This window comes from Fimbriimonadaceae bacterium (genome assembly GCA_019638775.1).
Taxonomy (GTDB): Bacteria; Armatimonadota; Fimbriimonadia; order Fimbriimonadales; family Fimbriimonadaceae; genus JAHBTD01.
Genome location: JAHBTD010000002.1, coordinates 57,672 through 115,342, shown reverse-complemented (window position 1 = coordinate 115,342; position 57,671 = coordinate 57,672). Strand labels below are relative to the sequence as shown.

General features: G+C 55.1%; 54 protein-coding genes (2 of these 54 cut by a window edge). 22 read left to right on the top strand and 32 right to left on the bottom strand.

What is annotated here, in order from left to right:
• Positions 1-85, top strand: the final stretch of a protein-coding gene (trpE, locus tag KF784_06750; protein ID MBX3118747.1) for an anthranilate synthase component I. It extends 1,394 nt beyond the left edge of the window; the window shows 85 of its 1,479 coding nt (coding positions 1,395-1,479); its start codon lies beyond the left edge, outside the window; it ends in the stop codon at positions 83-85.
• Between the two features lie 51 nt (positions 86-136).
• Here the strand turns inward: trpE and KF784_06745 are convergent, their stop codons facing one another.
• Complete coding sequence (locus tag KF784_06745; GenBank protein ID MBX3118746.1) at positions 137-853, bottom strand: outer membrane lipoprotein-sorting protein; 717 nt, start codon at positions 851-853, stop codon at positions 137-139.
• 223 nt (positions 854-1,076) lie between these two features.
• Here KF784_06745 and KF784_06740 point away from each other — a divergent pair, with 223 nt between their 5' ends.
• The 5 genes from KF784_06740 to KF784_06720 are packed head-to-tail and all read left to right on the top strand — an operon-like array spanning position 1,077 to position 6,467.
• Complete coding sequence (locus KF784_06740) at positions 1,077-2,021, top strand: hypothetical protein (GenBank protein MBX3118745.1); 945 nt, start codon at positions 1,077-1,079, stop codon at positions 2,019-2,021.
• Positions 1,963-2,925, top strand: coding sequence for a DUF4129 domain-containing protein (locus KF784_06735; protein MBX3118744.1), 963 nt, complete (start codon positions 1,963-1,965; stop codon positions 2,923-2,925). The genes KF784_06740 and KF784_06735 overlap by 59 nt, the downstream gene beginning before the upstream one ends.
• Complete coding sequence (locus KF784_06730) at positions 2,922-4,169, top strand: hypothetical protein (GenBank protein MBX3118743.1); 1,248 nt, start codon at positions 2,922-2,924, stop codon at positions 4,167-4,169. The genes KF784_06735 and KF784_06730 overlap by 4 nt, the downstream gene beginning before the upstream one ends.
• Positions 4,170-4,215: 46 nt before the next feature.
• Positions 4,216-4,593 carry a hypothetical protein gene (locus tag KF784_06725; GenBank protein MBX3118742.1) on the top strand — a complete coding sequence of 126 codons (378 nt, stop codon included), beginning with the start codon at positions 4,216-4,218 and terminating at the stop codon, positions 4,591-4,593.
• Between the two features lie 14 nt (positions 4,594-4,607).
• Positions 4,608-6,467, top strand: coding sequence for a hypothetical protein (locus tag KF784_06720; GenBank protein ID MBX3118741.1), 1,860 nt, complete (start codon positions 4,608-4,610; stop codon positions 6,465-6,467).
• Positions 6,468-6,542: 75 nt separating this feature from the next.
• Here the strand turns inward: KF784_06720 and rsmG are convergent, their stop codons facing one another.
• Complete coding sequence (gene rsmG, locus KF784_06715; protein ID MBX3118740.1) at positions 6,543-7,220, bottom strand: 16S rRNA (guanine(527)-N(7))-methyltransferase RsmG; 678 nt, start codon at positions 7,218-7,220, stop codon at positions 6,543-6,545.
• A 40-nt stretch (positions 7,221-7,260) separates the two neighbouring features.
• Between rsmG and KF784_06710 the strand changes: the two genes are divergently transcribed.
• Complete coding sequence (locus tag KF784_06710; protein ID MBX3118739.1) at positions 7,261-7,821, top strand: hypothetical protein; 561 nt, start codon at positions 7,261-7,263, stop codon at positions 7,819-7,821.
• Here the strand turns inward: KF784_06710 and xylB are convergent.
• Complete coding sequence (xylB, locus tag KF784_06705) at positions 7,818-9,236, bottom strand: xylulokinase (protein ID MBX3118738.1); 1,419 nt, start codon at positions 9,234-9,236, stop codon at positions 7,818-7,820. The two genes, KF784_06710 and xylB, sit on opposite strands and share 4 nt — an antisense overlap.
• 119 nt (positions 9,237-9,355) lie before the next feature.
• On the opposite strand from xylB, the gene KF784_06700 reads away from it, so the two are divergent.
• Positions 9,356-10,264 carry a hypothetical protein gene (locus KF784_06700; GenBank protein ID MBX3118737.1) on the top strand — a complete coding sequence of 303 codons (909 nt, stop codon included), beginning with the start codon at positions 9,356-9,358 and terminating at the stop codon, positions 10,262-10,264.
• A gap of 14 nt (positions 10,265-10,278) precedes the next feature.
• On the opposite strand, the gene KF784_06695 is transcribed toward KF784_06700, so the two are convergent.
• Genes KF784_06695 through murA form a run of 3 tightly spaced genes read right to left on the bottom strand, consistent with a single transcriptional unit; the run spans position 10,279 to position 12,773 of the window.
• Positions 10,279-10,455: a type II toxin-antitoxin system HicB family antitoxin gene (locus KF784_06695; protein ID MBX3118736.1), complete on the bottom strand. Its 177-nt coding sequence runs from the start codon at positions 10,453-10,455 to the stop codon at positions 10,279-10,281.
• A gap of 24 nt (positions 10,456-10,479) precedes the next feature.
• On the bottom strand, positions 10,480-11,490 hold the full coding sequence (locus KF784_06690; GenBank protein ID MBX3118735.1) for a rod shape-determining protein: 1,011 nt from the start codon (positions 11,488-11,490) through the stop codon (positions 10,480-10,482).
• Positions 11,487-12,773 carry a UDP-N-acetylglucosamine 1-carboxyvinyltransferase gene (murA, locus tag KF784_06685; protein ID MBX3118734.1) on the bottom strand — a complete coding sequence of 429 codons (1,287 nt, stop codon included), beginning with the start codon at positions 12,771-12,773 and terminating at the stop codon, positions 11,487-11,489. Before murA ends, KF784_06690 begins: the two co-directional genes overlap by 4 nt.
• Before the next feature lie 233 nt (positions 12,774-13,006).
• Between murA and KF784_06680 the strand changes: the two genes are divergently transcribed.
• A complete protein-coding gene (locus KF784_06680) occupies positions 13,007-14,464 on the top strand; it encodes a hypothetical protein (protein MBX3118733.1) in 1,458 nt (485 codons plus the stop codon).
• 62 nt (positions 14,465-14,526) lie between these two features.
• Here the strand turns inward: KF784_06680 and murG are convergent, their stop codons facing one another.
• From murG to KF784_06630, 10 genes are all read right to left on the bottom strand, one after another.
• Positions 14,527-15,606: an undecaprenyldiphospho-muramoylpentapeptide beta-N-acetylglucosaminyltransferase gene (gene murG, locus KF784_06675; GenBank protein MBX3118732.1), complete on the bottom strand. Its 1,080-nt coding sequence runs from the start codon at positions 15,604-15,606 to the stop codon at positions 14,527-14,529.
• Positions 15,542-16,819 carry an FtsW/RodA/SpoVE family cell cycle protein gene (locus KF784_06670; GenBank protein MBX3118731.1) on the bottom strand — a complete coding sequence of 426 codons (1,278 nt, stop codon included), beginning with the start codon at positions 16,817-16,819 and terminating at the stop codon, positions 15,542-15,544. The genes murG and KF784_06670 overlap by 65 nt, the downstream gene beginning before the upstream one ends.
• Complete coding sequence (murD, locus tag KF784_06665) at positions 16,816-18,162, bottom strand: UDP-N-acetylmuramoyl-L-alanine--D-glutamate ligase (protein ID MBX3118730.1); 1,347 nt, start codon at positions 18,160-18,162, stop codon at positions 16,816-16,818. Before murD ends, KF784_06670 begins: the two co-directional genes overlap by 4 nt.
• Entirely contained in the window at positions 18,159-19,103 is a 945-nt protein-coding gene (locus tag KF784_06660; GenBank protein MBX3118729.1) for a hypothetical protein, read from the bottom strand. The genes murD and KF784_06660 overlap by 4 nt, the downstream gene beginning before the upstream one ends.
• A complete protein-coding gene (locus KF784_06655) occupies positions 19,088-20,458 on the bottom strand; it encodes a UDP-N-acetylmuramoyl-tripeptide--D-alanyl-D-alanine ligase (GenBank protein ID MBX3118728.1) in 1,371 nt (456 codons plus the stop codon). Before KF784_06655 ends, KF784_06660 begins: the two co-directional genes overlap by 16 nt.
• Before the next feature lie 220 nt (positions 20,459-20,678).
• Entirely contained in the window at positions 20,679-22,202 is a 1,524-nt protein-coding gene (locus KF784_06650) for a UDP-N-acetylmuramoyl-L-alanyl-D-glutamate--2,6-diaminopimelate ligase (protein MBX3118727.1), read from the bottom strand.
• Between the two features lie 72 nt (positions 22,203-22,274).
• Positions 22,275-24,104 carry a penicillin-binding protein 2 gene (locus tag KF784_06645; protein ID MBX3118726.1) on the bottom strand — a complete coding sequence of 610 codons (1,830 nt, stop codon included), beginning with the start codon at positions 24,102-24,104 and terminating at the stop codon, positions 22,275-22,277.
• A complete protein-coding gene (locus tag KF784_06640) occupies positions 24,088-24,393 on the bottom strand; it encodes a hypothetical protein (GenBank protein ID MBX3118725.1) in 306 nt (101 codons plus the stop codon). The genes KF784_06645 and KF784_06640 overlap by 17 nt, the downstream gene beginning before the upstream one ends.
• 159 nt (positions 24,394-24,552) lie before the next feature.
• On the bottom strand, positions 24,553-25,470 hold the full coding sequence (gene rsmH, locus KF784_06635) for a 16S rRNA (cytosine(1402)-N(4))-methyltransferase RsmH (protein ID MBX3118724.1): 918 nt from the start codon (positions 25,468-25,470) through the stop codon (positions 24,553-24,555).
• Positions 25,471-25,540: 70 nt separating this feature from the next.
• On the bottom strand, positions 25,541-26,038 hold the full coding sequence (locus KF784_06630) for a hypothetical protein (protein MBX3118723.1): 498 nt from the start codon (positions 26,036-26,038) through the stop codon (positions 25,541-25,543).
• 520 nt (positions 26,039-26,558) lie between these two features.
• On the opposite strand from KF784_06630, the gene KF784_06625 reads away from it, so the two are divergent.
• The gene (locus tag KF784_06625) at positions 26,559-26,891 is read left to right on the top strand and encodes a helix-turn-helix transcriptional regulator (GenBank protein MBX3118722.1); all 333 of its coding nucleotides are present in this window, start codon (positions 26,559-26,561) and stop codon (positions 26,889-26,891) included.
• Positions 26,884-27,939 (top strand): hypothetical protein, encoded by a 1,056-nt coding sequence (locus KF784_06620; protein MBX3118721.1) that lies wholly within the window; start codon positions 26,884-26,886, stop codon positions 27,937-27,939. Before KF784_06625 ends, KF784_06620 begins: the two co-directional genes overlap by 8 nt.
• Positions 27,940-28,001: 62 nt before the next feature.
• Here the strand turns inward: KF784_06620 and KF784_06615 are convergent, their stop codons facing one another.
• Positions 28,002-28,760, bottom strand: coding sequence for an FKBP-type peptidyl-prolyl cis-trans isomerase (locus KF784_06615; GenBank protein ID MBX3118720.1), 759 nt, complete (start codon positions 28,758-28,760; stop codon positions 28,002-28,004).
• Between the two features lie 174 nt (positions 28,761-28,934).
• Here KF784_06615 and KF784_06610 point away from each other — a divergent pair, with 174 nt between their 5' ends.
• Positions 28,935-29,978 (top strand): hypothetical protein, encoded by a 1,044-nt coding sequence (locus KF784_06610; protein ID MBX3118719.1) that lies wholly within the window; start codon positions 28,935-28,937, stop codon positions 29,976-29,978.
• 39 nt (positions 29,979-30,017) lie between these two features.
• Here KF784_06610 and KF784_06605 read toward each other — a convergent pair whose 3' ends face one another.
• Positions 30,018-31,973, bottom strand: a complete 1,956-nt coding sequence (locus KF784_06605; protein ID MBX3118718.1) for a homocysteine S-methyltransferase family protein — start codon at positions 31,971-31,973, stop codon at positions 30,018-30,020.
• Positions 31,974-32,146: 173 nt separating this feature from the next.
• Positions 32,147-32,692: an HNH endonuclease gene (locus KF784_06600; GenBank protein ID MBX3118717.1), complete on the bottom strand. Its 546-nt coding sequence runs from the start codon at positions 32,690-32,692 to the stop codon at positions 32,147-32,149.
• Positions 32,693-33,115: 423 nt separating this feature from the next.
• Here KF784_06600 and KF784_06595 point away from each other — a divergent pair, with 423 nt between their 5' ends.
• Positions 33,116-35,512 (top strand): HAMP domain-containing protein, encoded by a 2,397-nt coding sequence (locus KF784_06595; GenBank protein MBX3118716.1) that lies wholly within the window; start codon positions 33,116-33,118, stop codon positions 35,510-35,512.
• Between the two features lie 124 nt (positions 35,513-35,636).
• Here the strand turns inward: KF784_06595 and KF784_06590 are convergent, their stop codons facing one another.
• The 6 genes from KF784_06590 to KF784_06565 form a co-directional block, all read right to left on the bottom strand.
• Positions 35,637-36,347 carry an SDR family NAD(P)-dependent oxidoreductase gene (locus KF784_06590; protein MBX3118715.1) on the bottom strand — a complete coding sequence of 237 codons (711 nt, stop codon included), beginning with the start codon at positions 36,345-36,347 and terminating at the stop codon, positions 35,637-35,639.
• On the bottom strand, positions 36,344-37,189 hold the full coding sequence (locus tag KF784_06585) for a 6-carboxytetrahydropterin synthase (GenBank protein ID MBX3118714.1): 846 nt from the start codon (positions 37,187-37,189) through the stop codon (positions 36,344-36,346). Before KF784_06585 ends, KF784_06590 begins: the two co-directional genes overlap by 4 nt.
• Positions 37,186-38,064, bottom strand: a complete 879-nt coding sequence (locus KF784_06580; protein MBX3118713.1) for an ABC transporter permease — start codon at positions 38,062-38,064, stop codon at positions 37,186-37,188. The genes KF784_06585 and KF784_06580 overlap by 4 nt, the downstream gene beginning before the upstream one ends.
• Entirely contained in the window at positions 38,061-39,113 is a 1,053-nt protein-coding gene (locus KF784_06575; protein ID MBX3118712.1) for an ABC transporter permease, read from the bottom strand. Before KF784_06575 ends, KF784_06580 begins: the two co-directional genes overlap by 4 nt.
• Positions 39,110-40,558, bottom strand: a complete 1,449-nt coding sequence (locus KF784_06570) for an ATP-binding cassette domain-containing protein (GenBank protein MBX3118711.1) — start codon at positions 40,556-40,558, stop codon at positions 39,110-39,112. The genes KF784_06575 and KF784_06570 overlap by 4 nt, the downstream gene beginning before the upstream one ends.
• Before the next feature lie 90 nt (positions 40,559-40,648).
• Positions 40,649-41,653 carry a BMP family protein gene (locus KF784_06565; GenBank protein ID MBX3118710.1) on the bottom strand — a complete coding sequence of 335 codons (1,005 nt, stop codon included), beginning with the start codon at positions 41,651-41,653 and terminating at the stop codon, positions 40,649-40,651.
• Positions 41,654-41,758: 105 nt separating this feature from the next.
• Between KF784_06565 and KF784_06560 the strand changes: the two genes are divergently transcribed.
• Positions 41,759-43,093, top strand: a complete 1,335-nt coding sequence (locus tag KF784_06560; protein ID MBX3118709.1) for a DUF2330 domain-containing protein — start codon at positions 41,759-41,761, stop codon at positions 43,091-43,093.
• Positions 43,094-43,103: 10 nt separating this feature from the next.
• On the opposite strand, the gene KF784_06555 is transcribed toward KF784_06560, so the two are convergent.
• The 5 genes from KF784_06555 to murJ form a co-directional block, all read right to left on the bottom strand.
• The gene (locus KF784_06555; GenBank protein MBX3118708.1) at positions 43,104-44,573 is read right to left on the bottom strand and encodes a PH domain-containing protein; all 1,470 of its coding nucleotides are present in this window, start codon (positions 44,571-44,573) and stop codon (positions 43,104-43,106) included.
• A complete protein-coding gene (locus KF784_06550; GenBank protein MBX3118707.1) occupies positions 44,566-45,066 on the bottom strand; it encodes a PH domain-containing protein in 501 nt (166 codons plus the stop codon). Before KF784_06550 ends, KF784_06555 begins: the two co-directional genes overlap by 8 nt.
• Before the next feature lie 1,259 nt (positions 45,067-46,325).
• Complete coding sequence (gene nuoI / locus KF784_06545; GenBank protein MBX3118706.1) at positions 46,326-46,760, bottom strand: NADH-quinone oxidoreductase subunit NuoI; 435 nt, start codon at positions 46,758-46,760, stop codon at positions 46,326-46,328.
• Positions 46,761-46,804: 44 nt separating this feature from the next.
• A complete protein-coding gene (locus KF784_06540; GenBank protein MBX3118705.1) occupies positions 46,805-47,335 on the bottom strand; it encodes an NADH-quinone oxidoreductase subunit B in 531 nt (176 codons plus the stop codon).
• 245 nt (positions 47,336-47,580) lie between these two features.
• Complete coding sequence (murJ, locus tag KF784_06535; GenBank protein MBX3118704.1) at positions 47,581-49,176, bottom strand: murein biosynthesis integral membrane protein MurJ; 1,596 nt, start codon at positions 49,174-49,176, stop codon at positions 47,581-47,583.
• A 151-nt stretch (positions 49,177-49,327) separates the two neighbouring features.
• Between murJ and KF784_06530 the strand changes: the two genes are divergently transcribed.
• On the top strand, positions 49,328-50,188 hold the full coding sequence (locus KF784_06530; GenBank protein ID MBX3118703.1) for a hypothetical protein: 861 nt from the start codon (positions 49,328-49,330) through the stop codon (positions 50,186-50,188).
• Between the two features lie 151 nt (positions 50,189-50,339).
• Positions 50,340-51,869 (top strand): glutamine-hydrolyzing GMP synthase, encoded by a 1,530-nt coding sequence (gene guaA, locus KF784_06525; GenBank protein ID MBX3118702.1) that lies wholly within the window; start codon positions 50,340-50,342, stop codon positions 51,867-51,869.
• A 47-nt stretch (positions 51,870-51,916) separates the two neighbouring features.
• Here guaA and KF784_06520 read toward each other — a convergent pair whose 3' ends face one another.
• Complete coding sequence (locus KF784_06520; GenBank protein ID MBX3118701.1) at positions 51,917-52,267, bottom strand: hypothetical protein; 351 nt, start codon at positions 52,265-52,267, stop codon at positions 51,917-51,919.
• Between the two features lie 412 nt (positions 52,268-52,679).
• On the opposite strand from KF784_06520, the gene KF784_06515 reads away from it, so the two are divergent.
• From KF784_06515 to KF784_06490, 6 genes are all read left to right on the top strand, one after another.
• A complete protein-coding gene (locus tag KF784_06515) occupies positions 52,680-53,321 on the top strand; it encodes a PEP-CTERM sorting domain-containing protein (GenBank protein MBX3118700.1) in 642 nt (213 codons plus the stop codon).
• Between the two features lie 167 nt (positions 53,322-53,488).
• Positions 53,489-54,466, top strand: a complete 978-nt coding sequence (locus KF784_06510; GenBank protein MBX3118699.1) for a prepilin-type N-terminal cleavage/methylation domain-containing protein — start codon at positions 53,489-53,491, stop codon at positions 54,464-54,466.
• Positions 54,463-54,717, top strand: a complete 255-nt coding sequence (locus KF784_06505) for a hypothetical protein (protein ID MBX3118698.1) — start codon at positions 54,463-54,465, stop codon at positions 54,715-54,717. The genes KF784_06510 and KF784_06505 overlap by 4 nt, the downstream gene beginning before the upstream one ends.
• Before the next feature lie 135 nt (positions 54,718-54,852).
• Positions 54,853-55,371, top strand: a complete 519-nt coding sequence (gene hpt, locus KF784_06500) for a hypoxanthine phosphoribosyltransferase (protein ID MBX3118697.1) — start codon at positions 54,853-54,855, stop codon at positions 55,369-55,371.
• Between the two features lie 55 nt (positions 55,372-55,426).
• Entirely contained in the window at positions 55,427-56,806 is a 1,380-nt protein-coding gene (gene rho / locus KF784_06495) for a transcription termination factor Rho (protein MBX3118696.1), read from the top strand.
• Between the two features lie 70 nt (positions 56,807-56,876).
• Positions 56,877-57,632 (top strand): class I SAM-dependent methyltransferase, encoded by a 756-nt coding sequence (locus KF784_06490; GenBank protein ID MBX3118695.1) that lies wholly within the window; start codon positions 56,877-56,879, stop codon positions 57,630-57,632.
• Between the two features lie 4 nt (positions 57,633-57,636).
• Here KF784_06490 and KF784_06485 read toward each other — a convergent pair whose 3' ends face one another.
• Positions 57,637-57,671, bottom strand: partial view of an ABC transporter ATP-binding protein gene (locus tag KF784_06485; protein MBX3118694.1) — the final stretch only. 1,867 nt of this gene lie beyond the right edge of the window; 35 of the gene's 1,902 nt are visible here — the last part of the coding sequence; its start codon lies beyond the right edge, outside the window — the gene reads right to left on this strand; it ends in the stop codon at positions 57,637-57,639.

The window sequence follows — 57,671 nt, the reverse complement described above, 5'->3', positions numbered from 1 at the left end:
AGAATATGAAGAAACCCTCAACAAAGCCAAGGCTTCGTTGAGGGCTTTGGAGATCGCTCACCAAGGTCTTCCTGCGGCGCTTTGAAGAGCTATCAGCTATCAAAATGATGATCGCTGGCAGCCAATAGCTGATCAATCACTTCCCGAACAGACTGTCAGAGATGCCCTGATTGATCTTGACGTTCGTGCTCATCGTGGTTGCTGCAACCTTGTTGTCCACATTGCGAACCGTCGCTTTGCTCGGAACCCAAACGCCACCGCTGTTGACCGGCTCTTCATAGATGAAGATTGCCTTCATTCGCGGGCGGCTTCCCTGCCCCCACCACTCTCGCTTGGTCACATACCTCTTGTCAGGGTCAACCCAGATTCGATGCCGAGATGTGTTGTCAAATCGTGCCTTGTAGGTCAGGTCAAAAACATAGTCGCCCGTTGCCCGGTCGGTGCGAACGTACTTGGCATCAAAGATATCTTTCACGACTGAAGGTGTCACGATGCCGTACTCCATGATCGTCTGCAAGCGGCCGATCGACTTCTCAAGGTCCTGCGTATTCGTGAAGTTGTTTCGGGGAATCCGGTAGGTGACCTTGTACTTGTTCTGGATCAATTGCACTGTGGCTTCATTGATTTTCGTCTCAAGCCTCAACTTATAGGGCTCCTTGAGCGCCACCTGCATTTCGTCAAAGCGGTATTGCTTTCCAAAGTCATCGTCGATCTTGCTTAGCTCGGCAAAGTTTGGCTTGATAACCTTGGTTGTGTATTGCACGTCCTGAAACTTGGGCTGGACGATATCGTCCACATCGGGATCGGCAACCCCGACGAACGCGATGGTGGATAGAGCGATCAGTGCAGTCATGGTCTAATTTTATCTCCTTGTTTGAAGCGGTACCGGGTCGTTGGGCACGACCTTCAAGGACGAACAATAAAACCTTAGCGTTCCCAATCGCTAAGAAGTCCCAAAATCCGCTAAACTCTCGATTGTGACGAGCAACCCGCTCACCCGTTACCTGCAGTCCAGGACGTCTCGCCTAGAAAAGCGAGCACGCCTGAGGCCAATGAATTCAAGCGAGGTGATGGATATGGCGATGCGGGTTTATCAAAACCTTGGCCGAAACATCCTGCAAATGACTGCGGTTTCAACGCTGTTTTGCCTTGCTGCATTTGCGTTCGTCTTCTTCTACGCCCTGCCCGGATTAACCACCACTCAGGCTGGGGACAACATTAATGCCCAGGTCGGCGAGGCGTTTGTCACACTTCTCATGGCGGTTGGGATTGGCGCACCCTTGCTTGTGTTTGGGGTGACGTACTCAAGCCTCGTGATCGTGCAGCTCGTGTCCGACTTCATGCTGGGAAACATTCCCAACGCGCAGACCATTCGCGAAACGGCACGAAGGATCCTGCCGCGAATGTTTGGTGTAGTTTTCTTTGAAACCATCCTTTGCTTTGGTGCGCTCATCTTATCGGGGCTATTCATGATGATGAGCGCGATGGTTGCCACGAATACCGAAGAATCCAATTTGACGGCTGGCTTTATCTCCTTGTTGACGATTTTCGCGCTCATTATCGGCTTGTTGGCGTTGCCATTCGTGGCGGGCCGACACGCACTCACCATTCCGATTGCCGTGATGGAAGGGCTGTCTCCCTGGAAAGCCTCTAAGCGAAGCGTTCAGTTGATGAAGGGATCGGCCTACGTTCCCTCCGGCTACAACACGATCTTGCCGCTTTACATCTTGATGAGCTTTTTGCTGCTCATTCTGTTCCTTGGCTATAGCGCCTTAGCGTCGCTTGTCCCGGCAGGAGAAGCATTCTTAAACGCCGAGGCTGGAAGCGCGGTGGGCGCTGTGTTTTCTCAGGCCACGGGTTTGATACCGCTCTACCTTGCCTTATGGACGCTGATACCGGTTTGGTGCACCACGACCACGGTGCTCTACTACGAACGACGAATTCGATGGGAGGGATTTGACATTGAAGCGTTGGCCCAAGATGTTTGGCGCGCCGATCGTCGCAGTCGTTTTGAGCTTTAGCCTGTGCGCCGTTGCATTTGGACAGGATGCATATCAAAAGGCGATCGACAAAGCTAAAGTTGCCAAGACTGCGGACGACTACGACGCGATATACACGGACCTTAACAGCGCCAAGCTCGTCGATGAAAGCCTGGAGTACTACTTTCAGGACGCCATCGACGGCGACAGCGAGCCCGATGACAAAACGAGAGAAGGGCTGATCGAGCGTCTGGAGCTGCGCCAAAAACTTGCACAGAAGCCGCAAGAGTCAAAGGATTCGCCAAAAGAGCAGGCATCGACGATCAAGAAAAACCCACTTTATAAGGACTCCGGACTTCAAGACAGCTCTAACTGGATGGGCAAGGCATTCGAGCGGATTGCCGACCTGTTTCGCAGACGTCCCCAAGCAAACATCAACGCTCCAAATGTCAATACGGGGGGCTTAGGCGATCTCGGGCGGCTCCTCATCTATTTGGTCATCGGCATCCTCGCCGCCATACTTCTCTACTTCATCGCGCTTGCGTTGCGACATGCACGCTGGAAGTCCGGGCTCAAGCGAAAGGCGAAGGCCATGCTTGAAGACGACGAGCCGGAAAGAACTCTGGACGAGTGGCTTCAACAAGCCGACGAACTTGCTGCACAAGGTCGTTATCGTGAGGCCGTTCGCGCGCTTTATCTTGCCAGCCTGCTCAAATTTGACGAGTACGGTGTGGCTCGGTTTGAGCGTGGAGAGACGAACTGGGAGCACCTAGCGCGCATCCGCAAGAGCCCACGACTCCCATCAGGACTCGATTTTGAACCTGCAACAAGGAAGTTTGACCAAGTTTGGTATGGGTTCCGAGTAGACGGACTCATTGACGTTGGCCACTTTCGGGCTTGGTATCAGGACATCACGCAAAAGCTGGAGGCTTCAAAGGCAGCATGAAGAAACAGCGAAACTGGATGGGGTATGCGTGGACCATGCTTGGCCTGTTGGTCATCACGGCGGTTCTGATGAGCTTGGGAAAGCAAGACAACGACTCTTTCCCAAGTGCATCGTCGTACACACCAAGCGGAGTGCGGGCTTTTCGTGAGCTGCTTGAGAGCCAAGGCTACGATGTTCACGTCGAAACAACCAACCTCGCCAAGCCGGACCCAGAGGCACTCTACATCGCTTTCCTCGTCCAAGACAGCATCTCCATACTTGACGACTCATCGCTGCTCGATCCGCCCAAGAAGATCGTCGACGCCGAAGACGGCTCAGGCGATGAAAGGGCAAGATACGCTACGGAAGATTGGGAGGAGAGGCGCAAAGAAAAAGTCCGTCCACTCGTGCCCGTCGTGAAATCTGGCGCGAATGTGCTGCTCGTGTGGCTGCCGCGAGGGTTCCACTCCGCAAGTCGGATGGGGCTTGAGGGCCCGACCAAGATTAAGGCGATGAACGGCACGACTTACTTGGTTTCCTCCACCAAGAGCGACTATGGCCCCTATCCCGCTGGCATGGATGCAGACGACGCCATCAAGATTTGGACGAACCCGCTAACCGAAAACCCGTACGCCACAATGGGCAAACTCGGACAATCGACGATCGTCGAGGCGTACGACGGCTTGGCATTCACAAACCGATTCATCGACTCGCAGGACAACGCAAAGTACGTTCTCAGTCTGGTGGCCAATGGAGCGCTGAAGAGCAAAAAGATTATCTTCCTGGAAGCTACAATCGGCAACGCCACCGACCCGAGCATCTTCGCAATGATCGGTCCCTGGGCAGCGGGTATCTGGACACAGATCGTCTTTCTCTTTATTCTGCTTATCGTCTTTGGAGCGGTGCGATTTGGCCTCGCCGAGGAGCGCCGTACCAGACAGTCCGGCACAAGGGAGTTGGTCGATGCACTTGGGGAGACCTACGCACGGGCAAAGGCCAACCACATTGGACTCACCGCGATCTACGAAGAGTACGACCGCCAGGTCCGATCAAAGCTCAAGCTGCCGTCCGAGGCAGGCCCCGCCGAACGCAATAAGCTCATTCCAGACTCATTAGCGAAGGCGTTTGCCACGGTACAGGCTATGTGCAAGGAGCGCGGACCAGAGCACGAGAGCGTCAATGCCGCGAAGGTCTTGCAACGCGAAGTCGAGGATTTTCTTGGACGAATGCCAAAGCAGCCGTTGAGAAAGCGGAAACGAAGCTGACGACCCTGGCCCGACAATCGAAGCCCAAAATCAGTATAGTAAGAGTATGTTGAGGAAGCTTGGACTCGTTCTTGTACTGCTCGCCACAATCGGCATGAGCGCGGCTTTTGCACAAAAGACAGAAAACGCAAAGCCCACGAAAGAGGAGGTCGCCAAAGTTGCGAAGTACTTTGCGACCGTGAAGCAGACCTACTACAAAAACCCCAAATCTGCATCGGCGATAAAAGAGCTTGCCGAGACGGGCAACACCTACGCTGAGATGATCATGAAGGCGGATTGGATCGAGCCAAAACAGATGTATCCGCATGCCTTGAAGATTTTCCGTGTGGTTAAGCAGGCCGACCCCAAAAACGAAAAGGCTACAAGGTGGATAAAGACGATTGAAGACATTTACCGTAGCATGGGCCGCCCAATTCCGAAGTAAGCTCGCACAACCCTTTGAACGAACAGACGGCGGCATGTAGACGGTTTGCGCTCCTTCTGAGCGGCATTGCGGCAGCGCTTAGCTTGCTGCCGTTTTTGTATGGGTTGGTCCAGCAGCCTGCCGGAACCGAGTACTTAGGGTTCCAGTTCAACACAGATGACCATATGGTCTACTCAGCCTGGATGCACCAGGCGATGGATGGTCATTTCTTGATGGACAACCGTTTTGCCGTCGACGACCAACCGGGTCTAACCGTCCACCTTCTCTTTTTTGTCCTTGGGCTGTTCGCAAAAATCGTCGGCATACCGTGGGCATGCGCCATCGCAAAGGCGCTTTTTAGTGGGCTGGCGGTTTGGCTATTGTACGGGCTCGTCTCCCGCATCTCCGAGAACGGATACTTCATCAAACTCACGCTCTTTATCACCGTGTTTGGAGCGGGGGTCGGCTATGCGATCTGGCACAACTTCGGGTCGGCGATCGTGCGCCCCGAGGGCTCACCGCTTGCAGGATTCCTCCTCAGCAAACTCCCAAGCGACGTTTGGCAGCCCGAGGGATTTGTCTTCCCGTCGATGTTGACCAACGCCCTCTTTATGGCCAGTCTATGCTTGATCCTAGCGGTTCTCCACGCTGTTTTAGCTTCAAGCGAGAGTTGGAAACCCGCGATATGGGGGTCTGTGTGCTTTGGGCTGTTGATGAATATTCACAGCTACGACGTACTGCTCGTTTTCTTTGTGCTGATTACCTTTGCACTCATGCTCCTGGCTCAAAAGCAACTCACTGGCATTTGGGCGCTAAGAGTCTTTGTGATCGGTCTTGGCGCGATTCCGGCGGCCCTATGGTTTATGCACGTTCTGCAAAACGATGCCGTGTTTCAAGCTCGTGCCGCGACTGGGACATACACCCAGAACTTTCGCCAAATCCTGCTTGGGTACTTGCCGCTTGTAGCGCTGTCTCTCGTCGCGTTTTTCAAAGGCGACGGTGAAGAGGAGAGCCCGGGGATGAAGCGCAAAGCCGGATTTACTCTGATCGTCGTCGGACTTGTGATCCTGATTGTGGCCTCAGGGAGCCACCTCAAAGACGAGTATTGGATGGGATGGCCCGCCTTCGCCATCACCCTCATCGGAGCGATTGCTGCTTGCGTGTTGCTCTCCGGCAAGAATCGCGTGTGGAATCTGATGACGGCTTGGGCAGTCGTGGGGCTTGTCGCACCCTACTTCCCGGCTTTATTCCAACGCAAGCTTACGATGGGACTGAGCGTTCCCTGGGGCATTCTGGCTGGCTACGGTCTGTACATTCTCCTCAAGGATCGCGACAAAGGCATTCGTAACATGCTCGGAAGCTTAGGGATTGTCGCTGTCTGCGCATCTTCGGTACTGTGGCTTCAGCGCGAGATGCTCTACATCAGGAATGATGTGTCCCGAACTACCCTTCAACCGGTCTACCTGACGCCTGATGCGCAGCGAATCATTAAGCTCCTTGATGAAGATAAAGCGTCTCGGAAGATCGTGCTTGCGATGCCGGGCATCTATCTCTCCGGTGAGAAACCCGACTCTTTTGGCATCGTCTATCTCCCGGACCTCAACCCAGTCTTAAGCGGATTTGCGGGAGCTTATTCGTACGCTGGGCACTGGAGCGAAACGCCAGATTACGGTTTGAGACGCAGCGAAGCCACTGCGTTTTTCCTGAGCCAAACGCCGGAGAACCTTCGCACCGAGATTCTGAACAACAGTCGTGCAAACTACATCGTGGCGCCCGTGCCCGATGCATTCCCCGACTTCAACCGACTCACCAACGCAAACCTCGCGAGCGTTAAGGAGTTTGGAGAGGTTGTCTATGAGGGAAGCCAGCTTTGCTTGATCCGGGTCCGGAAGTGAGTGTGGCTATCAGCTATCAACTATCAGCTATCAGCTATCAGCTATCAGCTATCGGCGATCAGTAATCTCCAGCCCTCACCCGATTGGCTTGTTTCGGATCTCGGCCCATTTGCGCGGGAAGTTCTTGGGTGTCGGGGAAACTTTGCGATAGATCGGAAACACGCGTGACGCATCGATAACCGGGAGGACTCTGGTCTCCGAACGCTCAAACTTCAGCCCAACTCGTTCGGGATTGAGTGATGAGATGGTTTCCATGTCCGATTCCGTCCTCATCGGAATCACGACTCCACCGACGCGGCAAGAAGCAGCGCTAAGCTCAAGCTGGATCGGCAGCGGTGCGAGGGCGCGCCCGGTCACAACATCAAATGCCTCGCGGACATCCCAATCCTCTGCCCTCGCTTCGACGATAGTCAGATTCGGCAGCGGCTGAGAGCGCAGAAAGCCCAACATCTTCCCTGAGGAGTCCAGCCCTGTGACCCTTAGATCGGGACGCACGAGGGCAAGTGGCCAAGCTGGAAAGCCGGGACCAGTGCCAATATCAAGGACGGAACTTGCTTCTGGGATGAGGTCATGGAATAGGACGCTATCCAAAAAGTGACGAAGACCGAACTCTTCCTCAGAGATGCGCGTCAGGTTGGAATAAGCGTTCACTCGATAAAGTTCTTCGGCAAATCGCTCAAGATGCATCCTTTGATCCGCATCGAGCGTAATGGAAAGAGCGGAAAGCCATGAATCTAACCGAAGGTCGAGCACCGACGTATGATGGCACGAAGAGGGCAGTAAACTAAGGGCAATGAAAACGAGGGCAAGCATTCTGGTGTTAATCGCGGCTTTGGCGATGCTCCTGACCTGTGTGGCAGGGAGTCAGGGCACGCTTGGTGATTCACCCACCAAGGTGGTAAAGACCACCGATGCTCCTGTGACCCACCGGGAAGCCTCAACCATCATCGCACGAATGGAAAGTGTGATCCGCCGGGTCATCCATAACTCCTCGGTCAAAGGAACCTCGAAGATCGCTGCCGACGACCAAGCCGTTCAACGAACAGAACTATTGAAAGAGCTGAACCGACTGTTTGAAATTTGTCGGCCCAAGTTCAAATTTACGCCCGACATGACAGCCTATGACCCCAAAGAGTTCACGCTTGGGAACGACGCCAATATCAAGGCCGTCGCGGGCAAGCTGGTCAACTGGGGTGCGGTCGGCAAGGTTGCACCGCTGGTGTCAGGTTCAAAGCCCACACTCACCGTTGCTGAGTTTGGCGATGCCGTTGGCTTCTTCCTGTTGAGGATGAGTGAGCTCACGCACACACCAAGCACCAAATTCTCACCGGCAATGATGGGCGACGGCAGCTAGCCTTTCATCCAGGGCTTCAAAGTTCGATAGAGTTCTTTGTAGCTTCGGTATGCCTGAGAATAGTCTTCTCCACTCGGTTCAAACCGATCCGTAATCTGTACGACTTCCTTACAGGCCTGCGCCACATTCGGCCAAAGGCCAATCCCCACTCCAGCAAGAATTGCTGCGCCAAACGCCGGGCCTTCGTCAACCGCGACTCGGACGCATGGTTTCTGAAAGACATCGGCGAGGAGCTGCATCCAAAAGCTGCTTCTTGCTCCACCGCCAATTACTCTCAATATATCTGCGTTCGCGCCTAGCTTCTGCAAAGCCTCGAAGCCTTCGAGCAGGCCAAAACTGACGCCTTCGAATAAAGCCCGAGCCATATCCTCTTGCCCTGATCCAACTCGCAGCCCAGAGAATGAGCCCGTCGCAGATGGGTCATTGTGCGGACATCTCTCTCCCGTTAGATAAGGCAAGAAGCGAACTCCGTTCGCTCCGACGTTCGAGCGCATCGCCGACTCGGTGATCTTGTCGTAACTGGTCTCTCTTGCGATGGTGTCGCGGAACCAACGAACGGCTCCCCCACAGCTTAGCATCACCCCCATGGCGTGCCATTCTCGGTTCGCGTGAGCAAAAGTATGCGATGCTCCCTCAGGGTCGTATTCAGGCCTCTTGAGGCTTGTAAACACAACACCGCTTGTGCCCAAGCTCAGACTGATTACGCCTGGCGCTACGGCACCAGTCCCAACCGCTCCCGCAGCCTGATCGCCCCCGCCGGCAATGACAGCTATACCGTCAGCCGTCATCGCGGTGATTTCGTCAGATTCATAAACTTGGGGAAATAGGCCATCTTCAAGGTCGAGCGCCTTCGCCATCTCATGCGACCACGTTCGATTAACGACATCAAAGAGCCCCACTCCGCTCGCGTCGCTGACATCGGTGGCTTTCTTGCCCGTTAACATCAATCGAACGTAATCTTTGGGCAGCAATGCGGAGCGAAGGCGACTGAAACTCTCCGGTTCGTTCTTACGCAGCCATAGAATCTTCGGGGCTTGAAATCCAGTAAGCGGAGGGTTGCAAGTGATCTCCCTAACCCTCTGCTTTCCAACCCGAGCATCGATCTCCTCACACTCGGCGATTGTTCGCTGATCATTCCAAAGTATCGCCGGGCGGATGACCGCATCTTGAGCGTCGAGAAACACAGCCCCGTGCATCTGTCCCGTCAGTCCGATTGCATCCGGTTTGTCGCCAATTCCAGCGATGACCTCCTGCGTCGCTGCCCACCAATCTTCGGGGTTCTGTTCCGACCATCCTGGCTGGGGAATCGAGATCGGATATTCGGCGCTGGCCTGCTTCAGAACCTTGCCGTGTTCATCAATGAGAACGGCTTTCGTCCCAGATGTGCCAATGTCGATCCCGAGAAGCTTGGGCATGGAGTGGAGTGTACTTGGGGAAACGGTGGCTAGGATTTCGGAATTTTTGATATTCCTACGGCTAGCTCCCTACACCTAGCTGCCTGCTACCACCTCGCTGAATACTCCACAATACTCCCATGATCAAGGCCGTCCTCGACGTGGGCTCAAACTCCGTTTTGCTGACCGTGATGGAGCACACGACCGCAGGCTGGCGACCCATTTGCGAGACTTCCGAGGTGACTGCGCTCGGGGAGGGCACCAAAAAATCCGGGGTTCTCAGCGAACCAGCGATGCAACGAACTCTTGCCGCGATCAAGAGGGGTTGGGAAAAGGCAAGCGAGCTGGGAGCAGAAAGCATCGTCGTTGCGGCAACAATGGCGGCTCGGATCGCCACCAACGCGCCCGAGTTCCTATCTCGTGGACAGGCGCAAGGAACACCGATCAAAGTGCTGTCGGGAGATGAGGAGGCAGAGCTTGGATTCCTTGCCGTTGCCAACGATCCGCTGTTCAAAGATGCACAGCGCATCAGCATCATCGACCCGGGCGGACATTCCACCGAACTTGTCACAGCCGACCGCGTTGCTGGAGGCTGGGAAACGGGCTTCCGTCGAAGCTATCCCGTTGGGACATTAGCCATGCTCAGCGGTGTTTTCTCTGAGGAATGCCCAGACGGCCTTGCCCAGATGCGCGCCTCAAAAGAGATCGATGAAACCATCGGGCTGTGTTACCTGCCCCATCAGCATGGGACTGTCGTCACGCTCGGGGCAACCGGCACAAATCTCATCACCATCCGGGAGCGAATGCCCGAGTGGAACCCAGAGAAAGTGCATGGCGCAAGGCTCGATTACGAAGAGATCAGCCGGGCGGTGAGCTGGCTATCGGAGATGCCGATCTCAGAAAGGGAGGAGATCGTCGGGATGGAGCCTGGACGGGAGAAGACGCTGCACGCGGGGGCATTGATCCTGGAGCGATTCTTGTTTGCGGTACGGGCCGAGAGCTGCTTTGTGAGCGTGCGAGGATGGCGGCATGCGATGATTGAGGGATAGGAATAGATTCTGGCTTAGTTGGCAAACGTCCGCTCACGACGGTACAAGGTCAGTTCATTCATCGCATCCAGAACCATCTCACGCGCCTCTTCAACCGTCTCACCCTGAGAAACCGCACCGGGCACTTCAGGGATAGACGCGACCCAGCCACCCTCTTCGGCCTTCTCAAAGATAATCGTAATCTCGTCCATTTACGGCTTTATCTGACGCCAGTTTTAGATCGTGGAGACCGCGCCCGACTGCTTAATATCCTCAAGCCCTTCAAGCGCGCGACCCGTGCCGATCGCCACACAGTTCAGCGCATTCTCCGCAACCCGGACCGGGATGTCGGTAACGCTCATCAGCAGACGGTCAAGCCCCCGCAAGAGCGCTCCGCCGCCGGTAAGAGTGATACCTCGCTCGATAATGTCCGACGCCAATTCGGGAGGAGTCACTTCCAGCGCCTGGCAAAGCTTCTCGGCGATGGCGCGTACCGGCTCCATGAGCGCGTCGCGCACTTCTTCGCTAGTCACTTCTACGGTCTTCGGAAGGCCAGCAACCATGTCTCGACCTCGAATCTCAATCTTCAGTTCCTGCTCCAAGGGATAAGCGGACCCGATCTTGATCTTGATCTCCTCGGCGGTGGGTTCCCCGATCATCAAGTTGTAGGCGCTGCGGACGTGACGGATGATCGCTTCATCCATTTTATTTCCGCCCACTCGGAGACTCTGAGAAAGCACGATTCCACCAAGGCTGATAACGGCGATATCGGTGGTCCCACCCCCGATGTCCACAACCATATTGCCACCTGGCGTGTCGATAGGTAAACCGGCTCCAATCGCGGCGGCCATCGGCTCCTCGATGGTCATGGCTTCGCCTGCGCCTGCTTCCTTGGCGGCAAGGATAACAGCGCGGCGTTCGACATTGGTGACTCCGCTTGGAACGCAAATGAGTACTCGGGGTTTGAACCAGGGTCGCTTGCCACACACCTTCTTGAGGATGTATTCAAGCATCTTCAAGGTGACTGTGTAATCGGCGATAACTCCGTCTTTCAGCGGTCGAATCGCTTGAATGTTCCCAGGAGTGCGCCCGAGCATTTCCCGCGCTTCATTGCCAACGGCAAGCACCTTGCCATGAGAGTTGATCGCAACAACCGTCGGTTCGTTCAGGACAACGCCTCGCCCACGACGGAATACAAGTAGATTCGCCGTGCCAAGATCGATCCCGATTTCAGTCACGAATTTCAACCCTTGGCCAACGACTCCTTTGCGGGCGCTTTGTTGTCTTCAACGCGCTCGATCTTCGCTCCAAGTCCGGTCAAATTGTGCTCAAGGTTCTCATAGCCACGGTCGATAAAGTGGACATTGCTGACATAGGTTTCACCCTCTGCAGCAAGTCCGGCAAGAACAAGAGCAGCTCCCGCCCGAAGATCGCTAGCCTGTACTTGTGCTCCTTGTAGACGCGGAACACCTTGGATCACCGAAGTCCGACCGCTTTCAACCCGAACGTTCGCGCCCATGCGGTTGAGTTCGGCGACGTGCCCGATTCGGCTTTCATAGATCGTCTCTTCGATCGTGCTCACACCATCGGCAAGGGCAAGAACTGCCGCGACCGGTTGTTGAATGTCGGTCGGGAAACCAGGCCAAGGCATGGTTCGAATGCGGATGCCACGCAAGCGGTTCTTTGCCGAAACAGTAACGGCATCAGGACCCTCGTTGACTTCGGCTCCAGCCTCTCGAAGTTTGCTCACGACCGGGCTTTGGCTGTCGGGTGTGATTCCTGTAACGGTTACTTCTCCACCCGTGATCGCTCCCGCGAGCAGGTAGGTTCCGGCCTGAATGCGGTCGCTCGGTACTCTGAACTCGCACGGGTCGAGGCTTTCTTTCCCAATAATCACGATCTCGCCCGTTCCCGCCCCTTCGATCTTTGCCCCCATCCGGCAAAGGAAGTCGGCGAGAGCGGTGACCTCTGGCTCCATCGCAGCGTTTTTGATGACGGTCATGCCTTTCGCAAGCACTGCTGTCGTCATCAAGTGTTGGGTTGCCCCAGCGCTGGGAAAGTCGAGATAGATTTCGGTGCCGCGAAGCTCTTTGGCTTCAGCGATGTACATGCCATCGCGCAGCTCGATCTTTGCCCCCATGAGGCTCAACCCTTTAAGGTGGTAGTCGACGGGTCTTGCACCGATCTTGCAGCCACCGGAGGCCGGTATTCGCAGCTTCCCTACTCGGGCCAACAGCGGTCCGAGCATGTAGAACGAAGTACGTATCTTGCGGAAGCTCTCTTCGCTTGGGTCACCAGCGTGAATGTTCGAGCAGTCGATAAACAGCGAACCTTCGCGCCATTCAACGCTTGCTCCAAAACTTTCGATAATAGAAGACTTCGTGCGGGTATCAGAAACGTTCGGGACGTTGTGGAGGACGGTCGTGCCTTCGGTAAGAACGACAGCGGACAGAATCGCGAGCGCCGAGTTCTTGCTTCCGGGAACTTCAATCGTCCCGTGCAAAGGCCTTCCCCCCTCTATATGTAACATGCTCAATTCACCCCTCCTTCCTTGGTAGGTTCAAGCAAGCTCATTTTAACCTTACTACGCAGCAAGTGCCAAGTTTACCGGACTGAATTGTCACGAATTCTTACAAATACGCCTTCTGGGCATGACAATCGTGACCTGGTGAAGTTACCAGGGAACAGTTTGGGACATACAAAGGTCGTAGTCGTAATGTTGCAATCTTGCCGGCATTCCGGCGATTGAGAGGACGGCAAAACATGAAACGACTGCTGCAAACACTGTTGGGGATTTCGCTCTTGGCGGCCATCGCCTCTGCGGATACGGACAGTTTCACATTCAAAAACAACACGGGACAAGATGCAAATGACCTTCACATCGAATGGTCGAGAGGCGTCAAAGTTACCAAGAACGACAAGTTCGGCAAGTACACCGATACTGAAAAGAGCAGAAGCGATTTCAGCAAGGGCGAAGTCAAGAATGGGGATTCTTGCGAAGTCACGGTGACCTACGACGGCACTGACCCCAAAGTCAAATCATTCTATTGGACCAAGGACGGCAAGAACATTGGCAATGGATCACTCAAGAACGACATGTCTGGTGTCAGCATGTCCTCCACTGACGGGCTGACAACAGTCACTCTTTCGACAGCGGCAGGAACGATTCGGACCTATCTGCCACAAGATATTCGAGCAGGCGACACCATCTCCGGGACCGTCATCATGACCCCGGATCCGACGAACCAGAACCCCGGCTCCACCCTGACCGGAACGGTCGTTGAGCTTGGCAATTCCAAACACAACTCGAAGAACACTACCCTCATTGCGGGGATTGGCGCCGTCGCGCTGACCCAACTCATCTTCAGAGATTCTGGGGGCAATAAGATTGGCAGCTGCGAGATTCCGATCGGCAACTCCAACCTCCCGCCAATCGACCCTTCAAAGATCATCATTGGGCAATCGGGGCATCCCCTTACGGTTCCCTTCAATGGTGATCCATCCAAACCCATCACCGCGAGCGTCGGCAACACTCAGGTTCCCGTTCTCGCAGGCACACCTCGAAATCTGGTCCTTGGAACGCCCAATGGCGTCACTGGACTGGTTGACATTAACATCAATTGCGATGGAGAGACGACAGACCTTAAGGCAGGGATGATCAACCTCAAGCTCAGTGCACCGAAGACGACGCTGATGAAGGGCGAGCAGACACAGTTGCACGTCGAAGTGTCAGGCCTGCAGGGCCTTCCTGAGAGCGCTTTTCCAATCCCGATTCGGATTGAGAACACGACGCCGAGCATCGTCAGAATCGCAGACTCCACCGACCCAACCGTCGTTTACCTACAGTTCAATCGAGCCGACATGAACGCAAATGGAGTTGCCGAGAAAGTCGTGATGCTGCAGTCCGAAATGACGGGTGCATTCTTACTGAATGGATCGGTTGAGAAAGGAAAGTGCGGCGCGACACGAACGATCTTGAAGATCGAAAAGCTCGCCAAGGGCGGCAACGAAAAGGATGGTTACACAGTGATCGTCCGCCGCGACACATGGATCGGCACCTGTCGATTGGACAAAGGCCACGGCGGATCCCATACCTATTCTTGGAAAAAGGACAAGGGTGGCGAGGACGAAGTCTCCACCTTCAAGACAAAGAAGGAGCGCGACGACTTCTACAAGTCAATGGAAGAAGCAAAAGCCAAGATCGAAGCTGAGATGAAATAACGGTCAGCTATCAGCTATCAGCCATCGGCGATCGATACGCCGGTGGCTGTTTGCTGTTATCCCTACGATGCACCGGCTGCCCGGACAAACTCCATGATCTGATCGGCCGCATTGGGAGAATCCCATTCGGCGAGCGATTTTGCTGCCGCTTCACATCGGGAAGGGTCCTCAATCCACTCCAAGATAGCGGATTCCATCTGCCCCGGAGTCAGGCCCTCTTGGTCAATCACCGTTGCCGCTCCCAGCTCTTCAAACTCGGCGGCATTTAATGCCTGATGATTGGCAAAAGCAAACGGGTAGGGCACAACGACGGAAGGTAGGCGAAACGTAGCCAGCTCAGAGAGCATTCCCGCCCCCGAACGCCCAACCACAAGGGTTGACCGTCCATAAGCTGCTGCCATGTCGTCGGCCTCAAGATAAGCTTTCACGTCGTAACAGTATTTGAGACCCAGCTTCTCAAAGGTCAGAAAGACTGCTTCGAAATGCTGCTTACCGGTGACGTGAAGCCAGTTGATCGGTCGGCCCACAAGTCGTGTGGCAACCGCTAGCACAGCCTCGTTCACCGGTTGAGCCCCTTGCGATCCACCGACAATTAATATAAGCGGCATCAGGTCCTTCTCGCGTGGACCTTCGGCAACATCCCTTAAGGTCTGGCGCACTGGCATCCCCGTACGAACCGTGCGGCAATCCTCAAAATACGCCTCCGATGAATGGAAGGTAAGGCAGACCATGTCGGCCCGCTTGGCGAACATCAGGTTCGAGCGCCCAGGGACGCTGTTTTGCTCGTGCAGAACCGTGGGAATTCCCAGCGCCTGCGCCGCGCTTACCACAGGACCCGCCGCATATCCGCCCGTTGAAAACACCGCGTCGGGGTCAAGCCTCTTCAGCGCTCGTTTGGCCTGCTGACGTGCTCGCAAAAGCGCTGATAACCCCTTCCAGCCCCGCAGAGTTTTTAGGGAGTACAAGGGTTGTGATCCGTAGCCGCGGAATGTGATGCCCGCCTTGTGACAGGCCGAACCCTCCTGACCTCGATTAGAGCCGAGATAAAGAAGATCTGCGCCTTCGGCCTTGGCGACCCTAGCGACTTCGAGCGCCGGAAAGACGTGTCCGCCCGTCCCCCCGCCCGTCACGACCAGCTTCAAATGATTCCTCCTCCTGAACCTGAACTACTGCCATATGGGGCGCAAGAACGGCCTGACAAATCCCCAATGCAAGCCACAGGGCAACAAGGCTGGAGCCGCCGTAGCTGACAAACGGCAACGGAATGCCGATGGGCGGCAAAGTACCGTTCGCCATCATGAGGTTGGTAACCGCCTGAACTCCGATCCATGATCCAATGCCGAGGAGCACCATGCTACCAAACTTGGTGGTCGCATAACGTGCTAGATACAACAGACGGATCGTAATCGCCGCAAGCACCGAAGCCACGGCGAGCCAGCCCAAAAGCCCAAGCTCTTCGGCGACGGTGGCGCTGATAAAGTCGGTTGTAGCGGCTGGCAGAACGTGCTTCGCGCGACCGTTGCCAATGCCTTGTCCAATCACACCGCCACTCGCCATCGCCAACTCGGACTGCACGGTCTGATAGGCGATGCCGTCTACGTTGTGCTGTTCCCAGCGATGGAAGTGATTGGCAATTCGATCGAGGCGATACGACTCCATCCGGATGACAGCGACACCCAGAACGGCAATCACAATGGTGCCAAAAACCAGAGATTTTCGCGTAATCCCTCCCACCGCGAACATGACATAGCCGACAAACCCGATTACAGCGGCTGTGCCAAGGTCAGGTTCAATAGCGATAAGGCCAAATGCAAGACCCACCCAAAGTGCAGGCAAAAGCCGTTTGAATTTGGGAATCGCTACGCTGTCCAGATACAAAGATGTAGTCTTGGGGCGCTTGAATTTTGATGGCCATGACTTGCGTGTCGCCAGAATTCCTGCCAAGAAGAGAACGACAAGAACCTTCGCAAACTCGGCAGGCTGGATCATAAACTGCTTGTAGCCAATCCACCGATGCGCGCCGTTTAACTCCTTTCCGATACCGGGAATCATCACCGCTGCAAGGGCCGCCACGCACAGCCACCATAGCGGCTTGGACCATCGCAACCACTTCTCTTGAGCCTGAACCGCGGCCCACTTCCAAACAGCAAGTCCGGCGATCAGGAATAAACCCTGCATGACGAACTCCCTTGTAATGGGGCCACGGCCTGACGAAATCGAACGGGGATAGCCTGCGTTGAAGATGAAGAACAGACCGATCAGGCTGGCAAGAACTGCGAGCCAAAACAACATCGGATCAAAACCGCGAACGCGCCGCTTCCAAAAATATGGCTTCCGTGCCAAAGCTTCCTTCATTTTTTCAGCCACTCCTTGGCTAACTCTCTAAAGCGATCTCCGCGTGCGCGAAAATCTTCAAACTGGTCCATGCTAGCCACTCCAGGGGCCAACATCACGGCTTCGCCAGGCTGTGCATCCTGCACCGCCGCAGCAAAAGCTTCTTCAATACTCTTATAGACGTCGCAATCGCCCCCTAGTTGCGCGGCAATCTCGGTGGCGTCTTGCCCATAAAGATAAGCATGATGCTTGCTGGTCCTCAAATAGTCGCCCACAGGCGTAAAGTCCAGCCCTTTATTCACGCCGCCCATCAGAATTCGCTGAGGTCGCCTCACGCTTTGGCTGCTCGCAATCACCGCCCCTGGATTGGTACACATCGAGTTATTGACAAACAGGATTTCACGCGCCTCGCCAATCCACTCCATCCGGTGGCTCAAACCCTTGAAGCTCTTGAGGCTTTCGAGCCCTTTTTCCAGATCGCCTCTCTCCAGCTTTCCGATGACCCCCGCGATCAAGAGCCCTGCAAACATGGCATTGAGGTTATTGTGATCCTCTCCAAACGGGAGTTCGGGCTTGCTCAGTTCACAACCCAAGATCACGAGAGCTTCCGACGTCTCAAAAGCATCGTTCCACGCCCGTCGATACTTCAGAATTCGAAGACCTTGATCTTTCGGGGGTTCCACTATCGAGTCGGAAGAGTGCCACACCGCGACATCGCTGTCGTGCATCGCCTTAAAAATGTTGCGCTTGGTTTGGGCGTACTCGTCAAACCCGCCCGGGTAGCGGTTGAGATGGTCGGGTGTGATGTTCGTGATCCCCGCGGCCACCGGTCGGAACTGGCTGACCCATTCCAGTTGAAAACTGCTGATTTCGGCGACGAGGAGTTGGTTCTGAGTGGAGTTCGCGGCAGCTTCGGTGAGGGGCTGCTCGCTGTACCCCGAGCCATAAATATTTCCACACAGCACGGAATCGAATCCAGCCCCGAGAGCGATCTGGTGGGCCATCACTGTCGATGTGCTTTTGCCATTGGTGCCGGTGATGGCGACGATGGGGGCCTTGCTGATGCGATAGGCAAATTCGATCTCTCCAATCACTTCCAGGCCTGCCGCTACGGCCTCCTGAAGCTTGGGGTGATAGTATGGAACACCCGGACTCGTTATCAGTAACTCTAAGCCGTAATCTTGAAAACTGCCTTTCCAGCCCGCTTCTACCTCTGCGCCGATATGTGCAAGTTCATCAGCAATAGACTGTGTTTTCTCACTTAATGGCTTCTCATCAAAGACAATAGGTTTATGCCCAGATTTGACGGCTGCCTTGGCTGAGCTAACCCCAGATCTCCCGAGACCAAAGATGCCAACCTTCAAGGATTACTCCTTGCCGTAAGAATCCATGTCATCGAAGCGGCTACGCCAAGAGCTTGTACCAGCAAAAATACGAAAAGAATGCGCGATTCTGGCCAACCTTTGTGCTCGAATGTGTGATGAATCGGGGTCCGGATGGGCAGCCTCTTCTTAAAAACCTTTACAGACAGGATTTGGACAGGAACCGGTACAAGTTCAGCGATCATCACAAAACCCAGACATATCCAAGCAATCCATAGATACGTTAAGCTATATCCCGTCCAAGTTGTAGAACAAAGCACTCCGAAGCAATAGCCCAAAACGGCTCCGATCGGCAGTGAACCGACATCCCCCATGAACACTTTTGCTGGGGGAGCGTTCAAGAATTGAAAAGGAATGGTAGCCCCAAGCAATGCCCCAGCAACCGGAACCAAAACATCCGCGCCAACTCCAAGCAGATAGGCGGCCCCAAGCAGCCCCAGGCTCAGCAAACTGATGAGCCCCCCCGCCAATGCGTCCAGGCCGTCGGCAAAGTTGTAGGCATTTGCCATGAAGAGGATCATAAACCCAACAATCCCCTTTTGAATCCAATCGCCCTCGGGCCAGCCAAGCTGCACGACTGCAGCCGTCGAGAGGATCTGCATCAGCAGCTTTTGAGTCCAGCCGAGGCCGCGTTTCCCGGGCATGAGCCTTGGTACAACGAAATCGTCGATGAAGCCTATAGCTGCAAAACTGAGGATGCAGACCGTCACCGCCCAATTCCCCGTCCAAGTGGCGTAGACAAGGCCAGGCAATATGATGAGCCCACCCATCGTTGGCGTGCCCTGCTTGGCCTGATGGCTCTCGCCAAGATGCTTGCTGATGGTTTGGCGAGCCTTCATTGCTAACAACAGCTTGAAAATCGGGTACGCCAAGGCCCCGCTCACCAACACAGCACGCCAAAAAGCACCTAAGAACGCTTCCATTCACCCACCCCTAAATCCACCAATGCACGTTCCAACTCTACTCCTCGGCTTGCCTTGAGCAACACCGTGTCTCCGGCGGGCAGTGACTTCAGATAACTCACGACATCATCCATCTTCTCCGCCCAAACGGCTCCGCTTAATCCAGACTGCTGTGCTGCCTCGTAAGCTTCGTGGCAATCTCCGCCTTCGAGGAAAAGCGCGCTATTGGGCTTGGCATCGGCGATCATCTGACCAACTTGTTTATGCGCCGCAATCGAAAAATCTCCAAGCTCGCGCATCTGCCCCATCACGACGTGCTTTTTGCCTTGACTCGGGACGGCGTTCAGCGTTTCTAAAGCGACTGAGAAGCTATCCGGCGATGCGTTGTATGCGTCAAAAACGATCGTTAGCCCGTTGTGATTGAGGGCCTGCATCCTTCCGCTGGGGAGCTGGGTGTCTTTGAGGGCGTGGGCCGCGTCGCTCAAGGGGACCCCGCACTCGACCGCGATCAGCAAAGCCAATGCTGCGTTCAGGGCCATGTGCCGTCCCACCACCGGGATTTCAACATCGACATCCCGCCCGCCGCAGCGATTATGGCACCTTGCGCTCGACCAGGATTCCACTCGGTAATCCAGCACGCGGCTATCGGCAGCCTCGGAAAAGCCGAACGTGGCGAACTGCCCCTTGGCACGCTCACGAAGCTGCTCAATAAAATCATCTTCGGCCCATGCGATACTGAGGCCGTCGTCGGGGAGCGCGTCGTAAATCTCGGTCTTGGCCTGCACGATCCCCTCGCGCGAACCCACCATCTCGACATGGGCATGTCCGATCATCGTGATTGCGGCGATGGTAGGCTGGTGGAAAGAGGCAAGGTGGGCGATCTGTCCAAACCCGCGCATCCCCATCTCGGCCACGACCGCGCACTCGCTGCCGTCCATCTCCGGCCAGAGCAGAGGCCCGGTCCATTCGGAGTTGCGGTTGCCCTGGGTCTTTGCGACCTTGCCCAGCGGGCTTAGCGCGGCGGCGATGAACTCCTTGGCGCTGGTCTTGCCCACGCTTCCCGTCACCCCGATCACCGGACCCTCGTACTCGCTTCGGAAACTCCGGGCCATGTCGGCAAGGGCGTTAGCGACGCTTGGAACGAGGATGTGGGGGCCGTCGACGTGCCTCTCCACCAAGGCGACGGTGGCCCCGTTCGCGAAGGCGGAAGCGGCAAAGTCGTGCCCGTCAACGTTCTCGCCCTTGATGGCGATGAAGAGATCACCGGGCTTGACTTCCCGGTTGTCGGTGGCAAATCCGGTGACCTGAGTTTGGCTGGGGATGTCGACGGGCGTGCCGATCATCCGGGAGCAGAGGTCAAGCGCGAGGCGGTTCATTTTGCACCTCGCGAAATGCCTTCGAGAGAATCCCTTCCCCCTGCGAAGCGAGGGGGCAAGGGAACTGTGAGCGTAGCGAACTGAGGGATGGGGGTCCAGCAATTCTTGACTAAGCTCATGGCTTCCATAATTTCGCAGAACCCCCACCCCCTGCCCCCTCCCCCTACGACTTCGTCGCATGGGGAGGGGAGATAACTCGTGCACTCCCAGAGTAAGCAGCTCATCTCCTTCTCGCCTCCAACCCCGCACGGGCAAGCTCGCGGTCGTCCATCGGATACTTCGTCTTGCCGATGATCTGATAGTTCTCATGCCCTTTTCCGGCAATCACCACCACATCCCTCTGCCGCGCAATCTTCATCGCATACGCCACCGCCTCGGGACGGTCCACAATCGTCACCGACTCCCGACCCGGCACGATCCCCTTCACCACATCGTCGATGATGGCCTGCGGGTCTTCGGTGCGCGGGTTATCGCTCGTGACGATGGTGATGTCGGAGCGTTCGCTCGCGGCTCTTGCCATCAGCGGACGCTTCGTTTTGTCGCGGTCGCCGCCGCAGCCGAAGACCGTAATGATGCGGCCCTTGGCGAGCGACCGGATGGTATCCAGGAGCTTCACCAAGGCATCGGGCGTGTGGGCGTAGTCGATGAGGATATCGAAGCCTGCATAGCTTTTCATGGGTTCGAATCGACCCGGAACCGGACGAACCCCTCTTGCCGCTTCTAACGCATCGGAGTAGTCGAAGTCGAGGGCAATCGTCGCGGCGAACGCCGACATAAGGTTCTCTGCGTTATAGTGGCCGCCTAGGCTTGCGCCAAATCCCTGGTCTATCCACGTTCGCGAGTCCACGGACACATGAACAAAATCAAGGTCGATTTCGTAGGGCGAACCCACCAAGTCATATCCATCCGGCACAACTCCTTCTTCATGTTCGTCAACCATCCCATATCGCAAGCAAGGAATACGCTCCGACCACTTCCTGCCGACAGGATCGCTTACATTGATGACTGCTTTGAATTCTTTGCCGGACTCCATCTGCTTCGGCAGCTCGCTGAAAAGCCGCCACTTCGCGGCTTCGTACTCCTCCATCGTCCCGTGAAAGTCGAGATGATCCTGAGTCAGATTCGTGAAAACGGCAGCGTCGAACTCCACCCCATCGATGCGCCTCTCCGCCAGCGCATGGGAGCTGACCTCCATCGCCACCGCCTGAACGCCGTTCTCTACGCACTCCGCCAGCATCCGGTTGACCTCCGGCGAAAACGGGGTGGTATTCGGCAGATCGCAGGACATTCCAGGCCGCTGAAAGCCGAGCGTGCCGATGTATGCGCAGGGCACGCTCAGCTGCTCCAGCATGTCGCGAATCAGCCAAGCCGTCGAAGTCTTGCCGTTCGTGCCGGTCACGCCGATCATCTTGAGCTTGGAGGAGGGGTCTCCAAAGGCCACCTTGCACACACGCCACAGGGCTTCCCAAAACCTCAGTCCCTCATGGGTGACGAGAGCGGCGGGCAGCCCCAGCGCGATAGCTCTTTCGTATCCTGCTTCCGAGTGAGCGAGCGCGGCAACCGCGCCGGAGGCCTTCGCCTCTTCGAGGAAATCGTGGGTGTCTCGCGACGGGCTGGGCATGCAGAGGAAGACATCACTGGGCTTGACCTTACGCGTGTCTTCACAAACGCCGGAGACTTCCGTCTCGCCACTGAGGCGATCCGGCTGGACTCCCGCATCGGTGAAGAGCTGTTGGAAGGTCATTGGCTTTTCCTAACGCACGATCCCTCCATAACTGCCGTTATGGAGGGTTCGTATTCGCCGCATGGGCGGTTCTTACCGCACTTTCTTTACGGCAACGTCTACTGAAGGCTCTTTCGGCATAGGTTTCTCTGCCTTCAGTAAAGCTGCTGCTACTGTTTTCGACTTCTTAGGCGCCGTATCTGCATCCGGCGGCAGATTCAATCGACGAATCACCGCTCGGGCAATATCGACAAAAGCCGGCCCGGCAACCTGCGCACCATAGTATTTCCCGCCTTGCGGATTGTCCACCATCACGAGAATCACCGCGCGGGGCGCATAGGCCGGCACCATGCCAACGAAGTTCGCCACATAGCCGCCACCCTCAACGGTGCCTGTCTGCTTGTTGATCTTCTGGGCAGTGCCAGTCTTGCCGCCCAGACGATAGCCGGGAATGCGCAAAGTCTTACCCGTTCCACGGTCCGACTCAACCACACTCTCCATGAACTCTAAAACCGTCTGAGTTACTTCGGGTGAGACGACTTGCCCGGCCTCTTCGGTTGGAATCTCGACTCCCTTGACACTCTTGATGAGCCGGGGCTGCATTCTCATGCCGTCGTTACCGAGCATCGAAAAAGCCGAAGCAAGCCCGACTGGCGTCACGGTCATGGACTGTCCGAAACCAAAAGTAGCAAGTTGGAGCTTCTTGGCGTATTCGTCACGATGGTAGCTGCCTGCCCTTTCTAGCGGCAAGCCTAGGTGCGTGCTCTCCATGAGACCAAGCTTGTCGAGATATTCGGTGAAATCAGGGTGTCCGATCCGCATCGCCCAAGTCGCCGCGCTCACGTTGCAGCTTACGGCAATCGCCTTTTCTGGATCTGTCGCACCGTGCGCACGATGACCGCCGTGAGCATCGCACCGCACCGACTTGTTCGACCAAACTTGGATCGACCCCGGACAGTTGATCACTTCGTGAGGCTGCACAACCCCTTTTTGCAACCCTTCCGCCAAAGTCAGAATCTTAAAGGTTGAACCCGGCTCCCATCCCGCCATGTAGCAAGGGTTGAAATCGCTAAACGTCTCCCCTTTCGCGGGAAGTTGCCCCACGGACTTCGGATTGTAGGTTGGCCAGTTCGCCATTGCGAGAATATCACCCGTGCGTGGATCGATGACAACCGCCGAGCCAGACTCAGCCCTATTCGCCTCCACCGCATGACGGATAGCGTTCGTCGCTGCGATCTGGAGTTGGGAGTCGATAGTAAGAACGATGTCCTTACCGTCTACCTTCTCCTGAGACCTACCATCGATGCGCAAGGGCAAAGGCATCCCGAAGCGGTCGCCTAATCCGACGATCTTGCCGTCCTTGCCTTGGAGGGTATCGTTCCATCCCATCTCCAAGCCGGCCATCGGCTTGCCATCGTTCAGGTACCCCACGAACCCGGCAGCAGCCTCACCCAAAGGGTAGCTGCGCTCGCCGACTCGCCGGATCGAGATCCCGTCGGCCTTCCAGCGCGACTGCACTTTCGAGATCGCTCGCGTTTGATCAGCCGTCATGGGTTCGCGCCAGTATCGGGAGCGTACGTCTTTGGCGCTTGCCAACTGTTGAAACTCAGACGCGGGTATTCCGGTGGCCTCGGCGAGGTCCATAAAGAAGGCCGCGCTGTTGGGCACCTTGTCGAAGTTGATGCCAAACTCGCTCGCGAGATCATCTTCCGCGAGGGCTTTACCATCGCTCGACATGATCGAGCCACGCTTGGCAGAAACCTTTGTTTCAATGAGATACCGACCGCTCTTCATCCCCTGGTCGATGATCTTCTCTTTGCCGAAGACCTGAACTTTGGCCTGGCTAACAGCAGCTGCGCCAAACGCAAGGACCGCCATTCCTGTAACCCAGCCCGGGACTCCTGACTTATTGCGTTTGCGCACCGCCGACCTCCGAAACCTGAGCTATCGCCGTCTTGGGCAAAGCGCTCTGTCCAGGGGCGAGAAATCCATTCGCTGCGGCCCAACGGCCAACAGCGTCGAAATCCTTGAGCCCGTCCACTTCGACCTTTAAGATACGCGAGCGTTCGCTTACTGCTGCCGACTTGATCCCAGCCAAGCGAGCCGCATTGCGTGCCTGCTCCATCTTGACCATGCCCAAAAGAGTGCTGCCCGCGTAAACCGCTCCGACGATTGTCGAAAAAGCAAGGCAGCGCACCAGCACAGCGGACAAGACGGCAGGCTTCCTCCGTGTCACCACTCGGTATCGTGGCGTGGAAACGACTCTTTCTCTGGTTACTGGTACTGCACTCATTTTTCTTTGGCCCTCCGTGGCCTGATGTTCTTCCGTGAAAATCTGTTGCTTTGCAAGCTATCAGCTTTCTGCTATCGGCTATCTGTCTCCTGATTTCTGATCGCTGATGGCAGATCGCTTCAAGCTGCGGAGCTTCGCGCTCCGCGCTCTCGAGTTCTTCCTAATCTCATCGTCCGTCGGCTGAAGAGGCTTCTTGTGCAACTCTTCAAAGCCTTCACCTATCAACTCTCGAAATGCGTGCTTGACGATCCTGTCTTCTCCGCTGTGATAACTCAGAACGGCCATCACACCACCTGGTGACAACTGCCGCGCCGAATCCATCAGCGCCTCCTCAAGCCCATCTAACTCTCGGTTGACGTAAATCCTTAACGCCTGAAAGGTCCGAGTCGCCGGGTGTATCCGCTTCTCTCGGGCCCCAACCGGGATCGCCGCATGAACGCAATCCACCAAATCCTTCGTTGTTCGGATTGGAGCTTGCTTTCGATGCTCCACGACCTTTCGGGCGATCGCTTTTGCCCATCTTTCATCGCCGTAATCCTTGAGGATGTCTTCGATCTGTACCGGCGACATCCGCATCAGCACCGCCGATGCCGGTTCGCCTCGGCCTCTGTCCATCCTCATATCCAGAGGGCCTTCTTGCAGGAAACTGAAACCGCGTGCTGGGTCATCAACTTGCGCGCTGTTCAGTCCCAAGTCCAACAAAATCGCGTTCGGACGAACGTCCGACTCTCCCAAAACCTGCGGCATGGTCATAAAGCTGTCGTGTACGAACTGAAGCTCGACGCCGCTTAGGCTTTGCAACCGGTCCATAGCCGACGCCATCATTCCGGCGTCCCAATCAAATCCAATCAGCTTCCCGCTAGGGGCGATCCGCTTACAAAACTCTGACGAATGCCCGCCCAACCCGAGCGTTCCATCCACCACCGTCATGCCCGGCTGCAGGTTGAAATCTCGTAGGATCTCCTCTACCATCACCGGATCGTGGCGTTTCTCCATTCGCCGTACCTCGTCGAATTCCCATCCGAGTCCCAATTCAAGGAACACGCTGGGTGTTTGGTGGATCAATTCAAGCGCTAACATCGCCAGACCGACCTACCATCTGCCCGTATGCGTTCTCTATCGCTTCCCTTCGCTTCTGCTGATACTCGACGGGAAACTCTTGAAACTTCTCCCATTCGTTTTCGGCCCAGATTTCGACTCTGTCGCCGCACCCGATGAGGAGCACTTTGTCCTTTAGCTTGGCCTCGGCCCGCATCTCGCGCGGGATAACCATTCGGCCCTGAGCATCAAACTTCAGATCATCTTCGGCAACCCCGAGAACGAGTCGCGTGTACTGTTCGCGCGCCGGGTTCATCGTGGGAACGCTGAAGATCTCAGACATCAGCCGATTCCAAACCGGCTCCGGGTACATGATCAAGCAACCCTTGCCAAGCACCAGCGCAAACGACTCGCCGAGTCGCTCTCGCTTTTTTTTGCTAACCAGAATCCGCCCCTTGTCATCGACATTTGCGGTCTCAGTTCCGATCAGCGGCTTGAAATCTTCGGGTAATCCGATCGCTGCCACTTCAATGTCCCCAGACTAAATGCGGGCGGTCCGCATCCATGCTTTCCACCCGCTAACTTCTGGTATGAGCACCCCGCCCAACCGAGTGAATGGGTTCCCTTCGCATCCTGCGATACCATCCACGTGATTGGGATGATACTGGGAATTGATTACAAATGCAAGGTTTTTTTAAAGATTTTTGGGAATGACTTCCACAATTAGATCAATATAGTAGACATAGATATACTATAAACACGTTTGAACCTGCACAAGGCACGAGTAGTGAAATAGTTTAAGACCTAAGAGGTATGGGAACGGGTTGGGAAATGGGGAGGGGGTATTGGGGGCTGGGCGTGAAGTGCTGCCCCTGCACGGCCGGCAAGTTCTTCTCAGTCAAATTCTTGACGTATACAGCCCGTCTGTGCTCACCAGACTAGGATAAGCCAGCCATCCTTCAATCATGACTCCAAGCATTCTTAGGAATTGACATACCTCATCTTTTGAGGTATACTTCTTTCAGAGCTATGCTCAGGAGGACAAGATGTCTTTCAAAGGCGACATTGCCGCGCTGATCTTGGGGATTCTCCAGGACGGACGGCTGCATGGATACGAAATTTCAAAACGAATACGCTCGCTGAGCCAAGAAACATTGAGCCTTGGCGAAGGTCAGCTCTACCCTGCCCTTCACCGGCTGGAAGAGGACGGCCTAATCGACTCGTCGTGGGACATCCAAGAAGGGCGTCCTAACCGCAAGGTCTACGAGATCACCCCAGTTGGCCTTGCAGAACTGAAAGAAAAGAAGAAGGCTTGGGAGAAGTTCACCGCTGGAGTCAACTCGATCCTGATGGCCTCCAAGGAGGGAGCAAATGGCTAACTACATATCTTGGTATCTCGTAGAACTGGAGCGACGACTCAAAGGCAAGCTCCCAACTCGAAAGGTCATAGAGTTACAAAGCGAAGTCGAAGATCATTTACGGCTTTCGGCTGAAGAGGTGCAAAGGCAAGGAGTCGAGCCCATGTTGGCGGAGAGGCTTGCTATCGAAAGCTTTGGGAATCCACGTCAGTTTGTCCACAACACAATCCGAAACCTATGTGCAGGACACGTTTCACCACGTATGCTAAGCGCTCAGTCGATCCTGACAGTGATCATCATTACAAGTTTTGGTTATGTCGGCATCCAGAGAGACAGTTCCACTCTCGGATTGGCCGCCCTCTTGCTCATTCCATACGCGATCATCAGTTTCATAACTAAGCGCGTCCCGTTGAAGCTAAGTCTTGGATATTCGATCATCCTGACACCCCTCTTGATGGTTTTTGCTGGATACACAATGTTGAGCGGATCGCAAGTAGACAGCTACGTTTCAAGGTCAAATGCCAGCGAGTACATTCAGTATCGCAATGCAGAGAGAAAGAACCTCGAACACTCGCTGGACGTGTTGCGAACTGGCATACTTGCCTATGGTTTGAGCCCTTCTGCACCAAACGACACCTTGGTAGTAGGAGAACGGACGTCAATGCCCTCAGAGTTGATGCACAACGGAGAGTTCGTCATACCACAATCCTTCAACTCCGGCCGGTTGCCGTTTTACCGCTCGACTGCCACGAATGAGAATTCACTCATCTTCACGAGATCGTCAGGCGCGGAAACTGTCGCCAATTTGGCGGAGGCTAAGAAATTTTGGAAAATGCGAGCCCACGACTGGGAACAGTTAATCGTTCGCGCAGTGCACGACAACGAAGTCGATACAGCACGGATGAGGTCTTTGATACGAAGCAATAACCTTGATGGGCACATCGCAGTTCACTTAGGAGCCCCGGCGATACTTTGGGGCCTAGGCTTTATGCTGCCCTCCTCAATCGTTCCAGTTTGGTTCGGGTGGTGGCTAGGGTTCCTCAAACTGAAGAGGAGGGCGATGGCTTAGGAAAGCTCTCAGCGATCAGCAATCGGCGATCACCTTTCTCTCGTTCGCTGATCGCTGAGGCCCTAGTTTCCCTTCTTGATCGAAACCAGTTCAAGCTCAAAGACAAGAGTGGCAAAGGGAGGAATTGCGCCGCCGCGCCCTTGTGGGCCATATCCCATCTCATAGGGAATCGTGAGCGTACGGCGCCCGCCCACTTTTAGACCCATCAGTCCATCGGTAAAACCTTTGATCAACCGCGTCACCCCAACCGTCACTTCAAGCGGACGGGCAACAACCTTGCCGTCAGACTCCATCCGCTCATACGAACTGTCGAACTGGACGCCGTTCAAAAACTTGCCCCGATAGTGAACTTCCACCAGGTCCCCTTGGACAACCGAATCGCCCGTCCCCTCTTTGGTGTCGACGATTTTGAGCAAAGGCTCGCTATCCTTCTTCCGAATGTCGAACAGTTCAACCTCGAAGATGAGCGTGCTGTTCGGCTGAATGCGCCCGACCGTCAGCTCGCCAAAGCCCAACTCTGGTGGGATGGTGATCTTTCGCTTTCCGCCCACCATCATGCCCTTGATCGCTTTGTCGAATTCACCTAGCGGCAAGAACGTGTTGCCGCCCTCTTCATCGCGCATGCCAAGGTGCCAAGCCGTTGGAGGGGCTTTGTCCGAGCTTAACAGCAGGTTCCCTTTGCCGTCCTTAAGCTGGACATTCATAGTGACGATGTCGCCATAGGCAGCGGTGTTCCCTTTGCCGACCGAAAGATCAACAACCTCGGTCTTGGGGGCTTGGGTCAGCAGGAAGATTCCGGCGATGAGGGTGGATGCGATCATTCGGCAAGGATACCGTCTTAGAGCGCCATACCGATGCCGGACCGTGATTGCCGACCCGGATTTTGGTCCACACGCCTAAGCTCGCAGCTTGTGTTCACGCTCCCATTTAGGAATCAATCTGCCCAAAAAAAACTTGCTTCGTACTGCACTAAGTTGATACAGAATAATGGTGCCATGCTGACCAGCGTCCTTGCCCTGTTGGTGTCCTTCCCCCAAAGCCAATCTGTCGAGATGATCCGCATACCTTTACCAAAGAACAACGAACTGCCCTTCTTTCAAGACCTCTCAGCAGATGGCAAAGCTGTTATTGGTTACTATTACTCCGGCCATCGCACTGTGGCTTTCCATTGGACAAAGGCGACAAAGACGAAAGAAATCTTCCCCGATAGCGATTACAGCACCGCTGTCGCTATTGCCGATGACGGACTGACCATTGTCGGGTCTATCGGATCTGACGAATCAAACGCCAAAGCTTATAAACTTAAAATCGGCGGAAAGCCGACGATCTTCCCTCTCACGGCTGCTGCCTATGAAAGCGCCTCAGGTGAGGGCATTAGCGGCGACGGCAGGATCGTCCTCATTCGAGAAGATTTGAAGGGAGCGAGTTTAGCTCGTGACTATTATCTGCTCTTGGCAAATGCATCAACGGTGAAGCTCAAGTCACCACTTAATGACGGAAAGGCTTCCGTCAATCTCATGATGTTGGCCAAAGACGGAAAGTCTGTCCTTGGCTCTACCACTTGGCAAGGGAGGCAGATTGCATGTCGTTGGGATCAGAGGGGACGCGCCACCACTATCGGATGGATTTCGGATGAGATTAGGGTTATCTATCCGTTTGCTCAATCACATGATGGTTCGAAATTCATCGGACACGCGGAAGGGGAGGGCGCTGCGGGAATGGTCTTGTGGGCGAATGGCAAGCCGAGTGTGCCCTACATGAATGATGCAGGCAGTGCCCGAATGTCTCCGTCTGGCAATATTATTGGATCATCGCAAAAAGCAAACGCGACACTTTGGACGCAGAGTTCAGGGCTGGTCAGATTGGATAAGGTCCTGAAGAACGCAGGCTATTCCCTGCCCAAGAATTACCATCTGAACCACGTTGGGCTAGTGACTCACGACAAAACTCACGTTTATGCGCTTGTTGCGGTGTCGATTTCGGGAAGCGACGGAATCATGCACTGGGTGAAGTTTCCGCTCTCGGCAATCAAGAAGTAGGATGGCTCTGATGCTTGCTTAGCGCTTTCTGCCTTCTCGCTACGCACTTTCAGCAAACACCCGCTTATCAAAAACCAGGTCGCTGGCGATTTTCCAAACTTCCGGATCGATCCGATTCTCCGGCTTGATCTTGCTAAAGTGGACGATAGCGCTGGTGAGGCCGGCCTCGAGTGCGTAATGCAAGAAGACCGAGTTCAAAATAATGCGCAGCGCGGGCTTTAGCCCAAAGCTCACGTTGCTCACACCGAGGGTCGCGTTCACCAGCGGATGCCGCTTTCGCAACTCCCGAATCGCCTCGATGGTCGCCATCCCCGACTGCCGGAACTCCTCATCCCCCGAGCCGAGCGTAAAGGTGAGACAGTCGATGAAAACGTCGTGATCGGGCAGACCGGCAGCGCGTGTTCGCTCAAGGATGCGCTCGGCAATCGCCACCTTCTCCTCTACCGACTTCGCCATTCCCTTCTCGTCGATGGTGAGCGCGACCACCGCCGCGCCGTACTTCTTGCACAAGGCGAGCACCTTCTCGGTCCGCGACTCGCCATCCTCAAAGTTGATGGAGTTCACGATCGGCTTCCCCGCGACCGTCTGCAAAGCGGCTTCGACCACCGGCACCTCAGTCGAATCGATCATGAGCGGAACCTGGATATGACGGTTGTAGTAGCTCAGGAGTGTGGTCATGTCGCGCACTTCGTCGCGACCCACAAACGCTGTACACACATCCAAAACGTGCGAGCCTTCCCCTTCAAGCTCTCTGGCAAGCTCAGTGAGGCCCTCCCAGTTTTCCGCTGCGAGCATCTCGCGGAAGGCCTTGGAGCCGTTGGCGTTGGTCTTTTCGCCAATGATGAAGAAGCTGGAATCCTGCTTATAAGGCTGGAATTGGTAGAGGCTGGAGCACCCGACCAGCTTGAGCGCCTGGGCCTGCTCGTCGGTCTTCATGTCGAAGTCGAAGCCGGGGAACAGCCCGCGCACCTTCTGCCAATGCGCCACGCTTCCGTGTTTCATGCCGCCCACCTTTTCGGCAACGGCTTTGATGTGCTCCGGCGTGGTGCCGCAGCACCCGCCGACCATCGCCACGCCGAGGTCCTCGACGAAGTGTCGATGATGCTCGGCAAGCTCGTCGGGGGAGAGCTTGTAAACCGCTTGGCCCTTTTCCATTACGGGCAGACCAGCGTTGGGCTGGATAGAGATCGGCCTGGTCGAATTCTGCGAAAGGAACCGGACGTGCGGGGTCATCTCCACTGGGCCGGTCGCGCAGTTCATCCCCACGGCCACTACCGACGGGAACGCCTCCAGCATGTTCAGGGCCGCCCCCATCTCCGAGCCGAGGAGCATGGTTCCAGTCTGCTCCATCGTAACCTGGACGAAAAGCGGCAGCCGCTTCCCCGCTTCCGCCATCGCGCGGTTCGCGGCGACGATCCCGGCTTTGACCATCAGCAGGTCCTGCAAAGTTTCCAGGAGGATAGCGTCGACTCCGCCTTCGATGAGGGCAAGCGAAGAGGTGAAGTAGGTCTCTTCCAGCTCTTGCCAGTTCGTGTTGCCCAGGCTGATCAGCTTCGTCCCCGGTCCGAGCCCGCCCACCACGAACTTCGGCTTTCCGGCTTTGGCAGAGGCTTCGTCGGCGGCCTTGCGCCCGATCTTTGCCGAAGCAAGGCTGACATCCCAGACCAGCTCGGGAATCTCGTACTCGGCGAGTACGATACTGGTAGAGCCGAAGGTGTTCGTCTCCACCATGTCCGACCCGGCATCGAAGTAGCGGTGATGGATTCCCGCGATCACGTCCGGGCGGGTGAGGCTGAGGATTTCGTTGCAGCCGTCGAGGAGCTTTCCGCCCAGGCGTTCGGCGGCTTGGTTGACGGCGTCGGAATAGTCTGCCGACGGTTTCAGGATGAAGTCGCTGTCGTCCAGGTTCGCCGCCTGAATCTGTGTGCCCGTGGCCCCGTCCCAGACAAGAACGCGGTCGGCAAGGGCATCCACCAGCGGCGAATCGAACTTCATATTTGTATTATGGGGCGATCAGTTATCGGCGATCAGCCATCCGAGCTATTCAATGAAAGATGTCATGGACTGACTAATAATCTAAGGCTTGATGATTGAATAACCATCAAGCCCAAGATTGCTGATAGCCGATAGCTGATTGCCGATAGCTGATTGCCGATAGCTGCGAAACATCACCCCGCATATGCCTTCTCGCCCACAAACTCATCAAAGATCGGCAAGTAATCCTGCCACTCCTGACGGTTTCTGGCCTGAAGGTACACCGGCAGCGAAAGGTACGGGATGAAGTGCGGCCGCTTTGGCTTCTTCGCCAATCGCATACCCGCCTGCTGAGGAGTCTTGTCCCCCTTCTTCAGGTTGCATCGACGGCAGCAGGCCACCAGATTGTCCCAGCTTCCCGGACCGCCTGCCCACTTCGGCACCACGTGGTCGAGGGTCAAATCTCTTCCCTTCGTGCCGCAATACTGGCAGGTGTAGTTGTCGCGCGCCAGGATTGAATGCCGTGACAGCCGAAGCTGAGGCATCGGCCTTCTGACCGAGTAGCGCATTTTCATCACCGATGGCGCGCGGACTTCGCCGCGGCCCGTCACAAGCGGATGTTCGCGGTCGTGGATGACGTCGGCCTTGCCTAGCAGCAGAAGCGACATCGCACGCCGCATTGTGCAGACGTTCAGCGGCTCATAGTTGACGTTCAACAATAAGACTGGGGTGCTGGACATTCTGTATCTCCCTAACGAATCGAACCGATCCTCCTCTCGTGAACAAAAAGGCCCGCATGCACACGCACACGGGCCGACGGGTCGGCGATGATCCGAGTGCGTATTATCGTGTCGCTCCACATAGGTGGATGACACAGATGACGTGCCAGTGTGTTACAGAGTTGTATCATGCTCTTGCTTTTATTGGACGACGATTCTATCCCGATAGACGCAAGTTTCTTTGGGACCCCTTGAAGAAATTGTTAAGGGCCGTGCCTGAAAGCTGTACTCACACGCTTTTGTGAACTCAGCGAATGAATTCCCACCACTGCATGGGGTCGAGATTGCTCCATTCCCCGCAATTTTTCAGTGTATCGCCAAAATCGGTCTCTTAACTTTCCGATACGAAGGTGGGGAGAGCAAAGCATCACGGAAGGACACTAGATGAAATCAATCCGAGCAAACTTTGGGGCTCGGCTCATTCTACTGTTCTTGTTATTTGGGCTACTACCGGCAATCGCTTTGACAATCCTGGCGCTCAGGATCACAACGGGCATCGCACAAAATGACAAGGATAGGCTTGAGTCGGCCGCTGTTACCGTTAACAGTCGCATCGAACGAAACCTATACGAACGATACGGCGACGTACAAGCATTTGGGCTGAACACCGAACTCTACAACCAAGAATATTGGTACAAGACCCAACCCGACGCTCCCCTTCGAGCGCTGATGAACCGCAACCTTGCGACTTACACGCCCATCTACCTGATGAGCATGATGGTTGATCTCAACGGACGTGTAATTGCAATCAGCAGCAAGTCGGACACGGGTGAACCGGTCAACACAGACCGCTATTTCTCAAAAAATTTCAAGGATCAAGAATGGTTCAAAAACTGCGTTTCCGGCAAGTTTTTGGAAACCGATCAACTATCGGGTACGTGGGTCGATGATGTCCAGGTCGATGAAGACATCAAGGAGATCTTCAAGACCGACGGCATGTACATCGGCTACGCCTCTCCGGTCCACGATCGCAGTGGCAAGATCATCGGCGTTTGGCGAAACTACGCCAAGATGAAAGTCGTTCAAGAGATCTTTGAGGAAGCCTATCAAGAGCTTAAACAGTCGGGCTACAAATCCGCTCACCTGACACTCATCAACGATCAAGGTGTTGTGCTCACCGACTACAACCCGATGGCCACCGGCAAAACAGAGTATGTCAACGACATGAATGTCCTCCTTAAGCGCAACTTGAAGGAAGAGGGCTACGCACCGGCAGTTCTGGCGACCTCAGACAAGAGTGGAGCTGTCGATGCCACCGACAAGAAGTCAAGCAAGGCTCTAGCTGTCGGCTATCACCGATCCCACGGCGCTCTCGGCTACGCTGGGCTTGGCTGGTCCGTCTTAGTGCAGATCGACGGCAGCGAGATCTACGCCACCGCCGCATCCACGCGAAAAATCGCCATCGCCATCGTCTTGATTGCGACAGTGCTCATCGCTGTGTTTGCCTATCTTCTCTCTAAGGCGATCGTTCGCCCGCTCAACGAGATGTCTTCAACACTCAAGGAAGTCTACGTTGGCAATACGGATGTGACGATCAAGCATCAGGGCGAGGATGAGATCGGGCTGTTGGCAAATGGATTCCGTACCCTTATCGGCAAACTGCACGAGCAGATTGGCTGGGCAAAGAACATCGCGAACGGCGACCTTCGAGTCCGTAAGGGCGAGAGCGACGAGAACGACGCTCTTGGACAGGCATTCCGAGGCATGGCCTCCACCCTGTCGACCGTTATCGGCTCTGTGAAGAGCTTTAGCAGAAGGGTATCGGGCGCGTCCGACGATCTGAAGGACACGGCAAACTCGTTCACCGAAAGCTCCAAGACGATCACCGAGCGTTCACAGACCGTCGCATCTTCGGTCTCTGACACGGCTCGCGCTGCCCACGAGGTTGCTCAGGCGTGTCAAGAGCAGGCGAATCATATCAACAACGTCGTCGCGCAAGTTCAGACCATGCACGAGGCTATGGAGAAAGTCGAAGAGATGGCTGTGAAAACTGCCGAATCGACGGTTGAGGCGACCGAAATCGCCACATCCGGCGGCCAAGCGGTTATGCAGACTCTCGACGGAATGTCGGTTATTCGAAAGACCACGGGAGAAGCCTCCAGCAAACTCACCGACCTCGAACAGAAATCGTCGCAGATCGACGAGATCGTTCGCATGATCGATGATATTGCCGAGCAGACAAACCTCCTCGCGCTCAATGCCGCTATTGAGGCAGCAAGAGCAGGCGAGCAGGGTCGCGGCTTCGCCGTCGTTGCCGAAGAGGTTCGCAAGCTCGCGGAGCGAAGCCAAACATCAACCAAGGAGATCACCGCGCTTATCCAAGAGGTTCGCACACTCGTGAGCGATTCGACCTCGGCGATGGGCCAAGCAACGGAGGCCGTCGAAGACGGCACTCGGCTTTCCGAGCTTGCTCGCGAAGCGCTGGAGAACATTCTCGAAAAGGTCGAAGAGCTTCGCAAACCCGTGGAATCGGTTACGACCCACGCCCGCGAAGTGAAGTCGATGGCGGAAGATGTTCATTCCTCGATGAACAAGGCCGCTCACGTCACCGAGCAGAACGCAGCAGCAGCGGAAGAGATGGCCGCCAGCGCCAGCGAGATTCAAGGCGCAATGGGTCAAATCTTACAGGCGACCGATCAGCAAGAAAACGCCGTGCGTGGACTCGCCGATCAGACCGAACAACTCGGGCAGATGGCGTCGCAGTTGATGCATCAAGTCGAGGAGTTCATCGTGGACTCGGATGCCGAGAAGGCACAAGCATCACCCAGAATAGCTGCCTAACGAAAGAAAGCTACCGTCCCTTACGGCCCGGATCAGTATTGATCCGGGCCGTTCGTCGATTCGGAAGTATGAATTTTTGAATAGGCAATCCAAAATCCAAAATCTAAAATCTAAAATCTAAAATCTAAAGGACGCCTTTGAGCGGCATCACTGTCAATTCTTCAACGACCATATTCCGTTGAGCGGTGACCACTTGAGCGATGACTTTGCCGATCATGTCAACCGGGATCATGTCATTGCGGTTGGGTGAAAACTCCAGGTCATCCCAAAGAGGCGTGTCCACTGCTCCGCACAGAACCGTTGTCACCAAAACCCCTCGATCGCGATACTCCTGAAGGACCACACGCCCAAATTGCAGGAGCCCGGCCTTTGTTGCCGAGTACACCGCCGAGCCTGGCAGAACCCGCGTGGCGGCCATGCTTGCCACATTCACGATGCGCCCCCCGCCCGATTCCAGCATCCAGGGCAGAATCGCCCTCGTGAGCTCAATAGGTGCGGCAAGATTGGTGTTGATCTGAACCTCAATCGACTCTTGGCTCATCTCGTGCAAAGGACCAAATGCGGCAGCGCCCGCACAGTTCACCAGCACAGGTTCAATTCCTCCAGGAAGGTCGCGAGCCGCTTGAATCACGCTGTCGCATCCCTCAGCGGTAGAGATGTCAGCTGCATGAGGAAGCGCGACTGAGCCATTTCCGGCGCACTCCTCGGCAACTTCGTGAAGCTTGTCTATGCGGCGTCCTGCCAAAATCAACTCACAGCCACGCATCGAGAGCTCGATCGCTGCTGCTCTCCCAATTCCAGTGCCTGCCCCGGTGACAATCGCTCGCTGCGTCACGGACGGGTGACCTCAAAGATGTTGCGTGCCGTTTCGAGCAGTCGAACCCGCTCAAGAGTGCCCGGAACCTGCCCGTCGAGCGATTCCCAAATCTGCTGAACCACAACTTCGCTCGTGGCAACTTTGCCTCGAAACTCCTTGAGGTCTTCGCTAAGGTTTCGGTGGTCGTAACGGTCCACCACGAGATCGTTCACGGTGGAATCCAGCGCCCCCAGGTCTACCATCATTCCCGTCTTGGGATCGGGTTCGCCCGATACGCTCACCTCAAGGATATAGTTATGCCCGTGCCCAGCGGCATTGTTGCACTTACCGAAGAGTTCGATATTCTCTGCTTCGGACATTTGCGGGACGTGTAAGCGATGCGATGCGGCGAATTCATAAGTACGCGTCAGTGTCATTTTCCAGCCTTCCTTTTCCTTGTTTAGCTCCGCCCAAAGAGTGGGTAGCTCAACCAACTTCAGCCCGGTCAGACGCGCTCCGTCGGGCATCTCACTCAGTAGTTCGCGAAAGTAAAGCAAAAGATTCTCAAGTGAACTCGAAATCTTCGCAAAATGGGGAATTTCGTCGTTGATGCTCTTCTGGTCAAACTGCCTTACGACGCGTTCTTTGAGCACGTCGTCGATCCTCTTGATGTTGACGACCATGCCGGTTTCGTGTTGCACCTTGCCTTCAACGCTGACAAACAAAGTGTAGTTGTGCCCATGGTTGTATGGGGAGGCCCACTTACCGAAAAGCTTGCGGTTTTCTTCTTCGGACAGATGGTTAAACCAGTATCGGTGCCCACTCGAAAACACCACCTTTCGGCAGAGCTTCACCGGCCAATCCCAAACGTCCATCTTCATCCTTCCCTTTTGTACGGCAGAGCAAGCGCCGCCGGTGCAGCAGTCCCCTTACCCACCAGGACCAAAACAAGCAGCGCGGCAATATACGGAAGCGCGGTAAGCGCCTGCGTGGGAATCGCAAACCCCTGCCCCTGCAAAGCAGACTGCAGCGACTCAAGATATCCAATGAGGATGGACGCCAGGAACACCGGCAGCGGCTTCCACCGCCCGAACGTCACCATAGCGATTGCCACGAATCCCTTGCCGTTCGTCATCCCCTCTGCAAAGCTACCCGCTACCCCCACACCAAGATAGGCCCCCGCCAAAGCGCCAAAGAGTCCACCAAACATCATTGCCTGCAACCTTAAGCGAGGCACCCTAAAGCCCGCTGCTTCCGCGGCCTTCGGAAACTCTCCCGCCGCACGGACGGCAAGCCCCCACCGAGTCTTAAACAGCGCGAACCAAACGATTGCCACACTCAGAACGGCAAAGGCCATGATCGGATCGAAACCTTCAAACTTTGGGAAACCATCCGACAAACTGAGCAGCTTTCCACTTTGTCCGAATTGAGCGCGATAGAGGGTGCCCGTCAATCCGAGTGCCAGCAATGTTATTGCTGTGCCGGTGACAACTTGATCGACGGCGAGCTTCACACAGAAGAATGCCGAGATGAGAGTCAGCAATAGTCCTGCGAGGACACCGACGCCAAGGCCTAACCAAATCGAACCCGTGCTGTGGGCGGTGACCACCGCAGCATAAGCGCTCGTAAGCATCACGCCTTCAAGGCCAATGTTGAGTACACCTGCCCGTTGAGTTGCCGTCTCACCCAATGCAGCCAGAGCAACCGGCGTCGCGAATAGCAAAAGCTGTGCGGGCTCAACCATGAACGGATTCAAAGCGCCTCCTCCGTCGTCACAATCCGCCCACGCCTCTTCGACCATTCTCGCAATCCGACGAAAGCCAACACGGCAATCCCTTGCATTACCAGCACAACCGTCGGACCCGATGCGCTGAATCGGGAGAGGTTTTCCGATCCTGCGAAAAGCGCACCAAAGTAAAGACTGCTGAAGATCACGCCAAATGGGTTGAGGTCGCCGAGCAACGCGACAGGAATCGCCATAAAGCCCCAGTTCTGGGCAAAGCCGTCACCTACCTGCTGGGAAACCCCGACGTATTCAACAGCCCCCGCCAGCCCACAAAGCCCTCCGGACATCAGCATCGCTCGAATCTGTACTTTGCCTGCGTCGATCCGGTTTGCCCTTGCTGCGCTCGGGTTCTCCCCCACAAGACGCAGTCGATAGCCACCTACGGTTCGGAACAGATAGATAGCGATCAGGACCGCCACGACTACGGCTATTAAGACCCCAGGGTGCAGACCTGTTTGGGGCACTAGTTCCTGAAACGCTACCGAATCGGGCAACGACTGCGAAATCGGAAGCTGCCGCTTCGTCTCTTGCACCGGGCCACGCACGGCCCACTCCACGAATCTCAAGGCGACGAAGTTCAGCAGGATCGTCGAGATGACGACCTGAACACCACGCTTCACAAACAGCCAAGCTGCCAGCCAAGCCCATAACGCGCCACCAACGACACCCATGATAAGAATCGTTAGCGTCATGAGTAACGGAGAAGGGATCGGAACTTTTGCGAACAGCCACGCCCCCGCCAGTGCACCCACCAAGAACTGCCCTTCCCCACCGATGTTGTACATCCCAGCCCGCCACGCCAGCACCATCCCCAACCCGCAAAGCAGCAACGGCGTCATCTTGATGAGGGTTCGGGCAATGCCGTAAGAATCGCCGAACGCTCCCGAAGCAAGGAGCCTTAGCGACTCCACCAACGGCAAGCCAAGCGCGGCAAGAACGATGACGAGGAGAACGAAAAGCGAAGCCAAGACACCAAGAAATCGAAGGATGCCCTGTGTGATGGGGTGGCTCCTGTTCACGAACTCCCCCCTACCAAAGCCTCTGCACCTTCGCCCTCCGCAAGCTGCCCGCGAGAAAGAAATACAGTACGGTCTGCCAGCGCTGCGAGCTCGTCAAGATCGGTCGAAATCAGGACGACAGCGGCGCCTGCCTTGGCTGCTTCGAGGATCGTGCGGTGAACGTAGTCAGTGGCCTGAATATCAAGCCCACGTGTAGGATTGACGGCGACGATCAGCTCTGGAGTTTCGTCAAGCGAGCGGCTTACGACTACCTTCTGCTGATTACCACCACTTAGCGAGCCAGCAAGGTCGCTTGACGACTCGGCCTTGATCTGAAACCGTTTGACGAGCGCCTCTGACCATTCCCGTATCGGCCCCGACTTCAACAGGGGGCCGACCCGAAAAGCCGCTCGCCGATGACCGGTCATCAGCATATTCTCGCGTATCGTCATCGTCGGGGCGATGCCATCTCGCCGACGGTCTTGAGGGATGTAAGCGATCCGTTTGGGCCAGCTCTCTTGCCCCTCCCAATGCACGACTCCACCGCGAATAGGGCGCACCTGGGCTAGTGCCTCAGCAAGCTCCACTTGCCCGTTGCCGTCCACCCCGCCTATGCCAAGAATCGTCCCCTTATCTACCGAAAGCGCGAGGCTCTTGATCGCTTGCTCGCCTCGGTCACCCTTTACGATCAGGTCGGTAACGGTGAGCCCTGGGCCCTGTCCGGCCTTCCCTTCCTTGTTTAGTTCAGCGGGCAGTTCGCCAACCATCCACTCGGCAAGCTTGGTTGGGGTGACTTCTTCAATCGGCGCTGTTGCGACAAATCGTCCCTTTCGCAGAACCGTGACCCGGTCGGCGATTGCCATGACTTCGCTGAGCTTATGGGCGATGAGGATTATAATCTTCCCTTCGGCCTTCAGCTCACGCAAAACACGGAAGAGGTCCTCCACCTCCTCTTGCGAGAGGGTTGCCGTTGGCTCGTCGAAGATGATGGCCTGAGCGGACGAATCCAGCGCCTTCACGATCTCGATCCGTTGCTGGGTCCCTACCGGCAATGCCCTTACTTTTGTTCGAGGGTCAAGCACCCACCCTAGCTTGGCGGCAAGCTGAAGCGGTTTGTTTGCGCGCTGATGGACGTTGACCAATCCGCGAAACGTATCCAATTCGGCAAGAACGAGATTCTCGGCGACGGTGAATTCGGGCACCAGTGTGAAGTGTTGGTGGACCATAGCAATCCCGGCCTTCTTACATCGGTCGGGACGCCCGTAAGCGATCTCCTTGTCGTCCAGCGCGATGCGTCCAGCATCAGGCTGCATGAACCCGGCGAGCAGATTCATCATCGTGGATTTGCCCGCGCCGTTCTCGCCAAGCACGGCATGGATTTCACCTGGGGAGAAGGTTGCAGAAACGTCAACAAGCGCCTGGACAGGACCGAACGCTTTACTCAGGCCGGTGGCGATGAGGCTCAATTGGGGCTCCTGCCAGAAGGATTGACTCCCTCCCCTGCCCCTCCCTCATTCAGTCTATGACGTTGATGAGGGAAGGGGATTTGGGCGGCGCTAAAACTCATCCTTTGGAACGACAAGTGTGCCGTCGGTGATCTGCTTCTTCAGTTCGTCTAACTTGGCCTTGACCTCTGCTGGAACCTTGTCGGCGAGCTTAGGATTGAGGATGAAGTCAATCGCACCCTGCTGCATATCTTTTAGAACGACCGATCCCTTATACTTGCCTTCCTTAACCTCCTTGGCAAGCTCCAGAAACGCCGGTCGAGCGATGATCGTGGCCGATGCGATCACAGTGGGACCGTCTTCGTTCTGATTCCAATTCGCCCCAAAACAGTACACATTCTTCTCTTTGCAAGCCCCGAAAATACCCGGCGCGGCTGCGTTGGCCTGATGGATGACAAAGTCCGCGCCTTGACTGATTGCCGTAAGGGTGGACAGTTTTGCCTCCGCAATGTCTGTGCCGCCCTGGATGAACTTCTCGATGACGACAATCCCCGGCCTTGCCGCCTCAGCCCCCGCCTTAAATCCTTTGAAGGTTGAGACAATCGAAGGGTAGTTGAGGCCCACCATCGCCACCTTGCCGGTCTTGGTCATCATCCCTGCCATATAGCCGCAAAGGTAGAAGCTCTGCTCCAGGTAGAAGCGGAACGCCCCCACATTCTCAGCCGTCATTCCGCCCGAGGAACTGATAAAGATGGTGTTCGGAAACTCCTTGGCAATCTCCGCCGCGGGCTCGTTGTATTCGTAGCCATGCCCAAACACGAGCTTGTAGCCCTGCCTTGCGTAGCTGCGCATGCTGTCCTTGATCTGGGGTCCCGTTGCCTGCTGATTGTCAACCCGGGCGCTCATTTCGCCTTCGATGGCCTTGAGGCCGTCATACGCCAAAGCGCTCCAGCCTTGATCGGAGACCGGTCCGGGAGTGAGCAGAGCGACCTTAAACTCCGCCTCACCCTTTGCGGCATCTCCCCCGGTCGAAGTTTGATCCGGCTCCTTCGATCCGCCCGAACATCCCACAACCAACAGCAGCGATAAAGCCGCCAATGAACTCCATACCTTCATGTCAAGATTCTACGCTGTTCGGGCAGAAAAAGGGTGGGCAAGCTGTCGCGAGTTTGAACGAACTAAAGTGCGTCTACAATACGCTCTAATTACAAGCGTGAGGAAATGAACAGAATTGCCAGCGCCCTTTTGCTCCTGTTGCTGACAACATGCCTGAGCTTCGCCGATGGTAAAGCCTTCTCAGCGAAACTCCTGCGTGAGAAAAACCCCAGCATCCCCACTCAGCGCGCCATCCTAAAGTACGAAGACGGCATCGAAACGATGATCGTTGAATCCGCCATCGCGGGACCCAAGGGAGAGTATGGCTGGGTGGTTCCCGTGCCCTCGAAACCGCTTTTTGTCAAACCGGTAAGACCAGAGTATTTAAGGGAAAGCTTTCGCCGAGTGCGCCCAAGTGTCCAACCTCTATATCCTCCCGACACATTTGCGTACTTCTTCTGTTTCCTTATCACAATCCTGGCGCTTACTTTTGCGCTGCGATACCGCAAAGGTGTGCGCACCTCACGTGTGACGGGCCTAATTGGCGAGATCCTCGTAGTTCTCTTGATCTCCATTCTCTTCCCTGTCTTCGGGGGCGGTGACTCCACAAAGGGCATCGTGGGGCACCAAAACTACGGGACGATCGGAGCTTACGAAGTGAAAGCCATTCAGGATGAGGACGGAACCGCCGTACTCGACTGGTTAGATACGAACGGATTTCATATCCCTGATGAGTCCCGGGCTGCGGTCAAAGATTATGCGTCTGAGGGGTGGTGGTTCCTCGTCAGCCGTTTCCGCAAGGACTCCGAGACAAGCCTGCCTGCGCATCCGCTGAAGGTTGTTTTCAAATCCGACAAGCTCGTCTATCCGATGCGGCTGACGGGCACCCAAGGCACGGATGTCTATCTGGAGTTGCTTGTCATCGCGGAACAGCAGGCCAACATCCCTCAACTCCGGCTGCGAAGTCGAGCGTCAGGAAGCTTGAACGTGCGAGTCCCTGGACAAAAACCTGAAGAGGGCGAAATCTATAGCGAGTGGAACGGCACAGCGTACACCGTTGCACAGAATGACGACGTACGCACGTACTACAACGGCGCTGTGAGACCCGATCAGATGAAAGAGGACTTTCACATCACACTAGAGCCTATGCAGGGCGAGTTCACCGCAACAATGTTCGACCGAGAAGAAGCGAAAACGGCAATCTGGCATCAAGCCATCTATGCTCTGCCTTTTGTCAGCATCGGCCTGGGTGGGCTGCTGCTTTTCGCCAAGCAACGAGTAGGACGACTTACCGCCATTGCAGCGGGGGCCACAGTCTTGCTTTCCTCAATCTATGGGCTTGGTTGGTACGGATCCGTCGAAAAGGTCGAGACCGTCAAACTGTCACGACAGAAGTATATGGAACTGAATGAAGCTGACCGTGAACTGGACCGCAGTGTCAGGCAGTCAAGAAAGCGGTAGCTACGTAGGCTCACAGCCCTCCTAACGTGTGCGGCCCCTGCTTGGCATAAATCTCTGACAATCTTTGCTGGACCTGAAGGGCAACATCATAGTCCAGATCGTGGATCACGATGTGCGAACCGGTCGCTGCCGCGCTAAAGATGTCAATGCTCGCCAGCCCCAACCATCGCTGAGTGAGCGTGCGCCGGAGGGTGTAGTGCTGCACACGCTGGATTGGCATCAACGCAACCTCCTTTTGAAGCATGCCCTGCCGAGATGCGATGTAGTTCTCGTTTAGCGCATAACCGACATACCGGTACCTTAGAAATCCGGTCATGATCGCGATGACCGCGATAATCGGCAAAGCAAAAAAGGCGAGCGAGTGCAGCCAAAACCAAAGCGGCGTCACGATGAAAATGCTTAGTGAGATGAAGCTCCCAAAAGCAGCACGTCGAATCATTTTCCGGCTCACCTGATACCAAGCCAGCGAGAAGAACGCGAAATCGGGAAACACGAGTTTTCCGATCCTCTCAATGTCGTCGATGGGAAGAATAGGGCACAGGTTGCTCGCTCCCGCTGCCTCTTTGTCGTCAAAAGAGCCTGCCGTATACGAGAACACTTCACAGTAGTCAAAGAACCGAAAGAACATCGGCTGCACGATGCGGACCTGCTGAACGCGCCCAAGCGGGATGATCGAGCGTATGTGAGTCAACAGCCCTCGGGTGACCATCAACCCTTTCGTATGCCGTTCGATCCGAAACCCGTAGAACCTCAAAGCCGAATAGCCAATGGACAGAAGCCACCCAACGATGATCAACCCCAAAAAAGCCGCCGCGCTGAGCAACGCACCAATCACGGGGTTTGTGTGGGAGAGCAAGTTCACAACCGGTTTGAAAGCCCCCCGGGCCAAACCCTCATACTGGGATGCGCCTGCGACACCGGCAATGATAAACAAGGCCCGGTTCCTGAGCGCTCCCGACAGCAGAATCTGTTTGGTCGTAAGCGAGAAAAGCTCCGGCTGAACGGGCGGTTTCTCGGCGTCCTCTTCAATCGCTGCTTGCTGAAGCAAGATTTGCTGAAGTGCATGCGCGTCGTCGATCCCAAGCGCGTCGAGCTGTCCTTCAACACCGTTGCTCGCCGCTGTTTCAACCATGACGGCGGCGGCCTTCATTATTCGATGCCAAACGGTCTGCTTGATATTGACGTTCTGAATGCGAGAAAGCGGAATCGTGCGCCTCTGCTTCCAGATCACCCCTTTTTGGATAATCAGAGAGTCCGCTTGGATGAAGAATGTAGTGGAGATGTACGCCAGGATTGGACCGATAAGCAACAGCGGGCCGACGCACGCCATCACGATCAGAACGACAAGCTCGCTCTTATCTTCACTACCCTTGAAGCTAAAGTAGAGCGCGGCGACAAGCGGCCAAAGCGCATGGCGAATGTAAGTGCCGACGCCTATGACGATGCTGGCGATATGAAGTCGTCGCGGCTGATCAAACATGCTTGGCCTGCGACTCCACCAACATGTCGCGAAGTTCGTCGGCCTCTTCAGGCTTTAGTCCAGGAATCGAACCTACCGAACCCATTGCACCCGCCACAAAGAGAGAGACTTGCACCAGCCCGAACCGACGGTCGAGCGGGCCAGAATTGACGTCCACGTGCTGGACGCGATCGCGCGGGACGAACCGTTTGGTTTGCCAAAGCACTCCCCACGAAAGAATGATCTCGGTGGGAGTGACCTCATAAGTCCAATTCTCCCACTGACGCTTCACCATGAACGCGGAGAACGCCCACAGGCTAAGGAAAAAGATCGGAGCAAGCAGGGGAAAGCTCCAAGGGACAAGATCTTGCCTCACGAAGAGGTACTCGCCGCCGCTCGCCACAATTGCAAGGATCAGAAACGTCATTGAGTTCGAGAAGAGCCACACCTTTCGGATTCCAGGATGGATGGGGCGTGGGCCCTCGGTTGTACGTATTGCCAGTTCGCCGTTCATGAATAGTCGCTATTCTATTACGTTCTGGCATGGCAACGGGGTGCAGTCGGGATCAACCTTGGTCCGTTTTGTAGCGCTTGTTGATTTCGTCAGGAGAAGAAAAGAGCAGTTTTTCGTCGGTGAACAGAGCATCTTTTGATTTCTTGGGGCTCTGAAGCACGGGGTCAGGCAGTCGCAGTCTGGGCTATTGGGGCAAAGTCCTCGACGCTTGATAATGGGCCGCCCCCGAACATGGGCGGGCATTCACAGCTTTGTAGGGATAGGACCGTCGTATACTGTGAGCATCGGTCTGAGTGCGTCGGCTTCACGGGTGGGCGTATGATGCTGGCAAGAGAATTGATGTGCGCGGTTCTGAGGCATCCAACATTCCATGTACATCCCTCAAGCCTTCTATAGTAAACGAAAGGAAACAAGATTGCGTAACGTCATCGCTCTGTCCGTTGGGACAACATGTCCGATCATGGTCCTAATGTACGAATTTGGCATGTTTGGTGCTTTCTTCGTGGGTATTTTAATAGTCGCTAGTCTGACCATTGCTCCGATCTCAATTGTCTTATTAATAACGACTATTTTGCGCGAATCATCTTGGAAGCTCCTTGCCCCTTCACTGGCTCTACTTGTGGTAAATATCCTACTGTTCTTGCTTTCAGCAATCAATATAGTGTCTGGAGTGCTTGGATTCAATGCCTAATATTTCATTCGTCTTTTGAATTTCTCTGATGTGATATATAGGATTAGAATAGATATCAATAGGCTCGTTCGGCAAGTTATGGTTGTGCTTTTTGAACTCCCTGAAACAACATAGTTATAAGAGTGTCAAATGAAACGAAAGGAACTAATTCTCTGCGGAATCATCACGGCGTCGATGCTTTTAGCCGTCTTTCTATTCTTTAGTATGATTTATGACACTTCTGAAGAAGAGCAACAAGCAAGGAATCTAATTGGGCAACCTTGGGGCCAAGTACGCAAAAATATTTGGCCAGCCTGAATCAGAACTCAGTGCAGCGGACTTTAACAACAACCATAGACAGAACATCAGTCATTCCTATAAACCATCGGACATCCCCTCCTCTGAAGGTACGGTTAATATATATCGATTAACACCGACAATTATTGTTTTCTATGAAAGTAAGGGGACTGTTCAAAAGGTCTACATAGGCAAGACATAGTCCTCGTGGAAAGTTGACGGACTCTGTGCCATGAATGAAGGGCGTTGATGGTTGTGCATCCAACGACATCACAAACGTCAAGCCCGGACACTAACCTTGATTCGTCTGGTAGCACTCGTCCGCTTCGCCAGGATGCTTTTCGAGAAGCATTTCCTTGGTGAAAAGCGCATCTTCCCGGTTATAGACCGACAACTCAAAGTTCTGCCGCAGAACAATCGCCCCGGTCGGACAAGCTTCCTGACAATAACCGCAGAAGATACACCGCAACATGTTGATCTCGTAGCGCGTGGCGTAGCGCTCGCCGGGCGAGTATCGCTCTTCGTCCGTGTTCTCAGCAGCTTCAACGTAGATACAGCGCGCCGGACATGCCCCCGCGCAAAGCGAGCAGCCGATGCACTTCTCCAGACCGCTTTCGTAGCGAGTGAGAAAGTGTCGCCAACGAGTGCGCTGATAGTGCTCACGCCGCTCCTCGGGGTACTGAACCGTAATCTTCTTATGCTTAAGCCGCTTTGCCGTGATGCTCATGCCGCTCAAGATCGGCTTGACGACGCTGCCAAAGAGTCCAACGCTCACGATTTGACCTCTTCAAGCTGTCGCGGATTGATCTCAATCAGCCGGAGATCGCTAAACGACTTCGCCTTGCTTCGCTTGATCTTCTCCTGAAGCTTCATGATGCCGTAAATGAGAGCGTCGGGCGAGGGCGGACAACCGGGGACATAAACGTCGACCGGAACCACCTGGTCAGCACCCTGCACGATCGCATAGTTGTTATAAACGCCGCCCGTGCTGGCGCAGGCGCCCATGCTGATCACCCATTTGGGTTCAGGCATCTGGTCGTAAATCTGTCTGAGCACCGGAGCCATCTTTTTGCTCAGCCGACCGGCGATGATCATGACGTCGGCCTGCCGGGGCGTTGCGCGGAAGGCTTCCGAACCGAAGCGGGCAAGGTCAAATCGCGCGGCAACGGTGGACATCATTTCGATGGCGCAGCATGCGAGGCCAAAGGTCAAGGGCCACAGTGCGTTGGCGCGAGCCTGGTTCAAAAGGGACTCTACAGTAGTGACAATGACGTTGCCGCCGCCCTGTGTATCGCCGATCATCGGCGTGGAGCTGTCATGGAAAACGATCGTTTCAACTCTCTTCGGCATGATGCGGGCTTTAGTTTACCGGAAGGTGGTTGGTAAGAAGTTTTGGATTTAGGATTTTGGATGTTGGGTTGGGAGAAGCAACCACCTGCCGACCACTTGCCGACTACCTGCCGACCACCTGCCGACCACCTGCCGGCCACCTGCCGACCACCTGCCGGCCACCTGCCGACTACTTGCCGACCACCTGCCAACCCTTCTCAACGCCCCTTCCGATCCAACTTCTTCATCGCCCGATCAAGAACCGCAGCTTCCGGCATCTTGAGCAACTTGGTCGCGTAGTAGAAAGCCCAAGCTGCAATCAGCCCGAAGAAAGCCGTGAAAGCAAGCGTCCAGCCCTTCCCTACCGGGCCAAAAATTGCTGCTGCGGCCTGCAATAACCCAAACGCGACGGCGCCAGCCACAAGCGCAGCTAAACACGCCTTGGCGAACGTGACGGCGATACCTTCGTAGTCCAAGCCCCCCGCGATGGGTTTCACAGCGATCAACATCCCAATCGCAAGGACAATCGCGGCGAGTGAACTCGCGAGGGGCAGCGCGGCATAGCCAAGTGCTGTCGCCTTCAAAACAAACACAAGACCGATGAAGACACCGGTTGTGAGAGTTCCCAGAATGATGGGAGTGACAGTCTTTTGCGCAGCAAAGAAACCGCGCATCAGCACTGGATGCATACACCAGGCTGGGATACCGATAGCGAACCAGCCAAGCAACATCGCCACCTGGGCAGTGTCTCCAGAATGAAACTTTCCATGCTCAAAGAATGAGGACACAACCGGAACCGCCATGACATAAAGCAAGGCTGCTGAAGGCACACTGAGGTAGATGGTTGTTCGCAGCGAGGCGGCAAGCTGGTGCCGGAAGAGGTCCATCTGCCCTTGAGCAAAAAACTGGCTCAAGGCCGGAAAGACAGCTATTGCCAACGACTGTCCAAAAATCCCCAGCGGAGCCTGCATGAGCTGGTTGGCATAGTTCAACCAGGTGTTCACACCCTCTTCGTAATAGGCGCCAAAGAATCGCATCAAGATCGCGAACACCCCGGGCAGGGAGAGCCCGAGAATGACCGGCAGCATCAATTTGAAGACCTTCCGCACGCCGTCATGTCGGGTGTCGAGGCTGAAACGATAGCTCGATCCCAACTTGCGCATCGCCAAGAGTGGGATGACCAAATTGCCAAGGACCGCACCGATCAGCGCTCCCCAAGCCATGCCAATAATTCCCGGGGATACGAAGTGCGAGATGATAACTGCCCCACCGATGATGCCGAGATTGTAGATGTTTGGGCCAAGCCCCGGAGCGGCGAAGATCTGCCGAACGTACAAGGTGCCAAAAAGAATGCCACCAATGAAGAAGGCAAGCTGAGCGGGCAATAAGATCCGGCTCATGTGGGTGATGTACGGCAGCAGATCTTCTTGACCCGTCTTCAGCTTTCCTGCCGCGATCATGTCGCTCAGCTGCGGTGCAAAGATCTCCGCCGCAATAACGAAACCCGTAATGACGAGCGCCATGATCGTCACCACCGAGCTAAATACCTTCCAAGCGTCCTCCTTCCGGTCCGTGTGCCAATACTCGCTGAACACAGGGATGAACGCCGAACTCAGCGCGCCGCCTGCGATCAAGAAGAACAACAGATCGGGAACGCTGAACGAAAGAACGTAGGCGTCGGTATATCCGCTCGCACCGAACATGCCCGACATCACCGACTCCCGAACCAGACCGAGAATCCTGCTGAGGAAGAGACTCAGCACCATTATCGTCCCGGCACGGCCGACGTTCGGAGCATTTGATTCGGTGGACACTGCCGCTGATTTAACCCCTTAACCGGCGTCGGCGTTGCGGACTGGGTGCCGTTCAGCCCTTGATTCAACACAAAAATACGCAGGAAGCGGTGCAGACAGCGAAGGAACTTCGTCTGGATTGTCGAATCGTGGGATTTGGGAAGGATACGTTATGAGTCAAACACCTTATGTTTCACCGATGGGGGGCCCCGGAACTCCATCTGGCCGTGTGCGCCTCGAAGTCATTGGAGAAGCGTGGAATTACTACAGCAAAAACTTCGTGCCTTGGATATTGGCAGGTCTGATTTACTTGTTCGTTGTAGGCGCAATCTTCTTTATCTGTTATGGTCTAATCTTCGCGATCTTAGGCACGATGCTTGAGAGCGCAGGCGGGCTCGCCATCTTCCTGACCAGTGGCATGATCATGGCTGGCTTCGCGATTGCGATGGCTGCTGGAGCAGTAATCATGGGCGGCGCAACACGGATGGCTCTCAACGAGATTCGTGGCATAAAGGCCGAAGTAGGGATGGTCTTTTCGGAAACGGGAAGAATCGGCGACCTCATCATTGCCCAACTTATTATCGGCATCGTCGGTACTTTCGGGATGATGTGCTGCTACATTCCAGGCTTCATTTGGTACGGGCTCACTTTGCTTACAGTGCCACTCATCATTGACCGCAAGATGTCTGCACTTGATGCCATCAAAACAAGCATCGAGACGATGAAGAGCCAGTTAGGCATGGCGACAATAACCTATGTTGTGCTCAGTATCATCGCCGGATTCTGTTCAATCTTAACTCTGCCGCTCTACTTCTTGGGCGTGACGGGTGTGTACAAAGACATGATCGGTCTCGCTGACGGCGGACCAGTCGCGGCGCCTATGGCCCCAGCTGCACCGGTCACGGAGGCTCCCGCAGCCCCTGCCGCCCCGGAAGCCCCAGCAGAACCGGCCGCACCGGTAGAGCCAGAAGCTCCTGCTGATCCGGCTCCCCCGACGGACGAAGCGCCGCCAAGCGACGAGCCGAATCCTTAGCCTAATGAACCTCCAACCAATACCCCCTTGGCTCAATGCCAAGGGGGTATTTTCATGTCATAGCATGGGCGCAGAGCGCTTAACTGGGCATTCCGATACGGCAGGCTTGCGGCGGAGCCCCCCCAACCGCCAAACTCATCCATAACAAACCATGACCCACCAGACCGTCTTAGTTGTCGACTTCGGAGGCCAGTACACACAGCTCATCGTCCGCAGAGTGCGCGAGCTCAACGTCTACAGCGAGATGGTGCCGTGGATGTGCGCCGCCGACAAGATTCGCGAGATGAAGCCGGACGCCGTCATCCTTAGCGGTGGGCCCAAGTCCGTCCTCGGTGAGGGCGCACCCGACCTCGACTTTAGCATCCTCGAAGGTCTGCCCGTTCTCGGCATCTGCTACGGGATGCAGCTCATGGCGCATCGTATGGGCGGACGGGTTGAAAAGTCGAACGACCGCGAGTATGGCTTCCGACATTTGCAGAGTGTGCTGCCAAATTCTGCCCCCTCTTTTCTCTCAGGATCGCAGGTCTGGATGAGTCACGGAGACCAAGTGATGGATACCCCGTCGGGTTTTCACAAAACGGCGCAGACGGACAGTTGCCCAGTAGCTGCTTTTGAGAATGCCGAACTGAAAATGGTCGGTGTTCAGTTTCATCCCGAAGTCAGTCATACCCCAGGGGGCATGAATGTTCTCCGATATTTCCTGCTCGACGTTGCCGGACTAAAAGGCGACTGGACTTCCCAGAATTTCATCGACGAAGAGGTCGAAAAAATCCGCGAGCAGGTCGGTCCTGACGGGAAAGTTCTCTGCGCTGTATCGGGAGGAGTCGATAGCTCCGTCATGGCCGCATTGCTCATCAAAGCGATTGGCGATCGAGCGGTTTGTGTGTTCGTGGATCACGGACTGCTCCGAAAGAATGAGGCCGCCCAAGTGGAGGAAACCTTTGGCGGGCACTTCAACGCAAACATCAAAGTCTTCCACGAGCACGACCGCTTTTTCGGCGCTCTCAAGGGTACATCCGAGCCAGAAGCCAAGCGCAAAATCATCGGCGAGCAGTTTGTCCACGTTTTCGAGGATCACGCCAAAGAGCTGAGCGGATGCGACTGGCTCGCCCAGGGCACTCTGTATCCCGACGTGATCGAATCGGGCTCACCCACAGCGGCAAAGATCAAGACTCACCACAACGTCGGCGGCCTACCTGCATGGATGCAGATGAAGCTAATCGAACCTTTGCGCTGGCTTTTTAAGGATGAGGTCCGTGCTGTTGGACGAAAGCTCGGTCTGCCCGACGATATGGTGGATCGCGAGCCGTTCCCCGGCCCCGGCTTGGGCGTGCGCATCCTTGGCGAGGTTACTCCTGAGCGGGTGAAGATGACTCAAGACGCAGACTGGATCTTCCGGCAGGAACTTCGAAAACATGACCTGCACAAGGGGATTTGGCAATCGTACGCGGCGCTCTTGGACGTTCGCAGTGTGGGCGTGATGGGTGACGAGCGCACCTATGAACAGCCGATCGTGCTGCGCGCTGTCCAGAGCGAAGATGCGATGACGGCAAGAGCCGTGCACATTCCGTTTGAGATTCTCGAGCACATCGCAACGCGAATTGTGAACGAGGTGAACGGAGTGAACCGAGTGGTCTACGATCTCACCAGCAAACCCCCAGCGACGATTGAGTGGGAATAGCTCTGGGTCTTGTTCGGCTCAAACTGCCTTCCTATAAAGACCAAACCTTACGCGGTCATCTGACGGTCAAGGTAACTCTGATATAGCCGGATCACGGCATCGGCGTTGTTGCGGGCCGCCGCTTCAGTAATCAGGGATTCTGGAACGCTAAACTCTCGTGTCGAGATTCGGAAGTCAACATACTCCGCTCTCAGACGAATAAAGTCTTCGTAGGCATCCTCTGGCACCTCGCGCATCTCGATAAGGCCCAAGGCGCTTTGCCAAGCTTCCTTTACGGCGAGCTGAACCGAACCTTCGTGATTCTGAAGGATCTCAACACCAATTCCCCAGAGCCGCCAAAAGCGTTCCTCTTTCATTCTCTCTGAGTGCGTCAACTTGACCTCTTCGCTCCTGCTCATGCTTCAGACACCGTTGGCGTTATTCCGCGCCAATCAAGAATTATTCGGAAGTTTTCTACCATGCGCGTAGACCCATCTGAATCATTGCGCAAAACTTGGCAGAACACAATAGTTGGTTTGCACCTGTTCACCCCGTGAACGAGCCGGCTGGCAACCAGCCGGTAACATGCGGCCAGAACCGCGAAGCTAAGCATCTCCAACAGTCCTATTGGTTGACTGGAGTTTATGTTATCGCAAGATTAAGCTTATTACTTGTTTGACTTCAACCGTTTAATAGAAAGTTAAACATCTTTAATAAGAAATTAAGATCATGAATACTTCCTCGTTTTGATCGACGAGCCACAGTACAGTATGTCTGGGATGAGGCAGTCAACTCATTCACTCCATGTACTGGTTGAAAGGAGGAGGATATATGAAAAAATTACTTCTGTGTGTGATTGTTGGTGTTAGCGCGAGCGCTCATGCTACTTTAATAGGTTATTGGAATTTCAATAATCAAGACTTCACTCGAAACGATGGACTTGCCGCTGCTGGTGCGCAGGTTACGACGACCGTTGATAACATCTCTTGGTTTTCTGGGTCAACGCTGAACGCCTTAAATGGCGATATCGCCGGTGTTGCCTTTTGCCCGGTAGGAAATGTACAGAACGGTCGGACGATGACAGTCTCGTTCAGCTCAGCCGCAATGTCCTTCAGCGACATTGTCGTCAGCTACGACACTCGTGGGACCAGCACTGGCTTTGCCAACAATAGCTGGTCTTACAGCACCGACGGCGTGAACTTCAACACACTTGCTGGCTCGACTTACGACCAGCGCGACACGGTCTTCGTTACTCGATCATTCGCGTTCACACCTCTGGCAAGCGAGCAGAATGTTTGGCTTCGGCTTACTTTCGATGGTGCGACGGGAGCGTCGGGCAATAACCGAATCGACAATCTCCAGGTCAATGCAACGGCAACACCGGTCCCCGAGCCTGCTTCGATGCTGGCGCTTGCGGTCGGTCTTGGCGGCGCTCTTCGACTTCGTAGAAGAAATCAATCCAATCGTAAATGAACCCGCTTAGCCGAGTGCACATGTCCCATTGGCGCACTCTGCGCCGCCGCCTTCCCGCCGTCTCCAACGGCGGGAAAGCCCAAATCCTTGCTTACGAACAGACATCGTTAGCAAAAGAGAGTCCGCCCATAAACCGGACCCCAACGACAGGATCAGGAGGAACTGAAATGAAAAAGGGATTCACTCTTATTGAACTCCTTGTTGTCATCGCAATCATTGCGATCCTTGCTGGCATTCTATTTCCCGTATTCGCCCAAGCCAAAGTCTCGGCAAAGAAGATCGTTGCTGTTTCAAACCTAAAACAGCAAAGCCTTTCTTATATGATGTATGCCATCGACTACGACGATACTCTCCCGCGACAAGATGGTTGTGAACCGTACAGTTCGCTCAACTCAAAGTTCCATACACCGGCTTACAACAGTAACCCGTTGCAAGGTTGCTACAACGGAGGGTTTTACAACCGCTTGAACCACTTCTCTTGGCAAAAGTGGACACAGCCGTATATCAAGAATGTCGAAATCTACTTCAACCCGCTTCGCGAACGGGAGCCCAATGCTTGGAATAACAACGGGCAGCTGGGCAACCAATACATGCTCAACATGGGCCTGACTGGTGGACTCGACATTACATCGAGCGGAGCACCCGTCGCGCTGCGTGGGCGTCGGAATCCGTTCCTTGGAGGTACGCTCACCGCCATTCCCAGGCCTTCCGAAGCGCTCTTGCTGATGGAGATGAGCCATTTCTTAGGGTTCTTGCCCACCGCAACCGATGACACCACCATCAGCGGACCCGACATTACAGCCTATCCGATGGCATTTCGCGAGTATTACGTCTATAAATTCTATAAAACACCGCGCGGTGTAGTCGACTGCTATGCTCAAATCCCCCTCACCACCATCGATCAGCGCAAAGCTATCACCGAAGGTGTGACCATCGCCTTTGGAGATGGAAGCGCAAAGTTCATGAAGGTGGGCGCCTTTCTCGCCAAAACCCCACGCAAAGCCGATCTTGGCATCGCCGGCTCGGGGGTTGGCGCAGGATATACCTATCAGGATGACTGTCACGGTATGAGCGGCGGAGCCGGGACTGTCGGGATCGTAACGCCGCGCTGGACGGAGCCATGGCCGATGTGGGGCTTTGAATGAGAAAGCTCTGGCTGTTAGTTGTCGTTGTTGCCTCGGTTCTGGCCTTATCAAGCTGCACGCAAACGGGAATCTCTGCTGCTGAAGCCAAGGAAGCTTATGGAAGCAAGCCGAGTGAGGATGAAATGGAGCGTGAACTAAAGAAGGCAGGCGACGACAAGTGGGAGGAATATCAGCGGATCAAGCAGAGAGACGCTGCTGTCGAAGCTCAGCAAAGGGCCGTTGCTGGCGCTGAGCAAACGCAGACTCACTAAAGAAACTCTTCTTAGCAAACGGCGGACCGCTTCCTATAGGTCCGCCATACTTTTGCGATCTGGCACCAAGCCCCGACAAGATTAGTGAGCGAGCATAATGAAGATTGAGCTATCCGAACAAAGCTCAACGGGCACATGCCAAAACTGGAAACTATTATCACGGAGGAGCAGATTGCGAAGAAGGTGGCAGAGCTAGCCGAACGCATTCGCCAGGATTACCAAAACGCTCCTATTCACCTCATTGCGGTGCTCAAGGGCTCTGCTTATTTTTTGGCTGACCTTAGCCGCAAACTTGGCGACGATGTGACCATCGACTTTGTGAAGGTCAGCAGTTATGGGGATGCCAAAACTTCCAGCGGGACAGTCCAAATTGTGAAAGACCTCGACGATTCGATCGAAGGGAAGAATGTACTCATCGTCGAGGACATCATTGATACTGGGACAACCTTAAATCACTTGCGGGAACTTTTTCAGTTGCGAAAGCCGAAGAGTCTACGGGTTGTGGCGCTCCTATCCAAGGCCCAAGCTCGTCGTATAAATACAACAGTCGAATACATCGGCTTTGAGATTCCTGATCATTTTGTGGTAGGATATGGTTTAGATCACGCAGAAAGGTATCGCAATCTTCCGTTTATTGCGAACCTGCGCGACTAACCCTCTCCCATGATTCAGCCGCAAGGCGATTCTGATACCCCTTTTCGGACACGCTATGACGCATACATTCCGACCCCGTAAATCGGACGGCTCTAAGCAGCCTAACAAAGGCCGCCCACGCAATCGACGCCAAGAACCGCGACTCGATAATGCATCCGATCTCGAAAACCTGCCCGAAATCGATTTTAATCATTTCGATCAGATGACCCCCGCGAACCTGGCAAAGGCCGCAAAAGCGAAGAAACTATCGCTGGATATGGATCGCACAGAGCTTATCGTTGAGCTCTTGAAAGGGACCAACGAGGAGTCCTTCTATGCTCGAGGTGTGCTGGACATCCTCAACGATGGCTGGGGCTTCCTGCGACGTGACAACTACTCCCCTTCACCCGCAGATGTTTATGTCTCCCAGTCACAGATAAAACGATTTGGACTCCGCAATGGCGACTCGGTCTTTGGCCTTGTCCGCCAGCCAAAAGAGGGCGAAAAGTATCAAGGAATGCTGCGTGTCGAATGCGTCAACGGATTCGGTACCGCTGCTGAAGAGATGCAGCGTCGAAGAAACTTCGACGAGCTCACTCCGCTCCATCCCGACGAGCGCATTCGGATGGAGACGCACCCAGAGAACATCCTTGGACGCGTCGTCGATCTGATTGCCCCAATTGGCAAAGGCCAGCGCGCCCTCATCGTGGCTCCTCCGAAGGCTGGAAAGACGACGATCCTTAAAACGATCGCAAACGCCGTCACAACAAACCACCCAGACGTCTATCTGATGGTGCTCCTCGTTGACGAGCGCCCAGAAGAGGTCACCGACTTTAAGCGGTCGGTCAAGGGCCAGGTCATCAGCTCAACCTTCGACGAGCCCGCCGAGAACCACATGCGCGTTGCCGAGCTTTGTCTTGAGCAAGCAAAGCGCTTGGTCGAAGCAGGCCGAGACGTTGTTATCTTGTTAGACTCGCTCACGCGTATGTCGCGAGCCAGCAACCTGACGATCAACCCCTCAGGACGAACGCTCTCGGGAGGTTTGGACCCCGCCGCGCTCTATCGCCCGCGCCGATTCTTCGGCTCGGCACGAAATATCGAGGAAGGTGGATCGCTCACCATCGTCGCAACGGCTTTGGTGGAGACCGGCTCCAAGATGGATGACGCGATCTTTGAAGAGTTCAAGGGCACCGGCAACATGGAAATCGTGCTCGACCGCGAGCTTGCCGAGCGTCGCCTCTGGCCCGCCATCGACGTCAAACGAAGCTCGACACGTCACGAAGAGCGACTTTTCGCTCCAAACGAACTCGAAGGTGTTATCCAGCTTCACCGACTTCTCGCCAACCAGCAGAACGCCTGGGAGGCCACCGATTCGCTCATCAAGCTGCTTAAGCGAACGCCCACAAATACGGTGTTCCTGGAGAGTGTGATGCAGCGAATGAAAGCCACCGTTTGATTTGTAAAGACCAATGGGACTTATCAGGCTTATTGGTCTTTGCGACTCAAATCGGTGTCATGCTGATACTATGGCTGACCCGCGCACCCAATTTGGCCGCTCTGCCGGGCAGTACCTAACAAGCTCTGTCCACGGCAATAAATCGGCCCTCGACGACATGGTCAACGCCGTGCGTCCGAAGGGTGGAATCGTGGTTGATGTAGGATGCGGCGCCGGTCACACGGCCTTTGCTTTCGCCCACAAAGTCGGCACCGTGATCGCGACGGATATCACGCCCGAAATGCTTGAGGTCACCGCGCTAGCAGCTATTGACCGAGGCTACACCAATATTCGAACCGAGCATGCTTGGGCGGAAGAACTCCCATTCGAGAAGAGCAGCGTGGATGGCGTAACATGCCGCCTTGCCGCTCATCATTTCCGTTCGATTCAGGCATTCGTGATTGAGTCCTACCGGATATTGAAGCCTGGCGGCTGGCTGGCGATTGTCGATAACTTTGGCATCGATGATCCGCAAGCCGATTTGGCGCTCCAGAACATTGAGAAGACGCGCGATCCTTCGCACGGACGCAGCCTAAAGATCGGCGAGTGGAACATGATGATCCAGCGAGCGGGATTTAGTCTGCGCTCTTCAACTCCCACTTGGAAGCCGATCCCATTCGACTCTTGGGTCCAGCGAATGCATGTCGAGCCTGAGACGGCCGCCTCATTAGAGAAGCAGATGCGGGAATCGGAAGGACCCTTGCGAGAGTATCTTCAGCCGACTGATGGACCCGACGGGTTCTTCTTCCATCTTGGCGAGCTTCAAATCGTCGCAGATAAGCCGTGACCGCTCAGCCCCTCATCTGCAGAGCGCTCTTAAACTGCT

Bases quoted from the DNA above. Each gene is read 5' to 3' on its own strand.
- KF784_06550 (MBX3118707.1), bottom strand. From the start codon at position 45,066: ATGAACGGCGAACTGGCAATACGTACAACCGAGGGCCCACGCCCCATC.
- KF784_06740 (MBX3118745.1), top strand. From the start codon at position 1,077: ATGGCGATGCGGGTTTATCAAAACCTTGGCCGAAACATCCTGCAAATG.
- KF784_06540 (MBX3118705.1), bottom strand. From the start codon at position 47,335: ATGATCGGCGATACACAGGGCGGCGGCAACGTCATTGTCACTACTGTA.
- KF784_06615 (MBX3118720.1), bottom strand. From the start codon at position 28,760: ATGATCGCATCCACCCTCATCGCCGGAATCTTCCTGCTGACCCAAGCC.
- KF784_06700 (MBX3118737.1), top strand. From the start codon at position 9,356: ATGATCAAGGCCGTCCTCGACGTGGGCTCAAACTCCGTTTTGCTGACC.
- KF784_06515 (MBX3118700.1), top strand. From the start codon at position 52,680: ATGAAAAAATTACTTCTGTGTGTGATTGTTGGTGTTAGCGCGAGCGCT.
- hpt (MBX3118697.1), top strand. From the start codon at position 54,853: ATGCCAAAACTGGAAACTATTATCACGGAGGAGCAGATTGCGAAGAAG.
- murA (MBX3118734.1), bottom strand. From the start codon at position 12,773: ATGTTACATATAGAGGGGGGAAGGCCTTTGCACGGGACGATTGAAGTT.
- KF784_06510 (MBX3118699.1), top strand. From the start codon at position 53,489: ATGAAAAAGGGATTCACTCTTATTGAACTCCTTGTTGTCATCGCAATC.
- KF784_06730 (MBX3118743.1), top strand. From the start codon at position 2,922: ATGAAGAAACAGCGAAACTGGATGGGGTATGCGTGGACCATGCTTGGC.
- xylB (MBX3118738.1), bottom strand. From the start codon at position 9,236: ATGCCCAAGCTTCTCGGGATCGACATTGGCACATCTGGGACGAAAGCC.
- KF784_06620 (MBX3118721.1), top strand. From the start codon at position 26,884: ATGGCTAACTACATATCTTGGTATCTCGTAGAACTGGAGCGACGACTC.
- KF784_06505 (MBX3118698.1), top strand. From the start codon at position 54,463: ATGAGAAAGCTCTGGCTGTTAGTTGTCGTTGTTGCCTCGGTTCTGGCC.
- KF784_06530 (MBX3118703.1), top strand. From the start codon at position 49,328: ATGAGTCAAACACCTTATGTTTCACCGATGGGGGGCCCCGGAACTCCA.
- KF784_06560 (MBX3118709.1), top strand. From the start codon at position 41,759: ATGAACAGAATTGCCAGCGCCCTTTTGCTCCTGTTGCTGACAACATGC.
- KF784_06660 (MBX3118729.1), bottom strand. From the start codon at position 19,103: ATGGAAGCGTTCTTAGGTGCTTTTTGGCGTGCTGTGTTGGTGAGCGGG.
- KF784_06695 (MBX3118736.1), bottom strand. From the start codon at position 10,455: ATGGACGAGATTACGATTATCTTTGAGAAGGCCGAAGAGGGTGGCTGG.
- KF784_06625 (MBX3118722.1), top strand. From the start codon at position 26,559: ATGTCTTTCAAAGGCGACATTGCCGCGCTGATCTTGGGGATTCTCCAG.
- KF784_06595 (MBX3118716.1), top strand. From the start codon at position 33,116: ATGAAATCAATCCGAGCAAACTTTGGGGCTCGGCTCATTCTACTGTTC.
- guaA (MBX3118702.1), top strand. From the start codon at position 50,340: ATGACCCACCAGACCGTCTTAGTTGTCGACTTCGGAGGCCAGTACACA.
- KF784_06725 (MBX3118742.1), top strand. From the start codon at position 4,216: ATGTTGAGGAAGCTTGGACTCGTTCTTGTACTGCTCGCCACAATCGGC.
- KF784_06565 (MBX3118710.1), bottom strand. From the start codon at position 41,653: ATGAAGGTATGGAGTTCATTGGCGGCTTTATCGCTGCTGTTGGTTGTG.
- KF784_06605 (MBX3118718.1), bottom strand. From the start codon at position 31,973: ATGAAGTTCGATTCGCCGCTGGTGGATGCCCTTGCCGACCGCGTTCTT.
- KF784_06745 (MBX3118746.1), bottom strand. From the start codon at position 853: ATGACTGCACTGATCGCTCTATCCACCATCGCGTTCGTCGGGGTTGCC.
- rsmH (MBX3118724.1), bottom strand. From the start codon at position 25,470: ATGGAGAAACGCCACGATCCGGTGATGGTAGAGGAGATCCTACGAGAT.
- KF784_06710 (MBX3118739.1), top strand. From the start codon at position 7,261: ATGAAAACGAGGGCAAGCATTCTGGTGTTAATCGCGGCTTTGGCGATG.
- KF784_06585 (MBX3118714.1), bottom strand. From the start codon at position 37,189: ATGAAGATGGACGTTTGGGATTGGCCGGTGAAGCTCTGCCGAAAGGTG.
- KF784_06680 (MBX3118733.1), top strand. From the start codon at position 13,007: ATGAAACGACTGCTGCAAACACTGTTGGGGATTTCGCTCTTGGCGGCC.
- nuoI (MBX3118706.1), bottom strand. From the start codon at position 46,760: ATGAGCATCACGGCAAAGCGGCTTAAGCATAAGAAGATTACGGTTCAG.
- KF784_06650 (MBX3118727.1), bottom strand. From the start codon at position 22,202: ATGACCTTCCAACAGCTCTTCACCGATGCGGGAGTCCAGCCGGATCGC.
- KF784_06655 (MBX3118728.1), bottom strand. From the start codon at position 20,458: ATGAACCGCCTCGCGCTTGACCTCTGCTCCCGGATGATCGGCACGCCC.
- KF784_06490 (MBX3118695.1), top strand. From the start codon at position 56,877: ATGGCTGACCCGCGCACCCAATTTGGCCGCTCTGCCGGGCAGTACCTA.
- KF784_06670 (MBX3118731.1), bottom strand. From the start codon at position 16,819: ATGAAGGAAGCTTTGGCACGGAAGCCATATTTTTGGAAGCGGCGCGTT.
- KF784_06610 (MBX3118719.1), top strand. From the start codon at position 28,935: ATGCTGACCAGCGTCCTTGCCCTGTTGGTGTCCTTCCCCCAAAGCCAA.
- KF784_06555 (MBX3118708.1), bottom strand. From the start codon at position 44,573: ATGTTTGATCAGCCGCGACGACTTCATATCGCCAGCATCGTCATAGGC.
- rho (MBX3118696.1), top strand. From the start codon at position 55,427: ATGACGCATACATTCCGACCCCGTAAATCGGACGGCTCTAAGCAGCCT.
- KF784_06600 (MBX3118717.1), bottom strand. From the start codon at position 32,692: ATGTCCAGCACCCCAGTCTTATTGTTGAACGTCAACTATGAGCCGCTG.
- KF784_06520 (MBX3118701.1), bottom strand. From the start codon at position 52,267: ATGAGCAGGAGCGAAGAGGTCAAGTTGACGCACTCAGAGAGAATGAAA.